The 56,166-nt window shown below is 72.5% G+C and carries 55 protein-coding genes (1 of these 55 cut by a window edge); 37 read left to right on the top strand and 18 right to left on the bottom strand.

Features of this window, described 5'->3' with window-relative positions; translation table 11 throughout:
- Positions 1–349 precede the first annotated feature (349 nt).
- From ftsZ to DTL70_RS16625, 6 genes are all read left to right on the top strand, one after another.
- Positions 350–1,597: a cell division protein FtsZ gene (gene ftsZ, locus DTL70_RS16650; protein WP_114022723.1), complete on the top strand. Its 1,248-nt coding sequence runs from the start codon at positions 350–352 to the stop codon at positions 1,595–1,597.
- Between the two features lie 30 nt (positions 1,598–1,627).
- Positions 1,628–2,359 carry a peptidoglycan editing factor PgeF gene (pgeF, locus tag DTL70_RS16645; protein ID WP_114022722.1) on the top strand — a complete coding sequence of 244 codons (732 nt, stop codon included), beginning with the start codon at positions 1,628–1,630 and terminating at the stop codon, positions 2,357–2,359.
- A gap of 15 nt (positions 2,360–2,374) precedes the next feature.
- A complete protein-coding gene (locus DTL70_RS16640) occupies positions 2,375–3,121 on the top strand; it encodes a YggS family pyridoxal phosphate-dependent enzyme (protein ID WP_114022721.1) in 747 nt (248 codons plus the stop codon).
- 150 nt (positions 3,122–3,271) lie between these two features.
- On the top strand, positions 3,272–3,910 hold the full coding sequence (locus DTL70_RS16635) for a cell division protein SepF (protein WP_114022720.1): 639 nt from the start codon (positions 3,272–3,274) through the stop codon (positions 3,908–3,910).
- A 67-nt stretch (positions 3,911–3,977) separates the two neighbouring features.
- On the top strand, positions 3,978–4,262 hold the full coding sequence (locus tag DTL70_RS16630; protein WP_114022719.1) for a YggT family protein: 285 nt from the start codon (positions 3,978–3,980) through the stop codon (positions 4,260–4,262).
- Positions 4,263–4,314: 52 nt separating this feature from the next.
- Entirely contained in the window at positions 4,315–5,535 is a 1,221-nt protein-coding gene (locus tag DTL70_RS16625; RefSeq protein WP_114022718.1) for a DivIVA domain-containing protein, read from the top strand.
- 119 nt (positions 5,536–5,654) lie between these two features.
- On the opposite strand, the gene ileS is transcribed toward DTL70_RS16625, so the two are convergent.
- Positions 5,655–8,783, bottom strand: coding sequence for an isoleucine--tRNA ligase (gene ileS, locus DTL70_RS16620; protein WP_114022717.1), 3,129 nt, complete (start codon positions 8,781–8,783; stop codon positions 5,655–5,657).
- 478 nt (positions 8,784–9,261) lie between these two features.
- Between ileS and DTL70_RS16615 the strand changes: the two genes are divergently transcribed.
- Positions 9,262–10,053 carry a TraR/DksA family transcriptional regulator gene (locus DTL70_RS16615; RefSeq protein WP_114022716.1) on the top strand — a complete coding sequence of 264 codons (792 nt, stop codon included), beginning with the start codon at positions 9,262–9,264 and terminating at the stop codon, positions 10,051–10,053.
- Positions 10,054–10,106: 53 nt separating this feature from the next.
- The gene (gene lspA / locus DTL70_RS16610) at positions 10,107–10,751 is read left to right on the top strand and encodes a signal peptidase II (protein ID WP_181860956.1); all 645 of its coding nucleotides are present in this window, start codon (positions 10,107–10,109) and stop codon (positions 10,749–10,751) included.
- Positions 10,752–10,844: 93 nt separating this feature from the next.
- Here the strand turns inward: lspA and DTL70_RS16605 are convergent, their stop codons facing one another.
- On the bottom strand, positions 10,845–12,050 hold the full coding sequence (locus tag DTL70_RS16605; protein WP_114022715.1) for a metallopeptidase domain-containing protein: 1,206 nt from the start codon (positions 12,048–12,050) through the stop codon (positions 10,845–10,847).
- A 169-nt stretch (positions 12,051–12,219) separates the two neighbouring features.
- On the opposite strand from DTL70_RS16605, the gene DTL70_RS16600 reads away from it, so the two are divergent.
- Together DTL70_RS16600 and DTL70_RS16595 are read left to right on the top strand one after the other, a co-directional pair.
- Complete coding sequence (locus DTL70_RS16600) at positions 12,220–13,161, top strand: RluA family pseudouridine synthase (RefSeq protein WP_114022798.1); 942 nt, start codon at positions 12,220–12,222, stop codon at positions 13,159–13,161.
- 3 nt (positions 13,162–13,164) lie between these two features.
- Positions 13,165–14,769: a Na+/H+ antiporter gene (locus DTL70_RS16595; RefSeq protein WP_114022714.1), complete on the top strand. Its 1,605-nt coding sequence runs from the start codon at positions 13,165–13,167 to the stop codon at positions 14,767–14,769.
- A 112-nt stretch (positions 14,770–14,881) separates the two neighbouring features.
- Here DTL70_RS16595 and DTL70_RS16590 read toward each other — a convergent pair whose 3' ends face one another.
- Positions 14,882–15,922, bottom strand: a complete 1,041-nt coding sequence (locus DTL70_RS16590) for a mechanosensitive ion channel family protein (protein WP_114022713.1) — start codon at positions 15,920–15,922, stop codon at positions 14,882–14,884.
- Positions 15,923–16,091: 169 nt separating this feature from the next.
- Here DTL70_RS16590 and DTL70_RS16585 point away from each other — a divergent pair, with 169 nt between their 5' ends.
- Positions 16,092–16,679, top strand: coding sequence for a dienelactone hydrolase family protein (locus tag DTL70_RS16585; protein ID WP_114022712.1), 588 nt, complete (start codon positions 16,092–16,094; stop codon positions 16,677–16,679).
- Positions 16,680–16,695: 16 nt separating this feature from the next.
- Here the strand turns inward: DTL70_RS16585 and DTL70_RS16580 are convergent, their stop codons facing one another.
- The 4 genes from DTL70_RS16580 to DTL70_RS16565 all read right to left on the bottom strand — a co-directional run bounded on the left by DTL70_RS16580 (position 16,696) and on the right by DTL70_RS16565 (position 21,721).
- A complete protein-coding gene (locus tag DTL70_RS16580) occupies positions 16,696–18,468 on the bottom strand; it encodes a serine/threonine-protein kinase (RefSeq protein ID WP_114022711.1) in 1,773 nt (590 codons plus the stop codon).
- A gap of 230 nt (positions 18,469–18,698) precedes the next feature.
- Positions 18,699–19,463 carry a thioredoxin domain-containing protein gene (locus DTL70_RS16575; protein ID WP_114022710.1) on the bottom strand — a complete coding sequence of 255 codons (765 nt, stop codon included), beginning with the start codon at positions 19,461–19,463 and terminating at the stop codon, positions 18,699–18,701.
- Positions 19,464–19,517: 54 nt separating this feature from the next.
- Positions 19,518–20,219: a hypothetical protein gene (locus tag DTL70_RS16570; RefSeq protein WP_114022797.1), complete on the bottom strand. Its 702-nt coding sequence runs from the start codon at positions 20,217–20,219 to the stop codon at positions 19,518–19,520.
- A 173-nt stretch (positions 20,220–20,392) separates the two neighbouring features.
- Complete coding sequence (locus tag DTL70_RS16565; protein ID WP_114022709.1) at positions 20,393–21,721, bottom strand: DUF2252 domain-containing protein; 1,329 nt, start codon at positions 21,719–21,721, stop codon at positions 20,393–20,395.
- A gap of 309 nt (positions 21,722–22,030) precedes the next feature.
- On the opposite strand from DTL70_RS16565, the gene dnaE reads away from it, so the two are divergent.
- On the top strand, positions 22,031–25,573 hold the full coding sequence (gene dnaE / locus DTL70_RS16560) for a DNA polymerase III subunit alpha (RefSeq protein WP_114022796.1): 3,543 nt from the start codon (positions 22,031–22,033) through the stop codon (positions 25,571–25,573).
- Between the two features lie 58 nt (positions 25,574–25,631).
- On the opposite strand, the gene DTL70_RS33570 is transcribed toward dnaE, so the two are convergent.
- Positions 25,632–25,796 (bottom strand): hypothetical protein, encoded by a 165-nt coding sequence (locus DTL70_RS33570; RefSeq protein ID WP_181860949.1) that lies wholly within the window; start codon positions 25,794–25,796, stop codon positions 25,632–25,634.
- 230 nt (positions 25,797–26,026) lie between these two features.
- On the opposite strand from DTL70_RS33570, the gene DTL70_RS16555 reads away from it, so the two are divergent.
- The 4 genes from DTL70_RS16555 (at position 26,027) to DTL70_RS16540 (ending at position 30,328) form a co-directional block, all read left to right on the top strand.
- Positions 26,027–27,361: an NYN domain-containing protein gene (locus DTL70_RS16555; protein WP_114022708.1), complete on the top strand. Its 1,335-nt coding sequence runs from the start codon at positions 26,027–26,029 to the stop codon at positions 27,359–27,361.
- Between the two features lie 147 nt (positions 27,362–27,508).
- Positions 27,509–28,516 (top strand): ABC transporter ATP-binding protein, encoded by a 1,008-nt coding sequence (locus tag DTL70_RS16550; protein WP_114022707.1) that lies wholly within the window; start codon positions 27,509–27,511, stop codon positions 28,514–28,516.
- Between the two features lie 154 nt (positions 28,517–28,670).
- Entirely contained in the window at positions 28,671–29,576 is a 906-nt protein-coding gene (locus DTL70_RS16545) for an ABC transporter permease (RefSeq protein ID WP_245979412.1), read from the top strand.
- 68 nt (positions 29,577–29,644) lie between these two features.
- Positions 29,645–30,328 (top strand): hypothetical protein, encoded by a 684-nt coding sequence (locus DTL70_RS16540; protein ID WP_114022795.1) that lies wholly within the window; start codon positions 29,645–29,647, stop codon positions 30,326–30,328.
- A 64-nt stretch (positions 30,329–30,392) separates the two neighbouring features.
- On the opposite strand, the gene ybaK is transcribed toward DTL70_RS16540, so the two are convergent.
- From ybaK to DTL70_RS16525, 3 genes are all read right to left on the bottom strand, one after another.
- Positions 30,393–30,890, bottom strand: coding sequence for a Cys-tRNA(Pro) deacylase (gene ybaK, locus DTL70_RS16535; protein ID WP_114022706.1), 498 nt, complete (start codon positions 30,888–30,890; stop codon positions 30,393–30,395).
- Between the two features lie 20 nt (positions 30,891–30,910).
- Entirely contained in the window at positions 30,911–31,732 is an 822-nt protein-coding gene (locus tag DTL70_RS16530) for an LON peptidase substrate-binding domain-containing protein (RefSeq protein WP_114022705.1), read from the bottom strand.
- Between the two features lie 142 nt (positions 31,733–31,874).
- Positions 31,875–33,494 carry an oxidoreductase gene (locus tag DTL70_RS16525; protein WP_114022704.1) on the bottom strand — a complete coding sequence of 540 codons (1,620 nt, stop codon included), beginning with the start codon at positions 33,492–33,494 and terminating at the stop codon, positions 31,875–31,877.
- A 240-nt stretch (positions 33,495–33,734) separates the two neighbouring features.
- On the opposite strand from DTL70_RS16525, the gene hisD reads away from it, so the two are divergent.
- The 9 genes from hisD to DTL70_RS16485 all read left to right on the top strand — a co-directional run bounded on the left by hisD (position 33,735) and on the right by DTL70_RS16485 (position 40,078).
- Positions 33,735–35,060 (top strand): histidinol dehydrogenase, encoded by a 1,326-nt coding sequence (hisD, locus tag DTL70_RS16520; protein ID WP_114022703.1) that lies wholly within the window; start codon positions 33,735–33,737, stop codon positions 35,058–35,060.
- Positions 35,057–36,202 carry a histidinol-phosphate transaminase gene (locus tag DTL70_RS16515; RefSeq protein ID WP_114022702.1) on the top strand — a complete coding sequence of 382 codons (1,146 nt, stop codon included), beginning with the start codon at positions 35,057–35,059 and terminating at the stop codon, positions 36,200–36,202. Before hisD ends, DTL70_RS16515 begins: the two co-directional genes overlap by 4 nt.
- Positions 36,199–36,789 carry an imidazoleglycerol-phosphate dehydratase HisB gene (gene hisB / locus DTL70_RS16510; protein WP_114022701.1) on the top strand — a complete coding sequence of 197 codons (591 nt, stop codon included), beginning with the start codon at positions 36,199–36,201 and terminating at the stop codon, positions 36,787–36,789. Before DTL70_RS16515 ends, hisB begins: the two co-directional genes overlap by 4 nt.
- A 139-nt stretch (positions 36,790–36,928) precedes the next feature.
- Positions 36,929–37,093, top strand: a complete 165-nt coding sequence (locus DTL70_RS33565; protein ID WP_181856503.1) for a hypothetical protein — start codon at positions 36,929–36,931, stop codon at positions 37,091–37,093.
- The gene (gene hisH / locus DTL70_RS16505) at positions 37,093–37,743 is read left to right on the top strand and encodes an imidazole glycerol phosphate synthase subunit HisH (protein ID WP_114022794.1); all 651 of its coding nucleotides are present in this window, start codon (positions 37,093–37,095) and stop codon (positions 37,741–37,743) included. The genes DTL70_RS33565 and hisH overlap by 1 nt, the downstream gene beginning before the upstream one ends.
- Positions 37,744–37,796: 53 nt before the next feature.
- Positions 37,797–38,525, top strand: coding sequence for a bifunctional 1-(5-phosphoribosyl)-5-((5-phosphoribosylamino)methylideneamino)imidazole-4-carboxamide isomerase/phosphoribosylanthranilate isomerase PriA (gene priA / locus DTL70_RS16500; RefSeq protein ID WP_114022793.1), 729 nt, complete (start codon positions 37,797–37,799; stop codon positions 38,523–38,525).
- Positions 38,522–38,944, top strand: coding sequence for a RidA family protein (locus DTL70_RS16495; RefSeq protein WP_114022700.1), 423 nt, complete (start codon positions 38,522–38,524; stop codon positions 38,942–38,944). The genes priA and DTL70_RS16495 overlap by 4 nt, the downstream gene beginning before the upstream one ends.
- Entirely contained in the window at positions 38,941–39,699 is a 759-nt protein-coding gene (hisF, locus tag DTL70_RS16490) for an imidazole glycerol phosphate synthase subunit HisF (RefSeq protein WP_114022699.1), read from the top strand. Before DTL70_RS16495 ends, hisF begins: the two co-directional genes overlap by 4 nt.
- 19 nt (positions 39,700–39,718) lie before the next feature.
- Positions 39,719–40,078, top strand: coding sequence for a DUF6463 family protein (locus DTL70_RS16485; protein WP_114022698.1), 360 nt, complete (start codon positions 39,719–39,721; stop codon positions 40,076–40,078).
- Between the two features lie 64 nt (positions 40,079–40,142).
- On the opposite strand, the gene DTL70_RS34325 is transcribed toward DTL70_RS16485, so the two are convergent.
- From DTL70_RS34325 to DTL70_RS16460, 5 genes are read right to left on the bottom strand one after another with little or no spacing between them, the layout of a single operon-like run.
- Positions 40,143–40,490 (bottom strand): hypothetical protein, encoded by a 348-nt coding sequence (locus DTL70_RS34325; protein ID WP_245979411.1) that lies wholly within the window; start codon positions 40,488–40,490, stop codon positions 40,143–40,145.
- Complete coding sequence (locus tag DTL70_RS16475; protein WP_114022697.1) at positions 40,487–41,254, bottom strand: class I SAM-dependent methyltransferase; 768 nt, start codon at positions 41,252–41,254, stop codon at positions 40,487–40,489. Before DTL70_RS16475 ends, DTL70_RS34325 begins: the two co-directional genes overlap by 4 nt.
- Before the next feature lie 21 nt (positions 41,255–41,275).
- Positions 41,276–42,016, bottom strand: coding sequence for a succinate dehydrogenase/fumarate reductase iron-sulfur subunit (locus DTL70_RS16470; RefSeq protein WP_114022696.1), 741 nt, complete (start codon positions 42,014–42,016; stop codon positions 41,276–41,278).
- Positions 42,013–43,971, bottom strand: a complete 1,959-nt coding sequence (locus DTL70_RS16465) for a fumarate reductase/succinate dehydrogenase flavoprotein subunit (protein ID WP_114022695.1) — start codon at positions 43,969–43,971, stop codon at positions 42,013–42,015. The genes DTL70_RS16470 and DTL70_RS16465 overlap by 4 nt, the downstream gene beginning before the upstream one ends.
- Entirely contained in the window at positions 43,971–44,741 is a 771-nt protein-coding gene (locus DTL70_RS16460; protein ID WP_114022791.1) for a succinate dehydrogenase cytochrome b subunit, read from the bottom strand. Before DTL70_RS16460 ends, DTL70_RS16465 begins: the two co-directional genes overlap by 1 nt.
- Before the next feature lie 96 nt (positions 44,742–44,837).
- Between DTL70_RS16460 and DTL70_RS16455 the strand changes: the two genes are divergently transcribed.
- The gene (locus DTL70_RS16455) at positions 44,838–45,740 is read left to right on the top strand and encodes a LysR family transcriptional regulator (protein WP_114022694.1); all 903 of its coding nucleotides are present in this window, start codon (positions 44,838–44,840) and stop codon (positions 45,738–45,740) included.
- 66 nt (positions 45,741–45,806) lie between these two features.
- On the top strand, positions 45,807–46,616 hold the full coding sequence (locus DTL70_RS16450; RefSeq protein ID WP_114022693.1) for an SAM-dependent methyltransferase: 810 nt from the start codon (positions 45,807–45,809) through the stop codon (positions 46,614–46,616).
- Between the two features lie 28 nt (positions 46,617–46,644).
- Here the strand turns inward: DTL70_RS16450 and DTL70_RS16445 are convergent, their stop codons facing one another.
- On the bottom strand, positions 46,645–47,874 hold the full coding sequence (locus DTL70_RS16445; RefSeq protein ID WP_114022692.1) for a serine hydrolase domain-containing protein: 1,230 nt from the start codon (positions 47,872–47,874) through the stop codon (positions 46,645–46,647).
- A gap of 91 nt (positions 47,875–47,965) precedes the next feature.
- Complete coding sequence (locus DTL70_RS16440; protein ID WP_114022691.1) at positions 47,966–48,598, bottom strand: TIGR03085 family metal-binding protein; 633 nt, start codon at positions 48,596–48,598, stop codon at positions 47,966–47,968.
- A gap of 110 nt (positions 48,599–48,708) precedes the next feature.
- Between DTL70_RS16440 and hisI the strand changes: the two genes are divergently transcribed.
- The 10 genes from hisI to DTL70_RS16395 form a co-directional block, all read left to right on the top strand.
- Entirely contained in the window at positions 48,709–49,065 is a 357-nt protein-coding gene (gene hisI, locus DTL70_RS16435; RefSeq protein WP_114022690.1) for a phosphoribosyl-AMP cyclohydrolase, read from the top strand.
- A 37-nt stretch (positions 49,066–49,102) separates the two neighbouring features.
- Positions 49,103–50,620, top strand: coding sequence for an anthranilate synthase component I (locus DTL70_RS16430; protein WP_114022689.1), 1,518 nt, complete (start codon positions 49,103–49,105; stop codon positions 50,618–50,620).
- Positions 50,617–51,399, top strand: a complete 783-nt coding sequence (locus tag DTL70_RS16425; RefSeq protein WP_114022688.1) for a TIGR02234 family membrane protein — start codon at positions 50,617–50,619, stop codon at positions 51,397–51,399. Before DTL70_RS16430 ends, DTL70_RS16425 begins: the two co-directional genes overlap by 4 nt.
- 153 nt (positions 51,400–51,552) lie before the next feature.
- Positions 51,553–51,837, top strand: a complete 285-nt coding sequence (locus DTL70_RS16420; RefSeq protein ID WP_114022687.1) for an HGxxPAAW family protein — start codon at positions 51,553–51,555, stop codon at positions 51,835–51,837.
- A gap of 23 nt (positions 51,838–51,860) precedes the next feature.
- Positions 51,861–52,280 (top strand): DUF2752 domain-containing protein, encoded by a 420-nt coding sequence (locus tag DTL70_RS16415; protein ID WP_245979410.1) that lies wholly within the window; start codon positions 51,861–51,863, stop codon positions 52,278–52,280.
- Positions 52,281–52,490: 210 nt separating this feature from the next.
- Entirely contained in the window at positions 52,491–53,300 is an 810-nt protein-coding gene (gene trpC / locus DTL70_RS16410; protein WP_114022686.1) for an indole-3-glycerol phosphate synthase TrpC, read from the top strand.
- Positions 53,301–53,304: 4 nt separating this feature from the next.
- On the top strand, positions 53,305–53,457 hold the full coding sequence (trpM, locus tag DTL70_RS35135) for a tryptophan biosynthesis modulator TrpM (protein WP_369126522.1): 153 nt from the start codon (positions 53,305–53,307) through the stop codon (positions 53,455–53,457).
- 136 nt (positions 53,458–53,593) lie between these two features.
- A complete protein-coding gene (gene trpB, locus DTL70_RS16405) occupies positions 53,594–54,832 on the top strand; it encodes a tryptophan synthase subunit beta (RefSeq protein ID WP_114022685.1) in 1,239 nt (412 codons plus the stop codon).
- Entirely contained in the window at positions 54,829–55,641 is an 813-nt protein-coding gene (gene trpA / locus DTL70_RS16400) for a tryptophan synthase subunit alpha (RefSeq protein ID WP_114022684.1), read from the top strand. The genes trpB and trpA overlap by 4 nt, the downstream gene beginning before the upstream one ends.
- A gap of 273 nt (positions 55,642–55,914) precedes the next feature.
- Positions 55,915–56,166, top strand: the start of a protein-coding gene (locus DTL70_RS16395) for a DsbA family protein (RefSeq protein ID WP_114022683.1). Its footprint extends 480 nt past the window's final position; the window shows 252 of its 732 coding nt (coding positions 1–252); it begins with the start codon at positions 55,915–55,917; the stop codon falls past the right edge of the window.

The following is a 56,166-nucleotide window of genomic DNA, read 5'->3' as shown; positions in this document are numbered from 1 at the left end:
CCGGGTTCGGCGAACGGCTGGAGTCGCCACGCTCGTGGCCGCGTCAGTTGACCGGCGGCACCCGGCTTGTCCAGGCTGAACCCACATCGGTCGGCGGCTTGGTCAGTTGACTGACATAGCCGCTGGTGAGCACCCTGGATGGCTACTGCAAGGCCTGATCACATAGGGTGAAAAGAAAAACGGGAGGTTCGGCGTGTTCGTTGAACACCCAGCACTTGTCGACTTAGTGTCCGTTGCGAAGAGTCCAAGTAAGACAGGCACTGGTAACCCTAAACTTCACGCTTAGGGTTCGGGTCGGCGTTCGGACCGCCCCACAGGGATACGTAACTCGAGGCGAGAGGCCTTCGACGTGGCAGCACCGCAGAACTACCTCGCAGTCATCAAGGTCGTCGGAATCGGCGGCGGTGGCGTGAACGCCATCAACCGGATGATCGAGGTCGGTCTCAAGGGCGTCGAGTTCATCGCGATCAACACTGACGCGCAAGCCCTGTTGATGAGCGACGCCGACGTCAAGCTCGACGTGGGCCGCGAGCTGACTCGCGGCCTCGGCGCCGGCGCCAACCCGGACGTCGGCCGCAAGGCGGCCGAGGACCACCGCGAGGAGATCGAGGAGGTCCTCAAGGGGGCCGACATGGTCTTCGTGACCGCGGGCGAGGGCGGTGGCACCGGCACGGGCGGCGCGCCCGTCGTGGCGAACATCGCCCGCTCGCTCGGCGCCCTCACCATCGGCGTCGTCACCCGCCCCTTCACCTTCGAGGGCCGCCGCCGCGCCAACCAGGCCGAGGACGGCATCGCCGGGCTGCGCGACGAGGTCGACACGCTGATCGTCATTCCGAACGACCGGCTGCTGTCCATCTCCGACCGCCAGGTGAGCGTGCTGGACGCGTTCAAGTCGGCGGACCAGGTGCTGCTCTCGGGTGTCCAGGGCATCACCGACCTGATCACCACTCCGGGCCTGATCAACCTCGACTTCGCCGACGTCAAGTCCGTGATGTCCGAGGCGGGGTCGGCCCTGATGGGGATCGGCTCGGCGCGCGGGGACGACCGTGCGGTGGCCGCGGCGGAGATGGCGATCTCCTCGCCGCTGCTGGAGGCCTCCATCGACGGGGCGCGCGGGGTGCTGCTGTCCATCTCGGGTGGCTCGGACCTCGGGCTGTTCGAGATCAACGAGGCCGCGCAGTTGGTGAGCGAGGCCGCGCACCCCGAGGCGAACATCATCTTCGGCGCCGTCATCGACGACGCACTCGGCGACGAGGTGCGGGTCACCGTCATCGCCGCCGGCTTCGACGGCGGTCAGCCGCCCTCCAAGAAGGGCGAGAAGGCGCTCGGTTCCTCCTCCTCGTCGTCTTCCTCGCAGCCCGCGTACAAGGAGGAGTCGCCGTCCCCTAGCAGTGATCCGGAGCCGGAGCGCCCCGCCTTCGGCGGCCTCGGCTCGGTGACGCCGCGTGAGGAGGAGGACTCGATCCCCTCCCGCAGGGAGCCCTCGCCGGTGGGTGAGGTGCCGCCGCCTCCGCCCACCACGCCGCAGGTGCCGCCGGCCCGTCCGTACCACGACAGCCAGGCCGAGGAACTGGACGTGCCGGACTTCCTGAAGTGACGCGAGTGGCGAAGTGATGCGAGTGCCGAAGTGATATCCGCACAAGAGAACGTCAGCGGCGCGCACTTCGCCTCCACCGACAGGTGGGGCGGGGTGAGCGCCGCTCCGTATGAGGAGCTGAACCTCGGCGGCGCGGTCGGTGACGACCCCGGAGCGGTACGCACCAACCGGGAGCGGGCCGCGCGGGCGCTCGGTCTGTCGCCCGACGAGGTGGTGTGGATGCGTCAGGTGCACGGGCGCGACGTCGCGGTCGTTGAGGCGCCGTTCGGTGGTCACGCGCCGGAGGTCGACGGCGTCGTGACGGCGCGCAGGGGGCTCGCGCTCGCCGTCCTCACCGCCGACTGCACCCCCGTGCTGCTGGCCGACCCGGTTGCCGGGGTCGTGGGTGCGGCGCACGCGGGGCGGCCGGGTGTGCTGTCCGGTGTGACGGGCGCGACGGTGGACGCCATGGTCGGGCTCGGTGCCGAGCCGCACCGCATCGTGGCCCGCACGGGCCCCGCGGTGTGCGGCGGCTGCTACGAGGTGCCCGCGTGGATGCGCGAGGAGGTCGCGGCGGCCGTTCCCGAGGCGTACGCGACGACGCGGTGGGGCACACCGGCCGTGGACATGGCGGCCGGGGTGCGGGCGCAGCTCGCCCGTGCGGGTGTCACGCAGGGGGAACTCTCGTCCGTGTGCACCCTCGAATCGGGTGATCACTTCTCGTACCGGCGGGACAAGACGACGGGACGGCTTGCGAGTTATGTCTGGATCGAGGCGAACTGAGTAGTGACGGCAGGAATGACCGCGGCGTCCTTCGGTGCTGACGGGGGAGCGCGCAAGGCCGAGCTCGCCGCCAACCTCGCCCGGGTGGAGGAGCGCATCGCGCGCGCCTGTGACACCGCGGGGCGCGGGCGCGAGGAGGTCACCCTCGTCGTCGTCACCAAGACCTACCCCGCCTCGGACGTGCGGCTGCTGGCCGAGCTCGGCGTCCGTGACGTCGCCGAGAACCGCGACCAGGAGGCCGCGCCGAAGGCCGCCGCGTGTGCGGACACGGCGCTGCGCTGGCACTTCGTCGGCCAGCTCCAGACGAACAAGGCCCGTTCTGTGGCCGGTTACGCCGAGCGCGTCCACTCCGTCGACCGGCTGCGGCTCGTCACCGCGCTCTCGAACGCCGCGACGCGCGCCGAACGCGAGATCGGGTGCGCGGTGCAGGTCGCCTTCGACGCCGAGGCGGGTTCCGTCGGGGAGCGCGGCGGTGCGGCACCCGACGGTGTGACGGATCTCGCGGAGGCGATCGGGGCCGCCCAAGGGCTGCGGCTCGACGGAGTGATGACGGTCGCGCCGCTTTCCGGGCCGCTCGCCGGGCGGCCGCAGGAGGCGTTCGCGCAGCTGAGGGAAATCTCAACCGGCCTGCGTACGGCGCATCCTGCTGCGACGATGGTCTCGGCAGGGATGAGTTCGGATCTCGAAGAGGCGGTGCGTGCGGGTGCGACACATGTGCGCGTCGGCAGCGCGGTACTCGGTCGGCGCCCCCCGCTCCGGTAACGTCGCCAAACGAGTTGGGCCACAGCAGAATATATGGTCATTTCCGCCGGAAAAGACCGGTCGGAGAGGCTGCGTGGATCATCCCAGGGCCACCGGTGACGGGGGCTGCGTCGATGGAGTCGATCCACCACAGAGCGGAGGACGCAGAGAATGGCCGGCGCGATGCGCAAGATGGCGGTCTACCTCGGCCTCGTGGAGGACGATGGGTACGACAGCCGGGGCTTCGACCCCGACGACGAGTTCGAGCCCGAACCCGAGCCCGAACGCGACCGTCGACGGTACGAGTCGGAAGAGTCACATCATTCCCTTCAAAAGACCGAACCGGACGAACCGGTACGGGTCGTTCACCCGCCGGCGCAGCGGGAACGGGAGACGGAGCCGACTCCGGCAGTTGCCGCCGAAAGTGGACGAGCGGGGAGAATCGCCCCGGTGTCATCCATCACACCTGAACGCCAGAACGTCGAGAAGAGTGCCCCGGTGATCATGCCCAAGGTCGTGTCCGAGCGAGAGCCGTACCGGATCACCACGTTGCATCCCCGGACCTACAACGAAGCCCGTACCATCGGGGAACACTTCCGTGAAGGCACTCCGGTGATCATGAATCTGACGGAGATGGACGACACCGACGCGAAGCGACTTGTCGACTTTGCGGCTGGTCTGGTCTTCGGCCTGCACGGCAGTATCGAGCGAGTGACGCAGAAGGTGTTCCTGCTGTCTCCTGCTAACGTCGATGTCACGGCGGAGGACAAGGCCCGCATCGCAGAGGGCGGGTTCTTCAACCAGAGCTGAGACAGGCAGAGTCCGGAAACGGTCGGCAGGACCGCACAGAGCACCCCCAGGGGAGAGGGACGCGCAGATGAGAACCGCTTTGGGCGTGGTCCAAATCGTGCTGTGGGTCTACCTACTCGTGTTGATCTTCCGACTGGTGATGGACTACGTCTTCCAGTTCGCCCGCTCTTGGCAACCCGGCAAGGCGATGGTGGTCGTTCTGGAGGCCACCTACACTGTCACCGATCCGCCACTCAAGCTATTGCGGCGGTTCATCCCCCCGCTGCGCTTCGGGGGCGTAGCGCTAGACCTGTCCTTCTTCGTGCTCATGATCATCGTCTACATCCTGATCAGCGTCGTGGGCTGGGTGTGAACGATCGGAATGGTCTTGCCGGTATGCCGACGACTTACGTTGAGGTGAAGAGATGCCCCTGACCCCCGAGGACGTGCGGAACAAACAGTTCACGACCGTCCGTCTGCGTGAAGGCTATGACGAGGACGAGGTCGATGCCTTCCTCGATGAGGTCGAAGCCGAACTGACCCGCCTGTTGCGGGAGAACGAGGACCTGCGCGCCAAGCTGGCAGCAGCCACGCGCGCGGCCGCGCAGAACCAGCAACAGGGCGGTATGCGAAAGCCTCCTGAACCTCAGGACAGGCAGCCGCAGCAAGGTGGGGCGCCTGTGCCCGCCGCCATATCCGGACCGCAGCCCGTCCCGCCCCAGCAGCAGGGCATGGGCGGTCCGCCGCAGCTTCCCGGCGCGCAGGCGCAGCTCCCCGCGGGCCCCGGTGGCCCGGGTGGGCACGGCGGTCCCGGTGGTCCGGGCCCGCAGGGCGGCCCGATGGGTCCCGGTGGCCCGGGGCCGCAGCAGGGCGGTCCGATGGGCCCCGGCGGTCCGCAGGGCGGCCCGCAGATGCCCGGTGGCCCGGGCGGTCCCGGCGGCCCGGGTGGTCCCGGCGGTCCCGGCGGCCAGAACAACGACAGCGCCGCGCGCGTGCTGTCGCTGGCGCAGCAGACCGCCGACCAGGCGATCGCGGAGGCCCGTTCCGAGGCCAACAAGATCGTCGGTGAGGCCCGCAGCCGCGCCGAGGGCCTGGAGCGGGACGCCCGCGCCAAGGCCGACGCGCTGGAGCGGGACGCGCAGGAGAAGCACCGCGTGGCGATGGGCTCCCTGGAGTCCGCGCGCGCCACGCTGGAGCGCAAGGTCGAGGACCTGCGCGGCTTCGAACGCGAGTACCGCACGCGGCTGAAGTCGTACCTGGAGAGCCAGCTGCGTCAGCTGGAGAACCAGGCCGACGACTCGCTGGCCCCCCCGCGGACGCCCGCGACCGCCTCGCTGCCCGCGCCCACGCCCTCCATGGCGACGGCCGGTGCCGGCGGCCCCTCCGGGGGACCCGCGGGTGGTGGCGGTTCCATGGGCGGCCACCAGCCGATGGGTGCCAACGGGCACTCCATGGGCGGCCACGGTGGCCCGGGTGCGGGCTCGCACCACACCCAGGGCGGAGCCGGGCAGTCGTACGGCGGGCAGCAGCAGATGTCGCCCGCGATGACGCAGCCGATGGCGCCGGTCCGCCCGCAGGGCGGTCCCCAGGCGGCGCAGGCCCCCTCGCCGATGCGGGGCTTCCTCATCGACGAGGACGACAGCTGACGCGCTGACCGTCCTTCAACGGGCCGGGCCCGAGAGCACCTCGCTCTCGGGCCCGGCCCGTTTTCGTCCCCTGCCCCCGCCCCCAGTTCCGGGAAAGGGCGGGGGCAGGGGGAAGCCCGCTACGCCTTGCGCAGCCGGAACGTGAGGGACAGGGCCTCGTCCTCGAAGGAGGGGCCCTCCAGCTCGGTGGGGTCGCCCTGGGCGAACTCCGTGGCCAGGACTTCCTCGGCGATCAGGAAGGTGTGCTCGGCCAGGGCGCGGGACACCTCCTCGTCGGCGGACTGCCACCGCAGCTCGATGCGGTCGGCCACGTCGAGCCCGGAGTTCTTGCGGGCCTCCTGGATGAGCCGGATGGCGTCCCGGGCCAGGCCCGTGCGGCGCAGCTCCGGGCTGATCTCCAGATCGAGCGCGACCGTGGCGCCTGTGTCGGACGCCACCGACCAGCCTTCCCGCGGGGTTTCGGTGATGATGACCTCTTCGGGGCTGAGCGCGACCATCGCGCCGTCGACCTCCACCGTGGCGTTGCCCTCCCGCAGCGCCACGGACAGCGCCGCCGCGTCGGCGCCCGCGATGGCCTGGGCGACGGCCTGGGTGTCCTTGCCGAAGCGGCGGCCCAGCGCCCGGAAGTTGGCCTTGGCGGAGGTGTCGACGAGGGAGCCGCCGACCTCGGAGAGCGAGGCCAGCTGTTCGACGTTGAGCTCTTCGGTGATCTGCGTCCGCATCTCGGGGGAGAGCGTCTCGAACCCCTGCGCGGCGATGAGGGCGCGGGAGAGGGGCTGGCGGGTCTTGACGCCGGACTCGGCGCGGGACGCCCGGCCGAGCTCGACCAGGCGCCGGACCAGCAGCATGTCCTGGGACAGCTCGGGGTCGATGCGGCTCAGGTCGGCCTGGGGCCAGGCGGACAGGTGTACGGAGTCGGGGGCGCCGGGGGTGACGGGGACGATGAGGTCCTGCCAGACCCGTTCGGTGATGAACGGGGTGAGGGGCGCCATCAGCTGGGTGACCGTCTCGACGACCTCGTGCAGGGTGCGCAGCGCGGCCGGGTCGCCCTGCCAGAAGCGGCGGCGGGAGCGGCGCACGTACCAGTTGGACAGGTCGTCGACGAAGGTGGACAGCAGCTTGCCGGCGCGCTGCGTGTCGTAGCCGTCCATGGCGAGTGTGACCTGGTCGATCAGGGCGTGCAGTTCGCTCAGCAGCCACCGGTCGAGCAGGGGGCGCTCGTGCGGCGCGGGGTCGGACTCGGCGGGCGCCCAGCCGCTGGTGCGCGCGTACAGCGCCTGGAAGGCGACGGTGTTCCAGTAGGTCAGCAGGGTCTTGCGGACGACCTCCTGGATGGTGCCGTGGCCGACCCGGCGCGCGGCCCAGGGGGAGCCGCCGGCGGCCATGAACCAGCGCACCGCGTCGGCGCCGTGCTGGTCCATGAGCGGGATGGGCTCCAGGATGTTGCCCAGGTGCTTGGACATCTTGCGGCCGTCCTCGGCGAGGATGTGGCCCAGGCAGACGACGTTCTCGTAGGACGACTTGTCGAAGACGAGGGTGCCGACGGCCATCAGCGTGTAGAACCAGCCGCGGGTCTGGTCGATGGCCTCGGAGATGAACTGCGCCGGGTAGCGCTTCTCGAACAGCTCCTTGTTCTTGTAGGGGTAGCCCCACTGCGCGAAGGGCATCGACCCCGAGTCGTACCAGGCGTCGATGACCTCGGGGACGCGGGTGGCCTGCCGGCCGCAGCCCTCGGTGGGGCAGGCGAAGGTGACGGCGTCGATGTAGGGGCGGTGCGGGTCCAGGCCCGACTGGTCGGTGCCGGACAGGTCGCTCAGCTCGGCCAGCGAGCCGACGCAGGTGAAGTGGCCCTCCTCGCAGCGCCAGACGGGCAGCGGGGTGCCCCAGTAGCGGTTGCGCGAGAGCGCCCAGTCCACGTTGTTGTCCAGCCAGTCGCCGAAGCGGCCGTGCTTGACGGACTCGGGGAACCAGTTGGTCGCCTCGTTCTCCCGCAGGAGGGCTTCCTTGATCTGGGTGGTGCGGATGTACCAGGACGGCTGGGGGTAGTAGATGAGCGCCGTGTGGCAGCGCCAGCAGTGCGGATAGCTGTGCTCGTAGGCGACGTGGCGGAAGAGGATGCCGCGCGCGTCCATGTCCGCGACCAGCGCCTCGTCGGCCTTCTTGAAGAACTGTCCGCCGATCAGGTCCAGCTCGGGCTCGAAGGTGCCGTCGGCGCGGACGGGCACGACCGGCTCGATGCCGTTGGCGCGCGCCACCCGGAAGTCGTCCTCGCCGAAGGGCGCCAGGTGCACCATGCCGGTGCCGTCCTCGGTGGTGACGTAGGTGTCGTTGACGACGAAGTGCGCTTCGGGGATGTCGATGAGGTCGAACGGGCGCCGGTAGTGCCAGCCGTTCATCTCGCGACCCGTGTAGCGCTGGCCCGTGATGTGCCAGTCCTCGCCCAGGGCGGAGGTCAGCAGCGGCTCGGCGACGACGATCTTGTCGGTGCCGTTGGAGGCGACCACGTAGGTGACGTCGGGGTGGGCGGCGACCGCGAGGTTGGACACCAGGGTCCACGGCGTGGTCGTCCACACCATCAGGGAGGCCTCGCCGGCCAGCGGCCCCGAGGTCAGCGGCAGCGTCACGTAGACCGAGGGGTCCACGACGGTCTCGTAGCCCTGGGCCAGCTCGTGGTCCGAGAGGCCGGTGCCGCAGCGGGGGCACCAGGGGGCGACCCGGTGGTCCTGGACCAGCAGCCCCTTCTCGAAGATCTGTTTGAGCGACCACCACACCGACTCGATGTACTCGGGGCTCATCGTGCGGTAGGCGTCGTCCAGGTCGACCCAGTAGCCCATCCGGGTCGTCAGCTCGGCGAAGGCGTCGGTGTGCCGGGTGACCGACTCGCGGCACTTGGCGTTGAAGGCGGCGATGCCGAAGTTCTCGATGTCCTGCTTGCCGTTGAAGCCCAGCTCCTTCTCCACGGCCAGCTCGACGGGCAGCCCGTGGCAGTCCCAGCCGGCCTTGCGGGCCACGTGGTAGCCGCGCATGGTGCGGAAGCGGGGGAAGACGTCCTTGAAGACGCGGGCCTCGATGTGGTGCGCGCCCGGCATGCCGTTCGCGGTGGGCGGGCCCTCGTAGAAGACCCACTCGGGGCGGCCCTCGGACCTCTCGAGGCTGCGGGCGAACACCTTGCTCTCGCTCCAGAAGTCGAGCACGGCCCGCTCCAGCGCGGGCAGGTCGACCTGGGCGGGCACCTGGTTGTACTGCATCGTCGGGTCTTCTTCCTCCGGCGGACATCCAGAAGGCGGGTGCGCCTTCATTACCGTCGGAGGGACGAGCGCGCTGCCTTGCGGCGGCGAACCCGCGGTACCACCCTCCTTGGCGGCGGGCCGGTGCGGCCCTCCGCCCCCTCATTGGGGCAGCGCTGCCGGGTCTACTCGCTCCCGGAGGGTGTCCGTGGAGCTTTCTTCCGGCGGCTCCGGGGTGATCTTCACGCCGCGCTCGCCTCCGGGCTCCCACCGTCCCCGGATCGCTTGGGGCTGCCTACGGGGTTACTCGTCCCCTTCATCGCCTCACGCCGCCCCCAGTGTACGGGGCTCCGCGCGGGGCGGTGGAGCGGTTTTCGACCGGCCGGGCGGGGCACAACGGATGCAGACCGGCGTGCCCCGTTGCCGTGCGCTTGAAGTCGATTTATCGTTCCGGTCACGTTTCGCGAGCAAGATCACAAAATGTGAAGGGGTCGCGGTCATGGTGGCGGAGGAGAGGGCCGCGAAGAAGGTGGCGAAGAAGGCGGCGGCGAAGAAAGCCACGAAAAAGGCGGCGGCCAAGAAGGTTCCCGGCGGGGAGGCGGGGGAAAAGAAGACGGCGGCCAGGAAGGCGGGGGTGAAGAAGGCACCGGCGAAGGCTCCGGCGAAGAAGGCCGCGGCGAAGAAGGCCGCGGGGGAACGGCCCGCGGCCTCCGAGGCCGCGGCGGAAGTGACAGCGGCCGACGCGGCCGCGGACCGGTCGGGCGACGCTCACCAGGCGCCCGCGGGACAGGCCGCGCAGAACACGACGGGAGCTGAGACGGTGGCTGCGAAGAAGACGTCCAAGGCGCAGGCCGAGGCGGTGCCCTCGGCGCGGACCGGCACAGGGTCCGCCGCCCCCGGGGAGCTGCCCGTCCGCCCGGGCGAGGACCCCTGGTCCCCCGAAGAGGTCGAGGAGGCGCGCTCCGGGCTGCGCGAGGAGGTGTCCCGCCTCAAGCACGAGATCGCCTCGGCGGAGGAGGCGCTCAACGGGCTGATGCGCGACTCGGGTGACGGCGCGGGCGACGACGACGCCGACACCGGCACCAAGAACATCACCCGCGAGCACGAGATGGCGCTGGCCGCCAACGCCCGCGAGATGCTGTACCAGACCGAGCGGGCCCTGGAGCGGCTGGACGCGGGCACCTACGGCCTGTGCGAGAACTGCGGCAAGCCGATCGGCAAGGCCAGGATGCAGGCGTTCCCCAGGGCGACGCTGTGCGTGGAGTGCAAGCAGAAGCAGGAGCGCCGCTGACCGCCGATGACCCGAGCCGGGCCCGGGTGTCGTACCCTCAAGGCGTGACTGAGGTGGACCGGACCGGCGAGGGCCCCGACGACCGCGCGGCCGGTGTGGCCGAGGACGACGCACAGCGGGGTGACGAACAGCAGGGCGACGGGCAGCGGGCTGACGCACAGCAGGGTGACGAACGGCAGGGCGAGGGCGAGGAGTCGCCCGCGCCCGCCAGGGGCAGGCGCCGGATCGCCGTGCTGGTCGCGGTGGCGGCGCTCGCCCTCGTGCTGGACCTGGTCAGCAAGCTGGTGGTGGTCGCCGAGCTGGAGAACCACGCGCCGGTCGAGGTGTTCGGCTCCTGGCTCCAGCTCAACGTCATCCGCAACGCCGGCGCGGCGTTCGGCGTGGGCGAGGCGCTGACGATCGTGCTGACGGCCATCGCGACGACCGTCGTCGTCGTGATCGCCCGCCTCGCGCGCAAGCTCTACAGCACCCCGTGGGCCATCGCGCTGGGGCTGCTGCTGGGCGGCGCCTGCGGCAACCTGACGGACCGGATCTTCCGCGCGCCCGGCGTCTTCCAGGGCGCCGTGGTGGACTTCATCGCCCCCAAGCACTTCGCGGTCTTCAACCTCGCCGACTCGGCCATCGTCTGCGGCGGCATCCTGATCGTGCTGCTCTCCTTCCGCGGCCTCGACCCGGACGGCACCGTCCACCGCGACTGACCCGCCGCCGTCCCCGGGCCCCCTGCTTTCCCGCGTTCCCGCCTCCCGCCCGTCGCCGCGGGCCCCGACGGCCGCGCCCGCCCCTGTCGGGCGTCACTCCGCACGGTCGGGTACGTGCACCCGTATCCGGTAGCCGTCGTGCGTCGCCCCGGTGACCGTGATGCGCACCCCGCCGCGGAAGGTGTGGCTCTCGCCCGGCGTGAACGGCGCGTCGGACATCTCGGCGAGTTCGGTGGGCAGCCGGTCGGCGCAGGCGGGGCCGCCGCCGCTGTGCGGCCGGGAGTCGACCACCCGGACGGGTCCCTCGCCCGTGGGCGTGCGGGAGTCGACGGTGTAGACGAGGACGCCCTCCGCGCAGATGTCCCGGTCCAGGCCCGTGCGGGTGCGGGCCTCGGCGACGATGGCGCTGTGGCTGCCGGTCCGCACGACGGTGATGCCCGCGTTCCGGCCGCTGATGGGGGAGAGGGTGTGCTCGCTGGTGCCGGGCGCGGTGACGCAGCCGACGCGGGAGCGGTCCAGCCAGCCGAACTTCCACTTGTGCCAGCCGAGCAGGTCGGATATCCCGGCCATGCTCATCGTGTCCCAGCCGCCCGCGTACTCGACCGAGGCGTTCTGGGAGACGTTGTAGAGGTCGGGCAGCCCGTAGAGGTGGTTGGCCTCGTGGACGAAGTTGCCGCGCTGCCACAGTGCCGAGTCGGAGGCCCGCCCGAAGATGAGGGCGGCGCCGTGCACCGGGGTGCCGCCCGCCCGCAGTCCCTCGAAGGTGTGGGCCTGGGAGACGGTGGGCGGCGCGGGAACGTTGCTGTCGGCGACGACGAAGACCAGGTCGGCGCCGCGCACGTCGGTGCCCTGGCGCTGCGCGGCCTCCAGCGCGTCCTGGACGTAACCGCGCATCAGTCCTGTGGGGATGCCGCGGGTGATCCCGTAGGAGGACCACGGCCGCGGCATGCGTATCCAGTCCGCGCTGGGGGCGACATCCAGGCGGTACTTGCCGAACGAGGCGCGGTCGAGGAAGCGGTCGCCGTACCGGGAGAAGAAGCGGGCGCGTTCGCCGGCCGGGGTGGCGGCGGGGTGGTCGGGGAAGTCGACCATCAGCATCAGCGCACGCTTGTGCCCGCGCGGCCGGACGTAGCCCGCCCCGAGGGGCCCCTCGTCGGTGCCGGAGCCGGACGCTATCGCGCACGGCCCCGAGATGCCCTCGGCGGCCGCGACCGGGACGGGGACGAGGGTGAGGCAGGCTGTCGCCAAAGCTGTGACCACGGCCAGGGCGGGGCGCTTCGGTGTCCTGCGCGGCGTCATCGGCTGATCCCTCCGCATAAGCTCGCCGACCCCGGGGCTCAAGGGCTGTCCGTGGTGACACCGTCCGCTCGCGGCAGGGGCGCCGCACCCCCGGGTGAGCCGCGCGGGTGAGGGAGCGCCCGGGTGCGGGCGTGCGGGCCGTACGGGTGTGTCCGGCATACTCGATCAGGTGAGCACGCTTCCTGAGACCCGGACCCTGCCCGTACCCGACGGCCTGGAGGGTGAGCGCGTCGACGCCGCGCTCGCCAGGATGTTCGGCTTCTCGAGGACCAAAGCGGCGGAGTTGGCCGCTGAGGGGAAGGTGCTGCTCGACGGGGCGCCCGCGGGCAAGTCGGACCGCGTACAGGGCGGGGCGTGGCTGGAGGTGGAGATGCCCCAGCGGGCGCAGCCGGTGCGGATCGTGGCCGAACCCGTCGAGGGCATGGAGATCGTCCATGACGACGACGACATCGTGGTGATCGTCAAACCGGTCGGTGTCGCCGCGCATCCGAGCCCCGGCTGGAGCGGCCCCACCGTGATCGGCGGGCTGGCCGCCGCCGGCTACACCATCGCGACCTCGGGTGCCGCCGAGCGCCAGGGCATCGTCCACCGGCTGGACGTGGGCACCTCGGGGCTGATGGTCGTCGCCAAGTCCGAGCGCGCGTACACGCTGCTCAAGCGCCAGTTCAAGGAACGTACCGTCGACAAGCGGTACCACGCGCTGGTCCAGGGCCACCCCGATCCGCTCAGCGGCACCATCGACGCGCCCATCGGCCGCCATCCGCAGCACGACTACAAGTGGGCGGTCACCTCGGAGGGCAAGCCCTCGGTGACGCACTACGACCTGATCGAGGCGTTCCGGGCCGCCAGCCTGCTCGACATCAAGCTGGAGACGGGCCGCACCCACCAGATCCGGGTGCACATGGCCGCGCACCGGCATCCGTGTGTGGGTGATCTCACCTACGGCGCCGATCCGAAGCTGGCCAAGCGGCTGCGGGTGGAGCGGCAGTGGCTGCACGCCGTACGCCTCGGGTTCGAACACCCGGGCGACGGGCGCTGGGTCGAGTACGAGAGTTCCTACCCCGACGACCTCCAGGTGGCGCTCGACCGGGTGCGGGCGGAGAGCTCCTGACCGATGGATCAGCTCGCACTCTTCTTCGCCCTGCTGCTCGCCGCCGTCGTCATGGTCCCGCTCGGGGACAAGCTCAACCTGCCCTCGCCGGTGCTGATGACCCTGTTCGGCGGCGTGCTGGCGGTCGTCCCCTCCATCCCGAACGTCTCGCTGCCGCCCGAGTACATCCTGCCGCTGGTGCTGCCGCCGCTGATCTACGCGGCGGCCCAGCGCACCTCCTGGCGCCAGTTCGCGGCGAACAAGAGACCGATCTTCCTGATGGCGGTCGCGCTGGTCTTCGTCACCACCGCCGCCGTGGCCGCCGTCGCCAACGCGCTGGTGCCCGGGCTCGGCCTCGCCGGTGCCGTGGCGCTGGGCGCCCTGGTCGCACCGCCCGACCCGGTCGCGGCCACCGCCGTGGCCGGCAACGTCGGCCTTCCCCGCCGTCTGGTCTCCGCGCTGGAGGGCGAGGGCCTGTTCAACGACGTGACGGCCATCACCCTCTACCACGTGGCGATCGCGGCCGCCGTCACCGGCTCCTTCTCCCTGCCGGTCGCCGCGGGCGAGCTGGTGCTCTCCGGCGTGGTCGCGGTCGCCGTCGGGCTGGGGCTCGGCTGGCTCGCCAACAAGCTCATGAGTTACCTCGGCGACGCCACCCTCCAGACCGGGCTGACCCTCCTGGTGCCCTTCGCCTCCTACGTGCTCGCCGAGGAGCTGATGGGCTCCGGCGTGCTCGGCGTGCTGACCACCGCCCTCTACCTGGCCTCCGGGCACGCCGTGGACGCGGACGACGTGCAAGGTCGGCTCGCCGGACAGACGTTCTGGCAGATCGTGGACACCCTGGTCACCGGCATCGCCTTCGGGCTGATCGGACTGGAACTGCACACGATCTTCGGCACGGTCCAGCAGGAGTGGCGCCAGCTGCTGCCCGCCGCGGGTGCGGTCGTCGGCGTCGTCGTGGTGCTGCGGCTGCTGTGGCTGCTGCCGACCGCGTGGCTGGCCCAGCGGCTGCACCAGCGCAAGGACCTGGACGAGGACATTCCGCGCAACTGGCGCGAGACCGTCGTCGTGTGGTGGTCGGGGATGCGCGGAGTGGCCTCGGTCGCGCTGGCGCTGGCCGTGCCGCTGAGCCTGGAGCCCGAGGCGGGCGGCGGCGCGTTCCCCGGGCGCGAGGCGATCATCTTCATCGCGTTCGCCGTGGTCACCGTCACACTCGTCTTCCAGGGGCTGACCCTGCCGTGGCTCGTCAAGCGGCTGAACGTCCAGGCCGACAGCGCCGCGGAGCGCGAGGTCGAGCGGCAGCTGGCGGTGCGGGTGGCCAAGGCGGCCCGCAAGCGGCTCCGGGAGATCGAGGAGGTCGAGGACCTGCCCGAAGAGGTCTCCGAGGCGCTGGCCAGGAGGGTCTGGGACATGGGGGCGCGGATCTCCCCCGACATCGTCGACGACGAGCGCCGGGCCGCCCACCGCAAGCGCGTGGACCGGCTGCAGAAGATGCGGCGCCTCAACGGCGAGCTGCTGTCCGCCGCCCGCCACGAGGTGATCGCCGCGCGCGGCGAGGCCGGGGTGGACCCGGAGGTCGTGGACCGCGTGCTGCACCAGCTCGACGTCCGCAGCTTCCGCGGCGTGTGACCTCACCTGCGTGAACGCCCCTCAAGGGTCCGTGCGACCCGCCTTCGGGCACGTCTGCCGGCCGGCCCGGGCCCGCGGGAGGTGTGCACCGGACCCGCTCCCCGGGGAGGGGTCAGAGCATCTTCTCCTGCGGGGAGGTGATCCGGATGCCCGGCAGCGCCTGCGGGTGCTTGTCGCGCAGCCAGGCCAGCAGCTGCTCACGCACCGAGCAGCGCAGCGTCCACAGGTCGCCCGAGGAGCGCGCCGTCATGGCGACCCGTACCTCGATCGTGGAGGGAGTGGTGTCGGTGACGACCAGGCTCCAGCTGCGGCCGTCCCACTCGTCGCTCGCCCGGATCAGCTCCTCGGCCTGGGCGCGCAGCTCGGTGACGGGCGCCGCGTGGTCGAGCTGGAGGTAGACGGTCCCGGTCATCTGGGGACCGCCGCGCGACCAGTTCTCGAACGGGTTGTTGGTGAAGTAGGAGACCGGCATGGTGATGCGGCGCTCGTCCCAGGTGAAGATCACCAGGTAGGAGACGGTGATCTCCTCCACCGTTCCCATCTCGCCTTCCACCACGACCTCGTCGCCGATCCGCACCATGTCACCGAAGGCGATCGACAGCCCCGCGAACAGGTTGCCCAGCGTGGACTGGGCGGCGATACCGGCGACGATGCCCAGCACACCGGCCGAGGCCAGCATCGAGGTGCCGAACGTCTTCATGCCGGGGAACTGGAGCAGCACCGCCGCGACCGCGATCACCGTCACCACGGCGGTGATCAGCCGCCGGATCAGCGTCAGCTGCGTGCGCACCCGCCGGCCGCGCGCCGGGTCGTGGGTGGCGCCCGCGTACCGGGTGGCGATCGTCTCGGTTATCGCGGCGACGATCCGCAGGATCAGCCAGGCCGAGGCCGCGATCGTGATGATCGTCAGCCACAGGTCGACCCCTTCCCTGTGGTCCTTGGCCAGGTGGGTGGAGTCGAAGAAACCGCTGACCAGCGCGACGAAGAGCACCGCGTTGAAGGGGACCCGGCCACTGCGCAGCAGGCCCCACATCGGGGTCTCCGGGTGCCGGGCGTCGAGGCGGACCAGCAGGCGGTCGAGGGCCCAGGCGAGTACGTACGACAGCACGATCGCGCCACCGAAGACGATGACGGGCCGGAGCACGTTCTCCATGGTCGCCTTTCTCCTAGGGGACCCCGCGGGCGCCGCGCGCCGGGGGTGACGGCCATACGCGCAGCTGTGCACGCGGCCGTCCAGGCCACCGACGACCGTACCTGGCACCATGTGGAGTAACCGGCTCCAGGGCGCTCACTTTGGCCCTTTGTGAAGGAAGTGACATCCAGTGGCACCCCTATCGATCGTCCTCTTCCACTCCGTGTGCGGGCTCACGGCGGATGTGCACGCCGCGGCCGAGCGGCTGCGCGCCGCGGGACACGAGGCGGTCACCCCCGACCTGTTCGAGGGCGCGACCGCGGCCTCGGTCGAGGAGGGCATGCGGATGCGGGAGAAGGAGGACAGCCCCGACCGCGACGAGCTGCTGCGGCGAGCTGTGACCGCCACGGCTCCGCTCCTGGACCGGGGACTGGTCTACGCGGGCTTCTCGCTGGGCGGCTCCGTCGCCCAGACCCTCGCGCTGGCCGACGAGAAGGCCCGGGGCCTCCTGCTCTTCTCGGGGACGTCCGACATCCCCGAAGACGCCGCCGTCGACGACCTTCCCGTCCAGCTCCACGTCGGCGACCCGGACGCCTTCGAGCCCCACGACTGGCTCACCGCCTGGTACCTGCGCATGCAGCGCGCCGGCGCCGACGTCGAGGTCCACCGCCACCCCGGCGTGGGGCACCTGTACACCCACGCCTCGCTGGACGACTACGACGAGGACGCGGCGGAGGCCACCTGGCGCACGGCGCTGGGCTTCCTGGAGACGCTGTAGCCCCACGCCCGCGGCCTCACCGCCGGCAGCGGCCCGTGCCCCGGCTCTTGTCCGGGGAACAGACGTGCACGCGGTCGGCCGGGTCGTCGCTGACGTACCGGCCCACGCACTGGTTCGAGGAGGCCAGCCCCCGCTCGCCGCACCAGTCGGCTGCCGCCCGGCCACTGGCGAAGCCGCCCGGCGGGCCGGGAGCGTAGAACATCCAGTAGCCGGCGCGCAGGGAGGCGAACCGGTCGCTGTCGACGTGGCGCACGACGGGCACCTTGCGGCTGAGGGAGGCCCGCATCTTCTCGCGCGCTGCGACCCCTTCCGACTTGGCGACGGAACCCAGCTGGGCCACCCACCTGTCGCCCGGGCCCTGCCGCTCGGGGGCGGCCGGGCCGGCGGTGGGCTCCTTCGTGGGGTCCTCCGCCTTCTTCGTCCCCTTGTCGGCCGGCTTCCGGCTCTCGCGGCCCGGACCGGTCTCCGCGGCGGACGGACCGGAGCCGGGGGAGCGGCCGCCGGCGTCGGTCGCCGCCGGGGTGTGGAGCGGGGAGCGCATGTCGTCGGCCGATTTCCCCGTCCCGTCGGGCCGCGTGAGCACGAAGGCCCCGGCAGCGACGAGGCCCGCCGCCACGACTGCGGCCGCCACGACCAGCGGGGCACGTCCCGGGCGGCGCCCCGCGCCGGAGGCCCCGCCCGGGACGTGGGCGGCCGTGCCCGCGCCGGACCCGCCCCCCGCGGCGGTGCCGGTCGGGACCGCGCCGGGGCGCGTCGCTGGGGAAGGACCCGTACCGGAAGGACCCGTACCGGAAGGGTCTGCACCGGAAGGACCCGTCCCGGAAGGACCCGTCCCGGAAGGCACCGTCCCGGGAGGCACCGTCCCCGGAGGCGACGCGGAAGGGCTCCGTACCGGCATCGACGTCTCGGTCGGCAGGTAGGGCGTCGCCGCGCGCCCCTCGGCGACGTCGGCCAGCATCCGCTCCAGGGCCTCGGCGGTCGGCCGGGCGGCCGGATCCCGCACGAGCACGGCCTCCAGCACCGGGCCGAGCGCCCCGCTGCGCACCGGCGGCGGCACCGGGTCGTCGAGGACGGCGGCGATGGTGGCCAGCGTCGTGGCGCGGCGCAGCGGGCTGTGCGCCTCGGTGCTGACGTAGAGCGTCAGCCCGAGCGACCACAGGTCGCCGGCAGGGTCGTCCTCGACGCCGCGCACCCGTTCGGGGGCGACGAACTCGGGGGAGCCCAGGAACTCGCCGGTCGCCGTCACCGTGGCGGAGCCCTGGAGCGCCGCGATGCCGAAGTCGGTGAGGACGGCGGCACCGTCCTCGCGCAGCAGGACGTTGCCGGGCTTGACGTCACGGTGGTGGATGCCCGCCGCGTGCGCGGTGCGCAGCGCGGAGAGCACCTCGCGGCCCAGCCGCGCCGCCTCCCGCGGCTCCAACGGCCCTTCTGCCAGACGCTGTTCGAGGGAGGGGCCGCGTACCAGCTCCATCACCAGCCACGGGCAGGGCCCCGCGTCCACGATGTGGTGGATCGTCACCACGTGCGGATGGCTGAGCCGGGCCAGCGCGCGCGCTTCCCTGAGCACCCGCTCCCGCGGCGCGCCGGCGCCGGGCCCCGCGTGCGCCTCGTCCGGGTCATGGCCAGGTCCGAGGGCGGGTTGCCGTACCTCCTTGAGCGCCACCTCGCGATCCAGCGCGGTATCCCGCGCCCGCCACACGGTGCCCATGCCCCCGGAGCCCAGCCGTTCCAGCAGCTCGAAGCGGCCGTCGACGACATCGCCGGGCCGGCCGTACCCTCCCCCAGTCATGCGCACAGCGTACGGGCACCGGCCCGCTCAGCGTGCGGACCGCCGTAGGCGTGCGAGGCGTTGTGAGCCCGAGGCGGTGCGGTAGGAGCGGCGCGGAGGTGGAGTCTCCACGGGGCGCGGACGGTCACGTCACGCGGTGGCGGGAAAGAGGGGCGGACCGCACACGCGCCGCGGTCCGCCCCTCCACCCGCGCCCGCGAGGGCGAAGAACAGCCCCGCGGCGCCGGTACGTTACTTCTTCTCTTCCTTGCCGCCCGTCTTCACGTCGACGCCCATGTCCTTGAGCTTGCCCGGCAGGTCCTGCGGCTGCACCTGCTCACCGTCGATCTTGACGGTCGGAGTGCCCTGGATCTCGGCGCCGTTGAAGCTGGCGATCATGTCCTTGGCCCACTTGTTGTACTTCTTGGACTCGACCGCCTTCTCGAACTTCTTGTTGTCCTTCAGGGCGGGGACCTCGTCGGAGATCTTGAGCAGGTAGGCGTTGTCGGCGAACTTGTCGTCCTGCTCCTCGGGGTGCCACTTCTTCGAGTAGAGCTGGTGCTTGTACTCGGTGAACGCGTCCGTGCTCACCGCCTTGGCGGCGCCCAGCGCGCGAGCGGCGTTCTTCGAACCCGAGCCGCCCATGTTGTCGTCGATGATCGAGCCGAGGTGGACGCGCAGCTTGTACTTGCCGTCGTCCGCGCCCTTCTGCAACTGCTCACCCATGGCCTGCTCGAAGCTGGCACACGCCGGGCAGCGCAGGTCCTCGTAGACGTCGATGGTCTTCTCGGCCTTGGCGCCGCCCGTGGTGACGGCCATGTCGTCGCCGCTGGAGTCCTTGCCGTTCAGCTTGGCGACGGCGACGCCGATGCCGGCCACCACGACCAGCACACCGACCACCGTCAGGGCGACCAGCAACTGCCGCCGGGTGCGCTCCTTCTTGGCCTGCTTCTCCCGCTCGACCCGCAGCCGCTCGCGGGCCGCACGCTTGGCTTCGGGGCTGTTGCGCTTGCTCATGAGTGTTCTTCTCTTCTCCGTGATATCCGTACGCGAAAGGAAACCCGACCGTGCTCAGGCCGCCGGGGCGGCGGTGAGCGCGGGCGGGCCGCGACGGTGCACGGAGTGCGTCAGCAGCGGCAGCGCGCGGGGCGCGGGCGCGGGGCGGGGGCGTGCCGTGCGGGCCGGCCCCGTACCGCCCGAGGCGGTGTGGCAGGCGGCCACGGCGCGCCACAGCGGACGGAAGGCGGTGGCGGCGACCGCCCGCAGCAGCCGGGCCAGGGCCGCCTCGCCGCGCCGCAGCCACAGCGCGGCCAGCAGGCCCACGCACACGTGCGCGGCCAGCAGCAGCCACGGCAGCGCGGCACCGGGCACGCCGTGGACACCCAGCGGGTACGCGCCGGTGTCGGCGCCGCGCGCGGCCATCCGCGCCAGTGGGGTGCCGACGTTGCCGCCGCCGCACAGCAGGTCCACGCCCACGGAGCGCAACGGCCCCGTCACCGGACCGCCGGCCTGCCCGTAGCAGGCGTGCTGCCCGGTGGTGAAGACCGTGTCGGCCGCCAGCTCCAGTGGGACGAGAGCGGCGGCGATCCGCGCGAAGCCGCGCTCACGGCCCGCGAGGGCGAACGCCAGGACGAAGACGAGGGCGGAGACCGCAAGCAACGGGCGCAGCGGAACGGGGGCACCGGACAGCAGCACGTGCGAGCCGCAGGACAGCGCGATACACAGGGCTGTGAAGAGCCCCGCCCGCGCTGTTCGTATGCCTACCGCACCCATGGTGACCGAGTGTGCCACGAGGACGCGTAAGCGGTCCCTAAAGGTCGCCGACCCGTCCGCTTCACGGGCCGCCGGGCGCCCGGGATGTTCCGGAACGCCCACGCCCGTCACGGTGCCCGAGCCCCGAGCCGCCGCCGGCTCGGGGCTCGGACCCCGGCGATCCGGGCGTGGGCTCAGACCCCGGCGATCCGGCCGTTGCGGAACAGGTCGACGAAGATCTGGTGGTCGCGGCGGGCGGTGGCGCCGTAGGAGTGCGCGAAGTCCACCAGCATCGCGCGGAAGCCGTCCTCGTCCTTCGAGATCGCCTCGTCGATCGCCTGCTCCGTGGAGAACGGCACCAGGCTGTGGCCGCTCTCCGCCTCGTCGGCCGCCGCGTGCATCGTCGCCGTCGCCCGCCCGAGGTCGGCGGTGACCTGCCCGATCTCCTCCGGGTCCGACAGGTCCGACCAGTCCAGATCCACCGCGTACGGGGAGACCTCCGCCACCAGCTGGCCCGCTCCGCCCAGCTCCGTCCAGCCCAGCCACGGGTCGGCGTGCGCCTGGAGGGCGCGCTGCGAGATGACCGTACGGTGCCCCTCGTGCCGGAAGTAGTCGCGCACCGCCCGGTCGGTGATGTGCTGCGAGACCGCCGGGGTCTGCGCCTGCTTCATGTAGATGACCAGGTCGTTCTCCAGCGCGTCGCTGTGGCCCTCCAGCAGGATGTTGTACGAGGGCAGGCCCGCGCTGCCGATGCCGATGCCCCGCCGCCCCACCACGTCCTTGACCCGGTGCGCGCCGTGCCGCTCGCGGCCCTCGTGGCGCGGCAGCGTCTCCAGGTACGCGTCGAAGGCCTCCAGGACCGTCTCCCTGGTCGCCTTGTCCAGCTCGATGGAGCCGCCGCCCGGGGCGAAGCGGCGCTCCCAGTCGCGGATCTCGGTCATGGTGCCCAGCAGTCCGAAGCGGGTGTTCGCGCGGGCGGAGTGCAGGGCGTCCAGCACGGGACCGCGCGCCGTGTCCAGGGTGAGGGCCGGCGGCTCGCTCTCCGAGGCGCCGGAGAGCAGGGCGCGGATGCGGTCGCGGTAGGCGTCGGCGTAGGTGGTCACCAGCGAGGTGATCTGCGTGTCGCTGAACGCCTTGCTGTAGCCCAGCAGCGCCACCGAGGCGGCGAACCGCTGCAGATCCCAGGTGAAGGGGCCGACGTAGGCCTCGTCGAAGTCGTTGACGTTGAACAGCAGGCGGCCCTGCGCGTTCATGTAGGTGCCGAAGTTCTCCGCGTGCAGGTCGCCGTGTATCCACACCCGGCTGGTGCGCTCGTTCAGGAAGGGGCCGCTGTCCCTGCCCTCGTGCAGGTCGGCGTAGAAGAGGCAGGCCGTGCCCCGGTAGAAGGCGAAGGCGGAGGCGGCCATCTTGCGGAACTTCGTCTGGAAGGCCGCCGGGTCGGCGGCGAGGAGATCGCCGAAGGCGGTCTCGAAGACCTCCAGGATCGTCTCGCCGCGCTCTGCTGCCTGGCCTGCCTTGGTCATGTGTGCGCTCCGTCGGTGCGGTCGGTGGGTCTGTGCTGTCCGCCTTAACGTACGCCCGCGCGAGGGGGTGCCCGGGGCGTACGGCCGGGCGAGCGGGGTCCGTACGCACGCCGGCGTGGGCGGATGTCCGGCGTACCCCCGCGTGGGCGGATGTCCGGCGTACGCCCGCGCGAGCGGATGTCCGGCGCGTGCGGCCGCACCGGCGGGTGTCGGTGCGGGGGACCGGGTGGTTCGTCGGCGGGCTGTCGGTGCCGGGTCGTAGACTCCTCACTCGCCCCCAAAGACCCGCGCCCGGAGGTGGCCTTCGCCGTGAGTGAGCAGCCCTTCACGCATCTGCACGTGCACACGCAGTATTCGCTCCTGGACGGCGCCGCCCGCCTCAAGGACATGTTCGCCGCGTGCAACGAGATGGGCATGTCGCACATCGCGATGACCGACCACGGCAATTTGCACGGGGCCTACGACTTCTTCCATTCCGCGAAGGACGCCGGGGTCACGCCGATCATCGGCATCGAGGCCTACCTCGCCCCCGACCACCGCAGGAACACCCGCCCGGTCAAGTGGGGCACGCCCCACCAGAAGCGGGACGACGTCTCGGGCAACGGCGCCTACACGCACATGACGATGTGGGCGCGCAACGCCACCGGGCTGCACAACCTCTTCCGCGCCCAGTCGCGCGCCAGCCTGGAGGGCTTCTTCCGCAAGCCCCGCATGGACCGCGAGCTGCTGGCCGAGTACGCCGACGGGCTGCTGGCGACCACCGGCTGCCCCTCGGGAGAGGTGAGCACCAAGATCCGGCTCGGCATGGAGGACGAGGCCCTCAAGGCCGCCGGGGAGTATCAGGACATCTTCGGCAAGGACAACTTCTTCGTCGAGCTGATGGACCACAACATCGAGATCGACAAGCGGGCGAGGGACGGCCTGGAGCGCATCGCGCGGAAGATCGACGCGCCCTTCATCGTCACCAACGACTCGCACTACACCTACGAGCGCGAGTCCGCGGCGCACGACACCCTGCTGTGCATCCAGACGGGCAGCAACCTCTCCGATCCCGACCGCTTCAGCTTCGACGGCGCCGGCTACTACCTCAAGTCCGCCGAGGAGATGTACGGCATCGACTCCTCGGACGCCTGGCAGTCCGGCTGCCGCAACACCCAGCTCCTGGTCGCCGAGCGCATCGAGACCGAGGGGATGTTCGAGCCGAAGAACCTGATGCCGAAGTTCGACGTGCCCGAGGGGTACGACGAGATCTCCTGGTTCAAGGAGGAGGTGCGGCGCGGCATGGCCCGCCGCTACCCCGGCGGGGTCCCGCAGGACCGCCAGGAGCTGGCGGACTACGAGATGAAGGTCATCATCGACATGGGCTTCCCGGGGTACTTCCTCGTGGTCGCCGACTTCATCAACTGGGCCAAGGACAACGGCATCGCGGTCGGCCCGGGGCGCGGCTCGGCGGCGGGCTCGATCGTCTCCTACGCCATGGGCATCACCGACCTCGACCCGGTCACCCACGGGCTGATCTTCGAGCGGTTCCTCAACCCCGAGCGCATCACCATGCCCGACGTCGACATCGACTTCGACGAGCGCAGGCGCGGCGACGTCATCCGGTACGTGACGGAGAAGTACGGCGCCGACAAGGTCGCCATGATCGGCACCTACGGCACGATCAAGGCCAAGGCCGCCATCAAGGACGCCTCCCGCGTGCTGGGCTATCCGTACGCGATGGGCGACCGCATCACCAAGGCCATGCCGGCCGACGTCCTGGGCAAGGGCATCCCGCTGTCCGGCATCACCGACCCCAACCACCCCCGCTACAGCGAGGCGGGCGAGGTGCGGGGGATGTACGAGAACGAGCCGGACGTCAAGAAGGTCATCGACTCGGCCATGGGCATCGAGGGCCTGGTGCGCCAGATGGGCATGCACGCGGCGGGCGTGATCATGTCCAGCGAGCCGGTCATCGACCACGCGCCGATCTTCTCCCCGAAGAACGACGGCACGGTCGTCACCCAGTGGGACTACCCCAGCTGCGAGTCGCTGGGCCTGCTGAAGATGGACTTCCTGGGGCTGCGCAACCTCACCATCATGGACGACGCGGTCAAGATGATCCGCAAGAACAAGGACGTCGACCTCAAGCTGCTGGACCTCCCGCTCGACGACCCCAAGACCTTCGAGCTGCTGTGCCGGGGCGACACCCTCGGCGTCTTCCAGTTCGACGGCGGCCCCATGCGCTCCCTGCTGCGCATGATGAAGCCCGACCACTTCGAGGACATCTCGGCCGTCTCCGCGCTCTACCGCCCGGGCCCGATGGGCATGAACAGCCACATCAACTACGCCCTGCGCAAGAACGGCCAGCAGGAGGTCACCCCGATCCACCCGGAGCTCGAGGAACCCCTCAAGGAGGTCCTCGACATCACCCACGGCCTCATCGTCTACCAGGAGCAGGTGCAAAAGGCCGCCCAGGTCCTCGCCGGCTACTCGCTGGGCCAGGCCGACCTGCTCCGCCGTGCGATGGGCAAGAAGAAGAAGGAGGTTCTCGACAAGGAGTTCGTGAACTTCCAGAAGGGCATGCGGGACAACGGCTACTCCGACGGCGCCGTCCAGGCCGTCTGGGACGTGCTGGTGCCCTTCGCCGGCTACGCCTTCAACAAGGCGCACTCCTCCGCCTACGGCCTGGTCACCTACTGGACGGCCTATCTGAAGGCCAACTATCCGGCGGAGTACATGTCGGCGCTGCTCACCTCGGTGCGCGACGACAAGGACAAGTCGGCGGTCTACCTCAACGAGTGCCGCAAGATGGGCATCAAGGTGCTGCCGCCGAACGTGAACGAGTCGGAGGCCAACTTCACCTCGCAGGACGACTCCACGATCGTCTTCGGGCTCACCGCCGTGCGCAACGTCGGCCAGAACGTGGTCGACTCGATCGTCAAGTGCCGCAAGGCCAAGGGCAAGTACACCTCGTTCCCCGACTTTCTGGACAAGGTCGAGGCCGTCGTCTGCAACAAGCGCACCGTCGAGTCCCTGATCAAGGCCGGCGCCTTCGACGAGATGCGCCACACCCGCAAGGGGCTGACCGCCCAGTTCGAGCCGATGATCGACAACGTGGTGCAGGTCAAGCGCAAGGAGGCCGAAGGCCAGTTCGACCTCTTCGGCGACCTCGGCGGCGACACGGCGGACTCCGGGCCCGGCTTCGGCCTCGACGTGCAGTTCTCCGAGGAGGAGTGGGACAAGACCTATCTGCTCGCGCAGGAGCGCGAGATGCTCGGCCTCTACGTCTCCGACCACCCCCTCTTCGGCCTCGAACACGTCCTCAATGACAAGGCGGACGCGGCCATCGCCCAGCTGACCGGGGGCGACTACTCGGACGGGTCCATCGTCACCATCGGCGGCATCATCTCGGGGCTCCAGCGGAAGATGACCAAGCAGGGCAACGCCTGGGCCATCGCGACGGTCGAGGACCTGGCCGGCTCGATCGACTGCATGTTCTTCCCCGCGACCTACCAGCTGGTCTCCACACAGTTGGTGGAGGACGCCATCGTGTTCGTCAAGGGCCGTCTGGACAAGCGCGAGGACGTGCCCCGGCTCGTGGCGATGGAGCTGACGATTCCCGACCTCAGCGAGGCGTCCGCCTCCGCGCCCGTCACCATCACGATCCCGACCGTGAAGGTGACGCCGCCACTGGTGGAGAAGCTGGGGTACGTGCTCACGCAGCACCGCGGGGGCAGCGAGGTCCGGGTGCGCCTGCAGGGCGCTCGCACGACGACGGTGCTCCGGCTCGACCGCCACCGGGTGACGCCCGACCCGGCCCTCTTCGGTGACCTCAAGGAGCTTTTGGGCCCGTCCTGCCTGGCCGGCTGACCGCTCGCCGCCCGGGGGCGAGCCCTCCGGGCGGCGAGCAACGGGCGGGTGCGGTGGTTCAGTTGTGGCCGAAGCGGCGCTGCTTGCCCTTGCGGGCCACGTCGCCGGTGGCGACCCGCTCGTCGTCGGCGCGTGCCCTCTCCTGTTCCTGCTGCCGCTGCTCCGCCGTGCGCCCCTGTCGCCTGGTCTGTTGGCGATCTGTGTTCTTGGCGTTCTTGGCCATGCTCGCCTCCTGGGGCGGTGTCCGCCCGGTGCGCAGTCTGTCAATTCAGCCTTGCATATCGGTAATAGCTCCGCATTTCGGACAATTGCCAGGAGTGGATCGCCGGTGACGGCGCCACGCCGATGATCGAGGTCGGGCTGATAACCCCGCTGCCGTCGGGCAGACTCGGAGCAGACCCGAAGGACACGGGGAACGGCCAGCACGCGAAGGCAGGGCCTCGGCTGTAGGTCATGACCGAGAGTGGGTGGAACGTCGTGGACCGCTGCGTCGTCCTGGTGGACGCCGGTTACCTGCTGGGCGCCGCCGCCAGCCTGCTGGCCGGGGAGCCGACCCGCTCCCGGATCAGTGTCGATCACTCGGGGCTGATCCAGGCCCTGCGCCGGCAGGCGGAGGCCGACACGCAGTGTGCTCTGCTGCGTATCTACTGGTTCGACGGTGCGCCGGACCGCGTGCCGCAGCCCGAGCACCGCAGGCTCCGGGTGATGCCCCGGGTCACCGTACGGCTGGGTGCGCTCACCCGTAGTGACGGGCGGTGGGCGCAGAAGGGCGTGGACGCGGCCATGCACGCCGAGCTGACGGAACTCGCCCGCAACCGGGCGTGCTCCGACATCGTGCTCGTGACCGGCGACGGCGACCTGCTGCCCGGGCTGATGTCCGCCAAGGAACACGGGGTGGCCGTCCACCTGTGGGCGGTGCAGGCGGCCGACGGCGACTACAACCAGTCCGAGGACCTGGTCGCGGAGGCGGACGAGCGGCGGGTGCTGGACCGCAACTGGATCACACCCGTCGTGCGCGCCAAGGACCCGAGCGGCACCTGCGCGCCGCAGCCCGCGCCGCGCCCGGAGATCGCCGCCATCCTGGCCGCGCCGCTGCCGGAGACCGGCAAGAACGGGGACGGCGCGGGCGAGCGCCGTGCCCCCGCGCCGCCCGCCGCAGGGCCGCAGCCCGTCGGGCCGCGGGAGCGTGCGGCGCCGGCGGGACCTGAGCCGCAGCCGGAGACGGAGGCGGCCCAGGAGGATCCTGGGCCCGGCGGTGCGCCGCACCGTGCCGAGGGGGTGCCCACCCCCAAGGACCTCGCGGATCTCGGCCGCCACGGGCACCACGCGGGCCCCGTGCCGGGGCCGCCGCCGGCGGCGACGCTGCGCTGGTCCTCGGACCGGGGGTGGGTCGAGCGGGCGGCGCCGGCCGAGTCGCCGGAGACGGCGGCGCTGCCCATGCTGGCCCAGCTCACCTCCGCCGAGCAGCGCTGGGCGGACCGCGAGGAGGACATCACGGCGGTCAGCGGCGACCCCTACGAGGTCGGACAGGTGTTCGCGCGCCGCTGGATCGAGCGGCTGACCAGCGACGCGCCCCTGGGCCGGCTCTCGGAGGAGTACCCGCGCATCCCGCACCGCATCGACGGTGAACTGCTGCGCTACGCCGCACGGTTCGGGCTGCTCGCGCACAAGGACGACCAGATCGACGAGCACGACCGCTACGCGATCCGTGCGGGGTTCTGGCGCGAGGTCGACGCCCGCACCGGGGCCTCGGCCGAAGCGCCGCGGTCCACTCCGGCCGCCGACTGAGCACGTCAACCGGTCGGCCCGGGGCCCGCCGGCGGTGACGGGCGGGCCCGGAACCCGGCGGCGGAACCGGGACGCGTACCCTCATAGGTCGTGGATACGGGCACACGGCGGGCGGAGGACAGCTCGGTGACAGGCGCGAGGACGCGCATGGGTGAGCCCGTGCCCGCCGTGCGAGTCGAGGGCCTGGTCAAGACGTACCCGGCGGTGCGGGCCCGGCGCGGGACGCCCGCGGTGCCCGCCGTACGCGCCACCGACGAGGTGTGCCTCGACGTGCGCCGCGGCGAGATCTTCGGGCTGCTCGGGCCCAACGGCGCCGGCAAGTCGACCCTGGTGCGGCAGCTGACCGGTCTGCTGCGGCCCGACGCGGGCGCCGTCGAGGTGCTCGGACACGACCTGGTCCGCCACCCCGAGCGAGCCGCGCGGCTGCTGGCGTACCTGGGTCAGGAGTCGACCGCGCTGGACGAGCTGACCGTCTCCCTCGCCGCCGAGACCACCGCCAGACTGCGCGGGATGCCCCTGGCCGCGGCGCGGGCCGCACGCGACGAGATCCTCGCGGAGCTGGGCCTCGAAGAACTGGCGGGCCGCGCGCTGAAGAAGCTGTCGGGCGGCCAGCGGCGGCTGGCGTGCGTGGCGGCCGCGCTGGTGGGGGACCGGCCCCTGCTGGTGCTGGACGAGCCGACCACCGGCATGGACCCGCACGCCCGGCGCGCGGTGTGGGCCGCCGTCGACCGCCGCCGCGCCGAGCGCGGCGCGACGGTGCTGCTGGTGACCCACAACGTGATCGAGGCCGAGACCGTCCTCGACCGTGTCGCCGTGCTGGACAGGGGCCGGGTCATCGCCTGCGACACGCCGGGCGGGCTCAAGGCCGCCGTCGGTGACGAGGTGCGGCTGGAACTGGTGTGGCGTGAGCGGGCGCCCGTGGAGCTGCCCGGCATCGCCGCGCTCGCCGCCGAGGCGGCCGTCTCCGGCCGCCGCTGGACGCTCCGCCTGCCGCCCGCACGCGCCCGCGAGGCGGTCACGCTGGTCACCGGGGGCCCGGCCTTCCCCGCCCTGGACGATTTCCGGCTCGCCACCCCGAGCCTGGAGGACGTCTACGTGGCGCTCGGCGGCCGCCCGGCGGGCCAGAGCGGCGCCGAGGGCCTGGTGAAGGCGTGAGGGCGGCCCGCACCGTCCGCGGCGGTCGCGGACGCGCACCGGCGCCGGGCCACGACGTCCGTCTCCGGCGGTCCGGCGCGCGGGCGGAAGACGGCACGACGAGGCGGCACGGGACGAGGCGGCCCGGCGCGCGGGATGTCAGGAGCGAGCTGGGATGAGAACGACGGCGGCCACGGCGGACAGCCGACACACGGACGAGACCGCGCCGGCACCGGCGCGGCCGGCAGGTCCCGACGAAGCGGCACCGCCACCCGCGGAAGCGGCGGCCCGCCCCCCGCGCCCGGCGCACCCCGCCGCCCTGAGCAGCGTGCCCCTGGCGCCGAGGGCGCGGTGGTGGCCCGCGTTGGGTGCGGTCTACCGGGCGCAGCTCTCGCGGGCGCGGGTGGCGCGGATTCCGCTGCTGTTCGTGGCGACGTTCCAGTCGCTGGGCATCATGATCCTGCTGCGCGGCGTGGTGGACGGCGGTGCGGAGGCGCGTGCCGTCGTGGCCGGGTCGAGCGTGCTGGTCGTCGCCTTCGTGGCGCTCAATCTGCTGGCCCAGTACTTCGGGCAGCTGCGTGCCGGGGGCGGCCTGGACCACTACGCGACGCTGCCGGTGCCCGCCGCCTCCGTGGTGCTGGGTGCCGCGGCCGCGTACGCGTCGTTCACGGTGCCGGGTGTGGCGGTCACCGCGGTGGTGGGCAGTCTGCTCTTCCAACTGCCGCTGAGCGGGCTGTGGGTGCTCGTCGCCGTCGTGCCGCTGGCCGGGGCGGCGCTGGCGGGCCTCGGCGCCGCGCTGGGGCTGCTGGCGCCGCGTCCCGAGCTGGCGACGCTGGGGGGCCAGCTGGGGATGTCGGCGGCGCTGCTGCTGGGCGTGCTGCCGGGGAGCGGGCTGCCGACGGTCGTGGGCTGGGCGCGGGACCTGCTGCCGTCGACGTACGGCGTGGAGGCCTTCGCGCACACTTTCGAGGCGCACCCCGACTGGGGGAGGGTCCTGGTCGACCTCGGGGTGTGTGCCGCCGTCGGGGTGCTGTCCCTCGCCGTCGCCACCCGCGCCTACCGGTGGGCGGCCACCCGCTGACGCCCCGTGGGCGCGCGGCCGCGAGGGCCGGGGCCGCCCGCACCGCACGGGCCTGGCACGATGGGTCCGTGACCGTACCGACGCCCTCTGAGCACGACCCCGACCACCCGCACGCCGGATCGCCCAGGCCGGCGCCGGGCGAACAGCCCGGCACCGGTCCCGCGGCGCCGCAGCCGACGCCTCCGTACGGCGTGGAGGCGGGCTACGGCGGTGAGGGCGGGCCTCTTGTCCGGCGCGAGCTGCGGGAGGCCGCCGTGTGCGCGGTGGCCGTCGCCGTCGTCGGGATCGCGATGGGCCTGCTGTGGCTGTGGCTGGCTCCGCGGGTGCCGCTCTACAACAACGGCGAGGTCGTCCTGTTCAAGGACCCGGAGGGCGAGCAGGCCATCGGCGCCGAGGGCGTCTTCGCGCTGCTCGGTCTGGCTTTCGGCGCGGTCTCGGGCCTGGTGCTCTTCGCGGTGCGCAGGCGCGGCGGCGTCGGCCTCGTGGTCGGCCTGGCGCTCGGCGGGCTGCTGGGCTCCGTGCTGGCGTGGCGGGTCGGCGTGTGGTTCGGCCCCGAAACCGATCTGCCCGCCGCCGCGCGCGCCGCGGGCAAGGGCGCCACCTTCGACGCCCCGCTGGAACTGCACGCCTACGGGATGCTGTTGGCGTGGCCGGTCGCGGCGACCCTCGTGCACCTGGTGACCACCGCGCTGTTCGGGCCCCGCGAGACGCCCGACGCGGGGGCCGCGCAGCCCCAGGACTGGGAGTCCTGAGCCCCGGCGCGGACGGGGTACAGCTCCGTGCCCGGGGGAAGGGCCCCCGTGCCCGGTCCGGGGCTCAGGCGCGGGCCACCGGGGCCAGCACGGCCCCGGTCAGCGCGGCCAGGTCGCCCGGCGCGAGTTCGATCTCCAGGCCGCGGCGGCCCGCGGAGACGCAGATGGTGGGGTGTTCCCCGGCGGAGGCGTCCAGGACGGTGGGCAGCGGCTTGCGCTGGCCCAGCGGGGAGATGCCGCCGCGGACGTATCCGGTGGTGCGTTCGGCGGCGGCCGGGTCGGCCATGACGGCGCGTTTGCCGCCGCGGGCGGACGCCAGTGCCTTGAGGTCGAGCGAGGCCGACACCGGGACGACGGCCACCGTCAGGGCGCCGTCGACCTCGGCCACCAGCGTCTTGAAGACCCGCTGTGCGGGAACGCCGAGGGCCTCGGCGGCTTCCTCGCCGTAGGAGGCGGCCGCCGCGTCGTGCTCGTAGGCGTGGGTCTCGAAGGAGATCCCCGCCTCGGTGGCGGCCACGATCGCGGGGGTCGCCGACCCCTGCCGCCTGTTCTTCCTCGCCACGTGTGCCGCTCCGGCGCTCGTCAGTTCTGGCTCGTCGGGGTCCTGGTCAGGTCGGCCGCGGGCAGCGAGGGCAGCTTGCCGATGACGGCTGTCTCCCTGCGCAGCAGCTTCAGCTCGTCGGCGAGCCGGGTCGCGGTGTCGGGCGCCTGGAGCAGCCGCTGCTTGGCGGGCGTGTCCAGCACGGTGGCGGCGGCGACCAGGTAGGAGACGACCGACGGATCGTCCGGCAGGTCCTGTTCCGCTCCGGCGGCGAGAGTCCTCTCGCGGGCGCCGGCCAGCCGCTTCTGGTAGCCGCGGAAGGCGTGCAGCACGCCGGAGGCCAGCGCGCCGGCCTCGTCGCCCTCCTCTTCGGGCAACTCCTCGACCTCGCCGGTCAGATACGGCCCCGAGGCGTCCACGGACAGCAGCCGGAAGCGCGTGGTGCCGGTGGCCAGCACCTCGTATCCCGTACTGGCGGCCCGCGGATCGGCGTCGGTCGCCGTCCCGTCGTCGTCGTTCTCGTCCTCGTCGTCCGGTCCGCCGAGTCCGGCGGCGCGTTCGCGGATCGTCGAGGCGTCGGCGACGCAGCCGACGGTGTAGAACGACTTGATCGGGTCGGGGCCGAAGCCCGCGGTCGGGTCGGTGCCTTGCGCTGGCGCCGAGTCGGGCATGCCGGTGGCCGTCGGCGCGACCTCGCGGCCGTCCCGGATGGCGACGACGCCGAAGCGGCGCGGCGCGTCCTCGGGAAGCGCGAGCAGGTCACGCATCAGCGCGCGGTACCGCGGCTCGAAGATGTTCAGCGGCAGCACCAGGCCCGGGAACAGCACCGAGTTGAGGGGGAAGAGCGGAAGCGCGGTTGTCACAACGGGTAAGCCTAAAGCCTCCGGCGGCTGAAGGGGGCCTTGGTGTGCTGTGCGGCCCCCGTGCGGCCCTTACGCGGCCCCGCCACCGCCGCCGCAAGGCCGCTGCCGCCGCCGCGGAAGGCGGGGCCGCGTAAGGGCCGGGCTACTGGCGGCGCAGCAGTCGGGTGGCGCCCGCGGCGACGGTCGTGGCCAGCACCCAGCCCGCGAGGACCAGCACGGCGGCGATCCACTGGTAGCCGCCCGCCGGGTCCCAGGCCGTGTCCTGGCCGAAGGAGATGACGGGCAGCAGCAGGTCCAGCGCGTAGAGGGTGGCGTTCCAGTGCGGTGCCTCGCCGTCCTTGAGCGCGGCCGGCCGGTGCGCCTCGAACAGCAGTGCCCCGGTCAGCCACAGGACGGCCATCCACAGCGCGGCCTGGGCCGGGCGGTAGCCGTAGGCCACCGTCCAGTCCTGCAGGACGCCCCACACCTTGCCGGGCAGCGGCAGCGTCTCCCGGCGGCGGCGCTGTTTGGCCAGCAGCACGATCCGCGCGTTGGTGTCCTCACCGCTGTTGCGGTACATCGCCGCGAGCTGTTCGTACGGCTCGGGCGCGTACTCGGCGGTGGCCGCGTTGATCCACTGGAGCCGCTCGCGGACGTTGAAGTGGCCTTCCTTGGGGATGGCGTGCGCGTAGGTGAAGCCCGCCATCCACAGCCGGTGGTCCTGCGGCCAGCTGGAGGCGCGGTCCATCAGCTTCTCCACGCCCGCCCCCGAGAGCACGACCAGGCCGCGCTCGGGCAGCTGGGGGGTGAAGGTCAGCTCCGGCGTGGTGATGCGCCGCAGCGACAGCTCCTGGTCCCGCTGCATCTCCAGCCGGGCGTTGTCGATCACCAGTGAGGAGCCGAACCGCCCGTCGTCCAGCACCATGCCGCCGGTGCACTCGAAGTGTTTGGTCCTCCAGCGTGTGCCGCCCTGGGTGGAGAAGTCGTAGCGGGTACCGGTCGGCGGGGTGGCGCCGTAGAGCTGGAGGGCGTTGGTGCGGCCCGCGTCGGCGAAGCTGGCCACCTGGTCGACGGTCATCTGCGGCGCGTACAGGGCCACGCGGCCGCGCGGATTGCGCAGGACGGAGCCGAACATGTGCAAAGAGCTGCCGACCGCGGCGCCGCGCAGGCTGACCTGCCCGTCGGTGACCAGCAGGCTGGCCTGGAGCTCCTGGGAGACGTGGACGCCGTCGGCGGCGATGGCGCGGGTGCGCCGCCCGCTGCCGACGGTGGCCTCGTTCAGCAGCAGGTCGGTGCCGATGGTGGCGTCCGTCAGCTTGATGCCCTCCGGGATGCTGCACCGGGGCAGGTGCAGGTCACCGTCGGTGGTCAGCCGTGCGGCGTCGAAGCGGGGCAGGTAGCAGTCGACGAAGCGCGCGGTGTTCACCCGCGCCTCCGGCATCCGCACCTCGTCCTCGAAGCGGCACGACCGCAGCTCGAAGTACGGCTCGACGGAGCCGCCCGCCAGGTCGAGGCAGCCGGTGACCAACGCGCCGGTCAGGTGGAGCGACGCCACCCGGCCCAGCAGCGGCGGAGGGCCGTGCAGCAGCAGCAGAGCGATCACCCGGGCCCGCACGGTGCGCTCGGGGCCCCAGGGATGGTCGCCGTTCGGGTCGTCCAGTTCGGGTTCACCGCAGCGCAGATCGTGCTCGGTACCGTTGCGGAAGGCCTGCCACAGCCCCCACTCGGCGGTCGTCAACCGCAGCTCCGGCGGCGGCTCGCCGGAGTCCGCTGGCTCGCTCACGTCTCCCCCTCGTCGTCTCCTGGCGGTCACGTCCGCGCAGCCCCGACGGCGCGGGCCGTGGTCCAGGCCGTGGCCGCGGGTGCGAACGTGATGGTCGTACCGCTCCTCTTCCCGCTCTGTGACGGGATGAACGCACGAGGCGACAAACCTCCCGTGTGGTCGTGTGGAACGCCTCCCGGCCCGTATCAGCCTCTGATACGGGCGGCGGACACGCGCCGCGGGTCTGAGAGACTTGGAGGTGTGATCTCCCGAATCGATCTGCGTGGTTCCTCGCCCGCCGCGGGCGGAACCATCGACCGCGACCTGCTGCCCCGTGCCGAGCTCGACGTCGAGGCCGCCCTGCACAAGGTGCGGCCCATCTGCGACGACGTGCGGCATCGCGGCGCGGCGGCGGTGATCGAGTACACGGAGCAGTTCGACGGCGTCCGGCTGGAGCGGTCGCGGGTGCCGGCCGAGGCGCTGACGAAGGCGCTCGAAGAGCTGGATCCGGCCGTGCGGGCCGCGCTGGAGGAGTCGATCAGGCGGGCCCGGATCGTCCACCGCGACCAGCGGCGCACCGACTCCACGGTGCGGGTCGTGCCGGGCGGCACCGTCACCGAGCGGTGGGTGCCCGTCGAGCGCGTCGGCCTGTACGTGCCGGGCGGCCGGGCCGTCTACCCGTCGTCGGTCGTGATGAACGTGGTGCCCGCGCAGGAGGCCGGCGTCGGCGCGCTGGCCGTCGCCTCGCCGGCGCAGAAGGAGTTCGGCGGCCTGCCGCACCCCACCATCCTGGCCGCCTGCGCGCTGCTGGGCGTGGACGAGGTGTACGCGGCCGGCGGCGCCCAGGCCGTGGCGATGTTCGCGTACGGCACCGCCGAGTGCGCCCCCGTGCAGCTGGTCACGGGCCCCGGCAACATCTACGTGGCGGCCGCCAAGCGGCTGCTCAAGGGCGTCATCGGCATCGACTCCGAAGCAGGACCCACGGAGATCGCCGTCCTCGCCGACGACTCCGCCGACCCGGCCCACGTCGCCGCCGACCTGATCAGCCAGGCCGAGCACGACGTGGTGGCCGCCGCCGTCCTGGTCACCCCCTCGGAGGCGCTGGCCGAGGCCGTCGAGGCGGAGCTGGCGGCGCAGGTGCCCGCCACCAAGCACAGCGAGCGCATCGCCGAGGCGCTGGCGGGCCGGCAGTCGGGCATCGTGCTCGTCGACTCCCTGGACAGCGGCCTGGCCGTCGTCAACGCGTACGCCGCCGAGCACCTGGAGATCCAGACCGAGGACGCCGCCGGGTGGGCGGCCCGGGTCGTCAACGCGGGCGCCGTCTTCGTCGGCGCGTACGCGCCCGTCTCGCTCGGCGACTACGCGGCGGGCTCCAACCACGTGCTGCCCACCGGCGGCTGCGCCTGCCACTCCTCGGGCCTGTCGGTCCAGTCCTTCCTGCGCGGCATCCACGTCGTCGACTACACGAAGGAAGCACTCGCCGAGGTCACCTCGCACGTGGTGGCCCTCGCCGACGCGGAGGACCTGCCGGCCCACGGCGCGGCCCTGCGGGCGAGGTTCGGATGGAAGGTCCCCGAAGACTCGTGAGCACTCTCGACGAACTCCCCCTCCGCGAGGAGTTGCGCGGCAAGTCCCCCTACGGCGCGCCCCAGCTGGACGTGCCGGTACGGCTGAACACGAACGAGAACCCCTACCCGCTCCCCGAGGAGCTGGTCGCCCGGATCGCCGAGCGCGTCACCGAGGCGGCCCGCGAGCTGAACCGCTACCCGGACCGCGACGCGGTCGAACTGCGGACCGGCCTCGCGGACTACCTGTCGCGCACCGCGGGGCACCCCGTCACGCGCGCGCAGGTGTGGGCGGCCAACGGCTCCAACGAGGTGCTCCAGCAGCTCCTCCAGGCCTTCGGCGGCCCCGGCAGGGTCGCGCTGGGCTTCGATCCTTCGTACTCGATGCACGCGCTGATCTCGCGCGGCACCGGCACCGGCTGGATCTCCGGGCCGCGCAACGACGACTTCACCATCGACACCGAGGCGGCCGTCGCCGCCATCGCCGAGCACCGGCCCGACGTGGTCTTCATCTGCTCGCCCAACAACCCGACAGGCACCGCCGTCGCCGAGGAGACGGTGCTCGCGCTGTACGAGGCGGCGCAGGCGGCGCGGTCGGGCCGTGGCGAACACGGCGCGCTGGTGGTGGTGGACGAGGCGTACGGCGAGTTCTCGCACCGCCCCTCGCTGCTGCCGCTGATCGAGGGCCGCCCCACGCTGGTGCTCTCGCGCACCATGTCCAAGGCGTTCGGCGCCGCCGGGCTGCGGCTGGGCTACCTGGCCGCCGACCCGGCCGTGGTCGACGCGGTGCAGCTGGTGCGGCTGCCGTACCACCTCTCGGCCGTCACCCAGGCCACGGCGCTGGCGGCGCTGGAGTACACCGACACCCTGCTCGGCTACGTTGAGCAGCTGAAGACCGAGCGCGACCGGCTGGTGCGCGAACTGCGGGCCATGGGCTGCGAGGTCACCGCGTCGGACGCCAACTTCGTGCAGTTCGGCCGCTTCGACGGGGCGGCCGGATCCCACGCGGTGTGGGAGGCGCTGCTGGGGCACGGGGTGCTGGTCAGGGACAACGGTGTGCCCGGCCGGCTGCGGGTCTCGGCGGGGACGCCTGAGGAGAACGACGCCTTCCTCGACGCGGTGCGAGCCGTGACGAAGGAGCTGAAGGAGAAGAGCGAAGCATGACGCGCAAGGGCCGGGTGGAGCGCACCACCAAGGAGACGTCCGTCACCGTCGAGATCGATCTCGACGGCACCGGCGAGGTCGACGTCTCGACGGGTGTGGGCTTCTACGACCACATGCTCGACCAGCTCGGCCGCCACGGTCTGTTCGACCTGACGGTCAAGACCGACGGCGACCTGCACATCGACAGCCACCACACCATCGAGGACACCTCGCTGGCGCTGGGCGCGGCCTTCCGCCAGGCGCTCGGGGACAAGCGCGGCATCGTCCGGTTCGCGAACGCCTCGGTGCCGCTGGACGAGTCGCTCGCCCAGGTGACCGTCGACCTGTCGGGCCGCCCCTACCTCGTGCACACCGAGCCCGAGAACATCGCCCCGATGATCGGCTCCTACGACACGACGATGACCCGGCACATCCTGGAGTCCTTCGTGGCCCAGGCGCAGGTCGCGCTGCACGTCCACGTCCCGTACGGGCGCAACGCGCACCACATCGTCGAGTGCCAGTTCAAGGCACTGGCCCGCGCCCTGCGCTACGCCAGCGAGATCGACCCGCGCCAGACGGGCATCCCCTCCACCAAGGGCGCCCTGTGAGCTGGGGGCACCGCCTGGGGGCACCGCCCGGCCGGAGGCTGGGGGAGGTAGCTGGGGGAGCGCGCGCGGCTGCCGGGCGGCACATGGGTAAGAAGCCCGCGGGATGCCGCGCGGGCGGAGAAGCGAACGGAGAGATGCCATGACGGGGCTCGCGGCTCTGCTGATCTTCGTCGGGCTCTTCCTGGCGGGCGGAGCCATCTCGTTTTGGAAGCAGCAGCTGCCCAAGGGGGTCGTCGTGCTGCTCGGTGCGGCGTCCGCCCTCGCGCTGCTCGCCGGAATCCTGCGACTGGACTGGTGGTCGTGATGGACGCGGGCAAGAACGTCGTCGTCTTCGACTACGGCTTCGGCAACGTGCGCTCCGCCGAGCGGGCCGTGGAGCGGGCGGGCGCCCGCGTGGAGATCACCCGCGACTACGACAAGGCCATGAACGCCGACGGCCTCCTCGTGCCCGGTGTCGGCGCGTTCGCCGCCTGCATGCGCGGGCTGACCGAGGCGCGCGGCCACTGGGTCATCGGGCGGCGGCTGGCCGGCGGCCGTCCCGTCATGGGGATCTGCGTCGGCATGCAGATCCTCTTCTCGCGCGGCATCGAGCACGGCGAGGAGGCCGACGGCATGGACGAGTGGCCCGGCACCGTGGGACCGCTGGCCACCGACGCCGAGCACCCCGTGCCGCACATGGGCTGGAACACGGTGGAAGCCCCGGCGGGCTCGCGCCTGTTCGCGGGGCTGCCGGCCGACGAGCGCTACTACTTCGTGCACTCCTACGCGGTGCACGACTGGGAGCTGGAGACGGCCAACCCGGCGCTCAGGCCCCCGGCCGTCAGCTGGACGACGCACGGCAGCCGGTTCGTCTCCGCCGTGGAGAACGGGCCGCTGTGGGCCACCCAGTTCCACCCCGAGAAGTCCGGCGACGCCGGAGCCCAGTTGCTGCGCAACTGGATCGAAGCCCTGTGATCCCGCCGACGCCGACCTCCGTCGGCGCCGAGAGCCTTGAGAGCGAGAGCGCCGTGAGCAACCGGCTTGAGCTTCTGCCCGCCGTCGACGTCCGGGACGGCCAGGCCGTCCGTCTCGTCCACGGCGAGTCCGGTTCCGAGACCTCCTACGGCGATCCGCTGGAGGCGGCCCTGGCCTGGCAGCGGTCCGGTGCCGAGTGGCTGCACCTGGTCGACCTGGACGCCGCGTTCGGCACCGGGGACAACCGCGCGCAGATCGCCGAGGTCGCCCGCGCGATGGACGTGAAGGTCGAACTGTCCGGCGGCATCCGCGACGACGCCTCCCTCGAGGCGGCGCTGGCCACCGGCTGCCGCCGCGTCAACCTGGGCACCGCGGCGCTGGAGTCCCCCGAGTGGGTCGCCAAGGTCATCGCCGAGCACGGCGAGGCGGTCGCCGTCGGCCTCGACGTGCGCGGCACCACCCTGCGCGGCCGCGGCTGGACCCGCGACGGCGGCGACCTGTACGAGACGCTGGCCCGCCTGGACGCCGAGGGCTGCGCCCGCTACGTCGTCACCGACATCGCCAAGGACGGCACCCTCAAGGGCCCCAACCTGGAGCTGCTGCGGAACGTGTGCGCCCGCACCGACCGGCCCGTCGTCGCCAGCGGCGGCGTGTCCAGCCTCGACGACCTGCGGGCGATCGCCTCTCTGGTGCCGGAAGGTGTCGAGGGGGCCATCGTGGGAAAGGCGCTCTACGCCAAGGCGTTCACCCTGGAAGAGGCGTTGGAGGCGGTTGCCCGATGACCGGAACACACCGAGTGGCGTCCGGCGGTCCCTGGGAGGAGCGGTTCGGCTACTCCCGTGCCGTGGAACTGCCGAACGGGCTGGTCCTGGTGGCGGGCTGCAGCTCGGTGGTGGACGGGGTGATCGCCGAGGGCGGGCCCTACGAGCAGACGGTTAACGCGTTCTCGGTCGCCCTGGAAGCCCTCAAGGGGCTCGGCCTGGGCGCCGAGGACGTGGTGCGGACCCGCATGTTCCTCACCCACACACGGGACGTGGAGGAGGTCGGCCGCGCCCACAAGGAACTGTTCGGCGAGGTGCGCCCGGCCGCGTCGATGGTCATCGTCTCCGGTTTCGTCGACCCCAGCCTCGTGGTCGAGGTGGAGGTCGAGGCGTACCGGGCGCAGCCGGACCCAGCAGCAGAAGGAGCACCACAGGCATGAGCCTCGCCGTCCGAGTCATCCCCTGTCTGGACGTCGACGCGGGGCGGGTCGTCAAGGGCGTCAACTTCGAGAACCTGCGCGACGCGGGCGACCCCGTGGAGATGGCGAAGGTCTACGACGCCGAGGGCGCCGACGAGCTGACGTTCCTCGACATCACCGCCTCCTCCGGCGACCGCGAGACCACCTACGAGGTGGTACGGCGCACCGCCGAGCAGGTCTTCATCCCGCTGACCGTCGGCGGCGGCGTCCGCACCCCCGAGGACGTGAACAGGCTGCTGCGCGCCGGCGCCGACAAGGTCGGCGTCAACACCGCCGCGATCGCCCGCCCCGAGCTCATCCGGGAGATCGCCGAACGGTTCGGCCGCCAGGTGCTGGTGCTCTCCGTCGACGCGCGGCGCCGCACCGGGGGCACCGGATTCGAGGTCACCACCCACGGCGGACGGCGCGGTACCGGCGTCGACGCCGTCGAGTGGGCCCACCGCGCCGCCGAACTGGGCGCCGGGGAGATCCTGCTCAACTCCATGGACGCCGACGGCACCAAGGACGGCTACGACACCGAGATGATCGCCGCCGTCCGCGAACACGTCACCGTCCCGGTCATCGCCTCAGGCGGCGCCGGGCGCCTCGACCACTTCCCGCCCGCCATCGGCGCCGGAGCCGACGCCGTACTGGCCGCCTCCGTCTTCCACTTCGGCGACCTGCGCATCGGCGAGGTCAAGCAGACCCTGCGCGAGGCGGACTGCCCCGTGCGCTGAAAGCGCCTACGATCGCTCCATGAGGCGACGTTCGGTGGGGTGGTGGGTCCAGGCGACCGCGGTCGGACACGGGACGATCGGCGCGGCGCTCTACCGCGACGTGCTCGCGGACATGGCGCGTGCAGGGGTGGTCGGCTCCGTGCCCGAGCGCGGCGATCGCGCCGCCGCCTTCTGGTTCCTGGCCGCGGCACCCGCCCTGTGGATGGGCGGCCGGCTGCTGCGCTCGGCCGAGGAGCACGGTGACACCGCCGCGCAACGCGCCGCGGGCGCCACGCTGCTGGGCGTGGGCGCGGTGGGTGCCGCGGCGATGCCCAAGGGCGGATTCTGGGCGCTGCTGGGTCTCGGCGGCGAGGCGTTGCGCAGGTCGCGGCGCGGGTAGCGCTCTTCCTGCGGCTCTGGCTCCGGCGGGGCCCCGGGGGCCCCGCCGGCCCCTGCGCGGCTTTTCAGGCCTCCTCGCCGTCCGCACCGTCCGTGCCGCGTCGCCGGCTCAGCAGGGTCGTGCCCGCCACCACCAGGCCGACGGCCACGACCTTGGCGAAGCCGAAGGCGATCCCCAGGTGGTCGTCGGGCTGCCACGGGCCGAGGAAGAGGAACAGCGCGCCGACGGAGCCGAGCACGATCAAGACGGCGCCGCCGACCGGTCCCATGCCCGACCACCAGGCGTCGTCCTCGGCGCCACGGGCGGCCTCGGTGGGCTGGGCGGCCTCGGTGGGCTCCCGGTCGGGCTCGGGGGGCAGCGTCTCGGTCCCTGTCTCGGCCCGGAGCTCGCTCCGGGCCTCCTTCTCGGTCACGGGGTTCCCTTCTTCGGTGCTGTGCCGGCCGTGGCAGGCCGTCTGGTCGCGACGAGGAGCCGGCAGCGCGGGGAGCCGTCCTCGCGCCGGCCCAGCGCGGGCAGCGCCCGCAGGGCGACGTCGAAGCCCGCCTCGTCCAGGTCACGGCGGACGGCGGCCAGCGGCCAGGTGCGGTAGTACATGACGAAGGGCGGCCGCCACACGGCGTTGCGGACGCGCATCGCCGCGTCGAAGCCGAGAAGCGAGAAGTAGGCCGCCGTCCCCGGGCGCGGCGGGGCGGCGAGCGGGAACGCGAACGTGCCGCCCTCGCGGAGCACTTCGCGGACCTGGCCGAACAGGTGCGGCCGCTCCGCCGGCAGGAAGTGCCCGAAGGCGCCGAAGCTGACGACCAGGTCGAAGGTTCCCGGGCGGAACGGCAGCGCGTGGGCTTCACCGCGCACCCAGTGCGGTGCGGGGTGAGGCTCGGTCGCCCACCGGAACCTGGCCTCCGCGAGCATGCCCGCGCTGAAGTCCGCGCCCACGGTGCGCCCGCCGCACACCCGGCGGAGCACCCGGGTGCCCGCGCCGGTGCCGCAGCACAGGTCGAGGCCGTCACCGAACGGGCCCTGCGGCGCGAGGGCTTCGGCCGCGGCGTCCAGGGCCGCCTCGGGGGTGCGGTAGGACGTGTGGTCGAACTTCGGCGCCAGCAGGTCGTAGCCGTGCTGCACCGAGGAGAGGGCCTGGCGGGCCAGCTCGGGAAGGGTGGGGCGCGAAGGATCACTCATCGTGCCCCGAGTGTAGGTGCCTCACCGTCGCGCGGCGGCCCGCAGGTACTCCCTGTTCATGGCGGCGATCGACGGCATGGGGATGCCCTTGGGGCAGGCGGTGGCGCACTCGCCGGCCAGGGTGCAGCCGCCGAACCCCTCGGCGTCCATCTGCTCGACCATCCCCAGCACCCGGCTCTCCCGCTCGGGTGCCCCCTGCGGCAGCGCGCCCAGGTGGTTGACCTTGGCGGAGGTGAACAGCATGGCCGAGCCGTTGGGGCAGGCGGCCACGCACGCGCCGCAGCCGATGCACTCGGCGTGCGCGAACGCGGCGTCGGCTGCGGGTTTCGGTACGGCGGTCGCGTGCGCCTCGGGGGCGGATCCGGTCGGTGCGGTGATGTAGCCGCCCGCGCCGACGACCCGGTCGAGGGCGGAGCGGTCGACGACCAGGTCCCGTACGACGGGGAACGCGGCGGCGCGCCAGGGCTCGATGTCGACGGTGTCGCCGTCCGCGAAGTGGCGCATGTGGAGCTGGCAGGCGGTGGTGCGCTCCGGGCCGTGGGCCCGGCCGTTGATGACCATGCCGCAGGCGCCGCAGATGCCCTCACGGCAGTCGTGGTCGAAGGCGACCGGTTCCTCGCCGCGTGCGGTCAGTCTCTCGTTGAGCGTGTCCAGCATCTCCAGGAACGACATGTCGGGGGAGATGCCGTCCACCTCGTAGGTGACCATCTCGCCGGGCGCGTCGGCGCCGGGCTGCCGCCAGATCCGCAGGGTCAGGTTCACGTGTAGCTCCGCTGGGTGGGGTGGACGTGGGCGAAGTGGAGGGCTTCGGGGTGCAGTACGGGCGCCCGGCCGGCGCCGGTGAACTCCCAGGCGGCGACGTAGCCGAACTCCTCGTCCCTGCGCGCGGCCTCGCCGTCCGCGGTGCGGGACTCCTCGCGGAAGTGGCCGCCGCAGGACTCGGTGCGGTGCAGCGCGTCCAGGCACATGAGTTCGGCCAGCTCCAGATGGTCGGCGACCCGGTTGGCCTTCTCCAGCGACTGGTTGAGGGCCTGGCCGGATCCCGGCACCCTGACCCGCTGCCAGAACTCGGCGCGCAGCTCGGGGATGCGCTCCAGGGCCTTGCGCAGCCCCTCCTCCGTGCGGGACATGCCGCAGTGGTCCCACAGCAGCGCGCCCAACTCGCGGTGGAAGGACTCGGGGGTGCGGTCGCCGCCGGTGGACAGCAGCGTGTGGAGGCGGTCGGTGACCGCGCGGGTCGCCTCGTGGAGCGCCGGGTGGTTCTCGCCGGGGTCCGTGCGGTCGTTGTGCGGGTGGCGGGCCAGGTAGTCGCCGAGGGTGGCCGGGAGGACGAAGTAGCCGTCGGCCAGGCCCTGCATGAGCGCGGAGGCGCCGAGCCGGTTGGCGCCGTGGTCGGAGAAGTTGGCCTCGCCGACGGCGAACAGCCCGGGGACCGTCGTCATCAGGTCGTAGTCCACCCACAGCCCGCCCATCGTGTAGTGGATGGCCGGGTAGATGCGCATGGGCCGCGTCCAGGGGTCCTCGGCGGTGATGCGCGCGTACATCTCGAAGAGGTTGCCGTACTTCTCCTCGACGGCCGCCCGCCCCATCCGGGCGAGGGCGTCCGCGAAGTCGAGGTAGACCCCTTGTCCGCCCGGGCCCACTCCCCGCCCCTCGTCGCAGACGTTCTTCGCGGCGCGGGAGGCGATGTCGCGGGGCACCAGGTTGCCGAAGGAGGGGTAGAGGCGCTCCAGGTAGTAGTCCCGCTCGTCCTCGGGGATGTCCTGCGGGGTGCGCGCGTCGCCGGGCGCCTTGGGCACCCAGACGCGGCCGTCGTTGCGCAGCGACTCGCTCATCAGCGTCAGCTTCGACTGGTGGTCGCCGGAGCGGGGGATGCAGGTGGGGTGGATCTGGGTGAAGCAGGGGTTGGCGAAGTACGCGCCCCTGCGGTGCGCCCGCCAGATCGCGGTCGCGTTGGAGTTCTTGGCGTTGGTGGACAGGTGGAAGACGTTGCCGTAGCCGCCGGTCGCCAGCACCACGGCGTCCGCGACGTAGGTGTCGACGCGGCCGGTGAGCAGGTCCCGGGCGACGATGCCGCGGGCCCGCCCGTCGATGACGAGCAGGTCCAGCATCTCGGTGCGCGGGTGCATCTCGACGTTGCCGGCGGCGATCTGCCGGGAGAGTGCCTGGTAGGCGCCCAGCAGCAGTTGCTGTCCGGTCTGGCCGCGGGCGTAGAAGGTGCGGGAGACCTGTACGCCGCCGAAGGAGCGGGTGTCCAGCAGCCCGCCGTACTCCCGGGCGAACGGCACGCCCTGGGCGACGCACTGGTCGATGATCGCGGTGGAGATCTCAGCCAGCCGGTGCACGCCCGACTCGCGGGAGCGGAAGTCGCCGCCCTTGACCGTGTCGTAGAAGAGGCGGTACACGGAGTCGCCGTCGTTGCGGTAGTTCTTCGCCGCGTTGATGCCGCCCTGCGCGGCGACCGAGTGGGCGCGGCGCGGGGAGTCCTGGTAGCAGAACTGCACCACGTGGTAGCCGGCCTCGGCCAGCGTGGCGCCCGCCGAGCCGCCCGCCAGTCCGGTGCCGACGACGATGACGGTGTGCTTGCGCCGGTTGGCCGGGTTGACCAGCTTCGCCTCGAAGCGGCGCCGGGTCCAGCGCTGGTCGATCGGACCTTCCGGTGCCTTGGTGTCGGCGACGGGGGCGCCGGTCGCATAGCGGGTGTACGGGGTGCTCATCACTCCACCAATCCGGTCATGACGCCGAGGGGTACGGACAGGAAGCCAGCGGTGAGCACCACGGCGAGCACCGTGGAGCCGCCCTTGCACAGCCGCGCGAGGCCGGGCCGGGTCACGCCCAGGGTCTGCGCCGCGCCCCAGAAGCCGTGCTGGACGTGCAGTCCGACGGCGAGCATGGCGACGCAGTAGATGACGTTCGTGTACCAGGTGCCGAACCCGGCGACGATGTTCTCGTAGGGGTGTCCTGCCTGGCCGCGCGGGTTGACGGTGCCCGTCGTCAGGTCCAGCAGGTGCCAGACGAGGAACAGGGCGAGGATGATCCCGCCCCAGCGCATGGTGCGGGTCGCGTAGCTCGCGCGGTGCCGCCGGTGCCGGTAGCCGACGGGGCGGGCCGCGAGGTCGCGCCGGCTGAGCTGCCAGGCGCAGACGCCGTGCAGGACGACGGCCGTAAGCAGCACCACCCGCACCACCCACAGGAACCACCCGTGGTGCAGCACCGGCTCACCGAGGGTCCGCAGCCAGTGAGCGTAGCCGTTCATGTCGTCCGGGCCGAAGAACACCTTCAGGTTCCCGAGCATGTGCGCGACCAGGTAGGCCAGCATGACCAGCCCGCTGACCGCCATGACCGCCTTCTTGCCGATCGTGGAGCCCCACAGGGTCCGCAGGAGGCCGCCCCGCCGCGGCCGCCGGGGCGGAGTGGTCCGTGGAGTGGTCCCCGGGGCGGTCTGTGGGGTGGTGGGGGAGGGAGGGGTGCGCGTCGCCGTCGCCATGGCCACGAAGGTAGGGAAGCACTCGGGCATCAGTCCAAGACATGAAACGGCTGTGCACCATAGGTGCTGGCTATCGCGGTTCCGTATCCTGGACCCATGCAGCTCCAGCAGCTCCGCTACTTCGTGGCCGTCGCCGACACCCGCCACTTCACGCGCGCGGCCCAGCGCGAGCACGTGGCCCAGCCCTCCCTCTCGCAGCAGATCCGCGCACTGGAGCGGGAACTGGGCGCCGAGCTCTTCCACCGGGCGCGCGGCCACATCTCCCTCACCGACGCGGGAGCCGCCCTGCTGCCCATGGCCCGCCGGGTGCTGGCCGACACCGAGACCGCACGCCGCGAGGTGCAGGAGGTCGCGCAGCTGCGCCGCGGCCGGGTGCGCCTGGGTGCCCCGCCCAGCCTGTGCGCCAGCGTCGTCCCCGACGTGCTGCGCGCCTTCCGCGACCGCTACCCGGGCGTCGACCTGGTCGTCCACGAGGACGGCTCCCAGGACCTGGTGCGGGTACTGGCGGAGGGCGAACTGGACCTGGCGCTGATCATCACCCCGCTCGCCGGGCAGGGGCCCGTGCTGAGCACCTTCGAACTGCTCAGGGAGGAACTGGTCGTCGTCTCCCCGTCGGACGAGCCCGCGCCGGTGCGCCGCTCCCGCATCCGCGTGGAGGACCTGCGGGGCCGCCCGCTGGCGATGTTCCGGCGCGGCTACGACCTGCGGGAGCTGACGGTCGCCGCCTGCCGCGAGTCCGGGTTCGAGCCGGTCTTCGGCGTGGAGGGCGGCGAGATGGACGCCGTGCTCGGCTTCGTGCGGGCGGGTCTCGGGCTGGCGGTCGTGCCCAGCATGGTCGCGGCCCGCTCAGGGCTGCGGGTCACCCGCTTCGCGTCCCCCGGGCTCCACCGCACCATCTCCGTCGCCCACCGCGGCGACGTCTCACCGACCCGCGCGGCCGGCGAACTCCAGCACATCCTGACCGAGCGGCTGACGACGGCGTCCAGAACGGGCAGTTGACACACGACAGCGCGCGGTCGACGGCATAGGTTGGGGGCAGCAACGCAGACGAACGGGAGTTCACTCATGGCGGATGCCTCTCGCAAGGCGGACCGGGCGGACCGGATCGACTCCTCCGTGCCGCACTCGGCGCGGATCTGGGACTACTGGACCGGCGGCAAGGACTGCTACGAGGTCGACCGCGAGGCGGGCGAACGCATCCGGGCCGTCTTCCCCGACATCGTGACCCTCGCCCGCGTCGGACGGCACTTCATCGGACGCACCGTGCGCTACCTGGTCGAGGAGGCGGGCATCCGCCAGTTCCTCGACATCGGGACGGGGCTGCCGACCGTCGACAACACCCACGAGGTCGCCCAGCGGGCCGCCCCGGAGTCCCGGATCGTCTACGTCGACAACGACCCCCTGGTGCTCGCCCACGCCAACGCCCTGCTCACCAGCAGCCCCGAGGGCGCCACCGACTACATCGAGGCCGACGTCGAGGACCCGGAGACGATCCTGCGGCAGGCCGCCCGCACCCTCGACTTCGACCGGCCCGTCGCGGTGATGCTCATGGGCATCCTGGCGCACGTGGCCGACTACGACGGGGCCATCTCGATCGTGCGGCGGCTGGTGGAAGCCCTGCCCTCCGGCAGCTACCTGGCGGTCCGCGACGGCACCGACACCGACCCCCGCTACGTGAAGGGCCTGGCCGACTACAACCGCAGCGGCGCCGTGCCCTACCGGCCGCGCAGCCCCGAGCAGGTGGCCGGGTTCCTGGACGGCCTGGAGCTGGTCGAGCCCGGCCTCGTCTCGTGCCCGCTGTGGCGGCCCGAGGCGCAGGGCGCGGGCGCCACCGCGTTCTCCCCGCTCTACGGCGGCCTCGGCCGCAAGCCGTGAGCACCACAGGCCACGCCCGCAGGACCCGTCACCGCTGTGCGTCCGCCAGCGCCCCCGTCGCCGCCTCGGCGATCCGTTGGCTCATCGGTGACGGGTCGGCCCCCAGCTCGACGGGGCTGAACGTCCACGCCAGCCGCAGCCGCTGGTCACAGGTGGCGAACACGGCGGTGGCGTAGCCGTAACGCTCGCCGGTCTTGCCCCACAGGGTGACGCCGTTCACGGTGGCGGTCTGCAGCCCGGTGCTGTAGCGGGCCGGGCTGCCGTCGACCATCCGCACGTGCCGAGGCGGCAGCGTGAACATCTTCCGCAGCTGCCGCTCGGGCAGCAGCGCCCCGCAGAAGAGCGCCGTCAGGAAGCGGTGCAGATCGCCGGAGCTGGAGACGATCTCGCCGTCCGCCCACGAGCGGGACGAGTCGCATACGGTGACGTCCCCCAGCGAGCCGTCGCTCATCTCCAGGCAGCCGTGCACGTGCGGACCGCGCAGCCGCCGCTCGTTCCCCTGCGCCGAGGGGAAGGAGGTGTGGCCCAGGCGCAGCGGACGCAGAACGCGGTCGCGGATCTCGATGCCGTAGGGGTGCCCCGTCACGCGCTCGATCACCAGCGCGGCCAGCACGTAGTTGATGCCGCGGTACTCCTGTGCGGTGCCCGGCGCGAACTTCAGCTCACCGCCGGTGACCGTCTCCACGATCTGCCGCGGGGTCCACCGGTCGAAGCGGTGCCGCACCACCGCCTCGGGCGTGCTCATGTCCGGAAGGCCCACGTGGTCGGGCAGGCCGCTGGTGTGGTCGAGCAGCTGCGCGACGGTGACGGCGCCGAACCGCTCCGGCAGCAGGTCGGGCAGGTGGTCCCGGACGGGGGTGCGCAGCTCCAGCCGTCCCTCCTCGGCGAGCTGCAACGCCGCCGTCGCCACGAACGCCTTGGTCACACTGCCGGCGCGCACCTTGTCGTTCAGCCCGATGGGCCGCCCGGTGGCCGGATCCGCCACGCCGGAGGTCCCGTACCAGCGGCCCGCCGACCCGCTGACGCGCAGCTGAGCGCCCGACGAGCGGGGGTGCGCCAGGTCGTCGAGCGCCGCGCGCAACGCCCGCCCGACGGGCGGCGGAAGCGTCGTACCGCTCGCCCCGGCCGGGGGTGGCGCGGCGACGGCGCCCGGCGCCGGGGTGCCGACGGCGGCCGCCGCCGCGCCGCCGGCGACACCGGTGAGCAGGGCTCTGCGGGAGGGGAGGCGGCGGGAGAGACGAGAAGGCGAGGAGAACATGTCTCCACGCTCCCGGGCCGTGGCCGTCCCTCCATCGGGGGCGACCCTGAACTCCCCCTGCCCCGCCCCTGGTTGGCCTCTCGGGGTTCTTTCACATGCCGAGCTTCGCCTGGCGCAGGCGGTCGACGGCCTCCTTCTCGCCGTCCAGCTCGACGTCGGCGTGCTCCTGGCGGCCCGAGGCGAGCAGCAGCAGCTCCGAGGGGGCCCCCACACCCGTGACGACGGGGGTGCCGCGGTGGGCGACGGCGGTCTGCCCGTTCGGCCGCCGCAGCACGAGACCGACGGGGGACTTGCGGCCGTACATCCGCGCCGCGGTCTCCAGACGGCGCCACAGCGCGTCCTCGAACACGGAGTCCAGCTCGCGCGGCGCCCAGTCGGGCTGCGCGCGGCGGATGTCCTCGGTGTGGATGAAGAACTCCACCGTGTTCGCCGCCTCGTCCACCTGCTTGAGGGCGAAGGGCGACACCCGCGGCGGCCCGGTGCGGATGAGCTGGATCAGCTCGTCGTACGGCTTCGCGGCGAACTCGGCCTGCACCCGTTCGAGCCGGGCGGCGAGCGGCTTGATCAGCAGACCGCCCGCGGCGTCGCTGCGGCGCTCCCGCACGACGACGTGCGCCGCCAGGTCGCGGGTGCGCCAGCCCTCGCACAGCGTGGGGGCCTCGGGGCCGTGCGTCTCCAACAGATCGGCGAAAAGGAGTCGTTCTCGCTTCGCATGGGTCGACATGTCCGCCAGGGTACGGCGGGCACGCGGTGAGTGCCCGGCTGTGCGCGAGGCGTGTCCGCGGCCGCTGCCGCGGGGAGTGCGGGACAGGGTGGGTGCGCGACAATGGAGCCATGTCCCAGCGCAGCTCCCTCGACCCCGCCGTCGCCGCCCGCCTCAAGCGTGACGCGGACGGCCTCGTCCCCGCGATCGCCCAGCAGTACGACACCGGGGAGGTGCTGATGCTGGGGTGGATGGACGACGAGGCGCTCCACCGCACCCTGACCTCGGGGCGTGCCACCTACTGGAGCCGCAGCAGGCAGGAGTACTGGGTGAAGGGCGACACCTCGGGACACGTGCAGCGGGTCAGGTCCGTCGCACTCGACTGCGACGCCGACACCGTCCTGCTCAAGGTCGACCAGATCGGCGCCGCCTGCCACACCGGCGAGCGGACGTGCTTCGACGCCGATGTGCTGCTGTCCCACGGCTGAACGGGAGGCGCCGCGCCTGCCAGTAGGGTGAGGGGCCATGACGGCGCCCGACCTCGAAACGTTCCGCAGGCTCGCCACGGACCGGCGGGTCATCCCCGTGACCCGCCGCGTGCTGGCCGACGGCGACACCCCCATCGCCCTGTACCGCAAGCTGGCCGCCGAGCGCCCCGGCACCTTCCTGCTGGAGTCGGCGGAGAACGGCCGCACCTGGTCGCGGTACTCCTTCGTGGGCGTACGCAGCGACGCCGCGCTGACCGTGCGGGACGGCCGGGCGCACTGGGAGGGCACCCCGCCGGTGGGCGTGCCCGTCGACGGCGACCCGCTGGCCGCGCTCCGCGCGACCGTGGAGGCCCTGCACACCCCCCGTGACCTGCACGAGGCCGGAGACCTGCCGCCGTTCACCGGTGGCATGGTCGGCTACCTCGGCTACGACATCGTCCAGCGGCTGGAGAAGGTGGGCCACCACCCCGACACCATCGACGACCTCGACCTGCCCGAGCTGACCATGCTGCTCACCTCGGACCTGGCCGTGCTCGACCACCGTGACGGCACGGTGCTGCTGATCGCCAACGCGATCAACCACAACGACCTGGACACCGGGGTCGAGGAGGCGCACGCCGACGCCGTGCGCCGGCTGGACGCGATGGCCGCCGACCTCGCCCGCCCCGCACCGGTCGCCCCCGTCTCCCTCCCGCCGTCCGAACTCCCCGACATCGACGCCAGGTCCGGCGGCGCCACCTACCGGGGCTGGGTGGAGGACATCAAGGAGCGCATCCGCGGCGGCGAGGCGTTCCAGGTGGTGCCCTCGCAGCGCTTCGAGACCCCCTGCGGTGCGAGCGCGCTGGACGTCTACCGGGTGCTGCGTGCCACCAACCCCAGCCCGTACATGTACCTCCTGCGCTTCGACGGGTTCGACATCGTCGGCTCCAGCCCCGAGGCGCTGGTCAAGGTCGAGGACGGGCGCGCCATGATGCACCCCATCGCGGGCACGCGGCCGCGTGGCGCCACCCCGGGCGACGACGCGGCGCTGGCGGAGGAACTGCTGGCCGACCCCAAGGAGCGGGCCGAGCATCTGATGCTGGTGGACCTGGGCCGCAACGACCTGGGGCGGGTGTGCGAGCCCGGCAGCGTCGAGGTCGTCGACTTCATGTCGATCGAGCGCTACAGCCACGTCATGCACATCGTCTCCACCGTCACGGGACAACTCGCCCAGGGCCGTACGGCGTTCGACGCGCTGACCGCCTGCTTCCCGGCCGGCACCCTGTCGGGGGCGCCGAAGCCGCGGGCGCTGCAGATCATCGAGGAGCTGGAGCCGACCAGGCGCGGTGTCTACGGCGGATGTGTCGGCTATCTCGACTTCGCCGGCGACTCCGACACCGCCATCGCCATCCGCACCGCACTGCTGCGCGACGGGGTGGCGTACGTGCAGGCGGGCGCGGGCGTCGTCGCCGACTCGGAACCTGCGGCCGAGGACACCGAGTGCGCCAACAAGGCCGCGGCCGTACTGAGGGCGGTCCGAACGGCCGAACGGCTCGGGGGTAGCGTGGAAGCGTGACTTCTCCACCCCCCGCCCCGGACGCCGAGACGGACCCGGCCGACACCGGCACCCCGGCCGCTGAGGCCGGCACCGGCACCCCGGCGGCCGAGGCCGACGCCGGTACTCCCGCCGCCGAGGCCGAGGCCGCGGCCCCCGACACCGGGACCGCGGCCCCCGGCGCCGGTGGCGCGCGCTCCCGCGCGCCCCGCGTCGCGCTCGCGGCGGCGCTGCTGTGCGGCGCGGTGGGCGCCGCGCTCGCGCTGGTCGCCGCGGGACAGACGTGGAGCGAGTCGAGCGCCGCGTTCGCGCAGGGCACGGTCCCCGTCAGCGCCGAGGGCGGTGACGTCACCGGCCTGCCCAGCGCGCTCGCCCTGGTCGGCCTCGCCGCGCTCCTCGCCGTCTTCGCCGTACGCCGCCTGGGGCGCTACCTCGTCGCCGGGCTGCTCACCGTCTGCGGCGGCGCCGTCATGGCCGCCGCGCTGCTGGGCGCGGACGACACCGCGCCGCTGACCGAGCAGGCGGCCAAGACCAGCGGCCTGACGGACAGCGGGATCGGCGCCGTCGACGTCACCGCCTGGCCCTACGTCTCGGCCGCGGGCGGCGCGCTGCTGCTGCTCGCCGGCCTGCTCGCCCTGCGCTACGGGCGGACCTGGCCCTCCATGTCGGGCAGCGCCCGCTACGAGCGCGTGCCCCTGCGGCAGCGGGCCACCCGGGCGCAGCGGGTCGACCCCGACCGCCCCGAGGACCTGTGGAAGGCCATGGACCGCGGCGAGGACCCCACGCACGGCACCGCCTGAACCACGGGCGCCCGAAGGGGCGCGCGGACGCCCGGTGAACCCCGTGTGGCCCGCACGGGCGACCCCCGTGCTGTCGCCGGTGCGTGGAAGGGGGAGAATGAGCAGGCAACGGGCCCGGTGGCCCTCTTTCACGTTGTGACTCAAGGAGTATTCATGGCGCACAGCCACGGACACACCCCGGCCGCCTGGACCGGCGTGCTCATCGCCTTCGTCGGTTTCTGCGTTGCCTCCGTCTTCACGGTGATGGCGCAGCCTGCCGGTGTGATCGCCGGGCTGGCCCTTCTCCTGCTGGCCGCCGTGGTCGGCGGCGTCATGAGCGCGATGGGGCTGGGCCAGGCGAAGTCGAAGGGCATGAACGCCGAGCAGGCCCGGGCGCACAAGCAGCAGCACGACGAGGCGCGCAGGACCCACGAGCCCCACGCCAAGGCGCACTCCTGAGGCAACGGCAGTACGCCGCGACGGTGCGGCACCGCCTGACCGGCGCGGTGCCGCGGCTGGCCGCGCCCCTCGGCTCCCTCGCCGCGGTGGGCGCGGCCTTCGTGTATGTCGCCGCCGTCGACCCGAACCAGCCGGGGCACTACCCGCCCTGCCCCTTCCTGGCCGCCACCGGGCTCTACTGTCCTGCCTGCGGCGGGCTGCGCAGCGCCCACGCCGTCGCGCACGGTGACGTGGCCACCGCGCTGGGCGCGAACGCGGCGGCCGTGCTCCTCTTCGCCGTCCTCGCTCTCGGCTGGCTGTACTGGAGCGTCCGGGCCGCCGGGGCGCGTCCCTTCGCCTTCCCGGTGCGGCCCCGGGTGTGGCACGCCTGGGCCGCGGGGGTGCTGCTGGCGGCGTTCACGGTTGTCCGGAACACGCCCTTGGGGGCGGCGCTGACCCCGTGAGCCGCGCCGGCGCGTCTGACCCCTGGTGACGAGGCCGTCACCCGCAATGCGGACCCCTCCTCGTTTTGTCCGCTATGTGGGATTCGGTGCAACCGGATGCGAGACCTCCGTCCACCGGCGGATACCATCGCAGTGCCCCACCTGACCACCCTCGTCCGCCGGAGAGGGCCCCGTCAGCCAGCCAAACCCAGCCAGCAAGGAGGTCGCTCGGTGAGTGTGCTCAACGAGATCATCGAAGGCGTACGTGAGGACCTCGCCGAGCGGCAGGCGCGCGTCACCCTCGACGAGCTCAAAGAGCGTGTCGCCCGAGCGCCCCAGGCCAAGGACGGGCTCGCCGCGCTCAAGGGCGACAGCGTCCGGGTGATCTGCGAGGTCAAGCGCTCCAGCCCCTCCAAGGGCGCGCTCGCCGCCATCGCCGACCCCGCCGGGCTCGCCGCCGACTACGAGGCGGGCGGCGCGGGCGTCATCTCCGTCCTCACCGAACGCCGCCGCTTCGGCGGCTCACTCGCCGACCTGGAGGCTGTCCGCGCCCGCGTGGACATCCCGGTGCTGCGCAAGGACTTCATCTTCTCCTCCTACCAGCTGTGGGAGGCCCGCGCGCACGGTGCCGACGTCATCCTGCTGATCGTCGCCGCGCTCGAACAAGAAGCGCTCGTCTCCCTCATCGAGCGGGCCGAGTCCATCGGGCTCACGCCGCTGGTCGAGGTCCACGACGAGGAGGAGACCGAGCGGGCCCTCGACGCCGGAGCCAAGATCATCGGTGTCAACGCGCGCAACCTCAAGACCCTCGAGGTCGACCGGGGCAACTTCACCCGCATCGCCCCGGAGATCCCCGACCACGTCGTCAAGGTCGCCGAGTCCGGCGTGCGCGGCCCCCACGACCTGATCGCCTACGCGAACGAGGGCGCCGACGCCGTGCTGGTGGGGGAGTCCCTGGTGACCGGCAAGGACCCCAAGACGGCCGTCTCCGACCTGGTCGCGGCCGGCGCGCACCCGGCCCTGAGGCACGGCAGGGGCTGAGACCGTGACCGCCTCCGTCTCCCTGTGCTCCCTCGCGCTGGCGCGCGGGTGCAGGCCGCGCGGGTGCCGTGCCCCCGCGCGGCGGGTGCGGGGGCGCTCGGTGCGGTACCACATCGGTTGCGAGCCCGGTGTGATCCGCGGCCGCCGATGGCGCTGACTGTTTACCCCTCCCTCCCCCGGACGCCGTCCGGGGGACCCCACTCCCCGGACCGTGCGGGCCACCGGCTCACCGGGCACGGGCACGAGCGGGGCCAGGACATCGGCGTCAGCCCACACCAAGGAGCAGCATCGGCATGCCATCCGACTACTTCATCCCGGACCCGGAGGGTCACAGTCCCAACGTCGCCGGCTACTTCGGCGCGTTCGGCGGAAAGTTCATCCCCGAAGCCCTCGTCGCCGCCGTCGACGAGGTGGCCGCGGAGTACGAGAAGGCCAAGGCGGACCCCGCCTTCGCCGCCGAGCTCGACGAACTGCTCGTCGACTACACGGGCCGCCCCAGCGCCCTGACCGAGGTCAAGCGGTTCGCCGAACACGCGGGCGGCGCCCGGGTGTTCCTCAAGCGCGAGGACCTCAACCACACCGGCTCCCACAAGATCAACAACGTGCTCGGCCAGGCGCTGCTCACCAAGCGCATGGGCAAGCCCCGCGTCATCGCCGAGACCGGCGCGGGCCAGCACGGCGTGGCCACCGCCACCGCCTGCGCCCTCTTCGGCCTGGAGTGCACCATCTACATGGGCGAGATCGACACCGAGCGCCAGGCGCTGAACGTCGCCCGCATGCGGATGCTCGGCGCCGAGGTCGTCCCCGTCACCTCGGGCAGCCGCACCCTCAAGGACGCCATCAACGAGGCGTTCCGCGACTGGGTGGCGAACGTGGACCGCACCCACTACCTGTTCGGCACCGTCGCGGGCCCGCACCCCTTCCCGCAGATCGTCCGCGACTTCCACCGCGTCATCGGCGTCGAGGCGCGCCGCCAGATCCTTCAGCGCACCGGACGGCTCCCCGACGCCGTCGCGGCCTGCGTGGGCGGCGGCTCCAACGCGATCGGCCTCTTCCACGCGTTCCTGCCCGACACCGACGTGCGGATCGTCGGCTTCGAGGCGGCCGGGCACGGCGTGGACTCCGGCGAGCACGCCGCCACCCTCACGGCGGGCGAGCCCGGCATCCTGCACGGTTCGCGCTCCTACGTCCTCCAGGACGATGAGGGGCAGATCACCGAGCCCTACTCGATCTCCGCCGGGCTCGACTACCCGGGCATCGGCCCCGAGCACGCCTACCTCAAGGACAGCGGGCGCGGCGAGTACCGTCCCGTCACCGACGAGGCGGCGATGCGCGCACTGCGGCTGCTCTCGGAGACCGAGGGCATCATCCCGGCGATCGAGAGCGCGCACGCGCTCGCGGGCGCCCTCGACCTCGGCCGGGAGCTGGGCCCCGAGTCCCTCGTCCTGGTGAACCTCTCCGGACGCGGCGACAAGGACATGGACACGGCCGCGCGCTACTTCGGCCTCTACGACGGGGAGGACCAGAAATGAGCAGCGGGAACATCGCACTGCTGGAGCAGACCCTGGCCCGCGCCAAGGCCGAGAACCGGGCCGCGCTCGTCGGCTACCTGCCCGCCGGCTTCCCCACCGTCGACGGGGGCATCGCGGCCTGCACGGCGCTCCTGGAGAGCGGCTGCGACGTCGTCGAGGTCGGGCTGCCGCACAGCGACCCCGTCATGGACGGGCCCGTCATCCAGACGGCCGACACCATCGCCCTCCAAGGCGGTGTGCGGATCGCGGATGTGATCCGCACGGTCCGCGAGGCGCACGCCGCCACCGGCAAGCCGGTGCTGATCATGACCTACTGGAACCCCGTCGACCGGTACGGCGCCGAACGTTTCGCCGAGGAGCTGGCGGCCGCGGGCGGCGCCGGATGCATCCTGCCCGACCTGCCCGTCGAGGAGTCCGACGGCTGGCGCAAGGCCGCCGAGCGGGCCGGCCTCGCGACGGTCTTCGTCGTCGCCCCCAGCAGCCGCGACGCGCGCCTGGCCAGGATCACCGAGGCGGGCAGCGGCTTCGTCTACGCGGCGTCCCTGATGGGCGTCACCGGCACCCGCGAGTCCGTCGGTGCGGAGGCGCGGGAGCTGGTCTCCCGCGTCCGCGCCGGCGCCGACCTGCCGGTCTGCGTCGGCCTGGGTGTCTCCACCCCCGCGCAGGCCGCGGAGGTCGCCACCTTCGCCGACGGCGTGATCGTGGGCTCGGCGTTCGTCAAACGGCTGCTGGCCGCGGAGGACCTGCAATCGGGGCTCGCGGACGTCCGCGAGCTGGCAACGGCCCTGGCCGAGAGCGTCCGGCGCTGATCCGCCGCGCGTGGCGGACGCGCGCCATGTGCGTCCGCCACGTGTGCCCCCGTCCCTGGCGACATGGTCTTCCCCTTCTTTCGTGAGGGTGCTCTCGGCCGTGGTGGGGGCTCCGCCCCCCTATTAGGAGCCCCCGCAGGGAGAGAACGTTCCCTCCATAGCCGGAGACGGCCCGGCGACTTCGCGGGAAAGGCCCTGGGCAACTCTCTATCTTTCGGGTGAAGTCCTCAGGTCTTCCCCCCGCCACGGGCGGAACCCCTCGTTGGGCCGGGCGTGACTCAGAACAAGACCTCGGCCCGCGACCGCTTGCGGGCCGAACAGCAACGACACAGGGCCTCCGAGAAGCGCCGCCGCACCGCCAAGGTCGCCGCGGCGGTGATCGGCGCGCTGGCGGTCGCCACGGGCGTCGGGGCGACCGTCGCCCACCAGACCGGCGGCGGCGAGGAGGACAACAGCCAGTCGGCGAAGCCGATCACCGTGGGCGACAAGGGCGCTCCGGCCAAGCTCACCGTCTACGAGGACTTC

Origin of the sequence: Streptomyces diacarni (assembly GCF_003323715.1) — a bacterium.
Lineage (GTDB): Bacteria > Actinomycetota > Actinomycetes > Streptomycetales > Streptomycetaceae > Streptomyces > Streptomyces diacarni.
This window is presented reverse-complemented; position numbering and strand designations above follow the sequence as displayed.

Excerpts from the sequence above, each read along its gene's own strand:
- DTL70_RS16640 (WP_114022721.1), top strand. The coding sequence starts at position 2,375 with ATGACCGCGGCGTCCTTCGGTGCTGACGGGGGAGCGCGCAAGGCCGAG.
- DTL70_RS16635 (WP_114022720.1), top strand. The coding sequence starts at position 3,272 with ATGGCCGGCGCGATGCGCAAGATGGCGGTCTACCTCGGCCTCGTGGAG.
- DTL70_RS16630 (WP_114022719.1), top strand. The coding sequence starts at position 3,978 with ATGAGAACCGCTTTGGGCGTGGTCCAAATCGTGCTGTGGGTCTACCTA.
- DTL70_RS16625 (WP_114022718.1), top strand. The coding sequence starts at position 4,315 with ATGCCCCTGACCCCCGAGGACGTGCGGAACAAACAGTTCACGACCGTC.
- ileS (WP_114022717.1), bottom strand. The coding sequence starts at position 8,783 with ATGCAGTACAACCAGGTGCCCGCCCAGGTCGACCTGCCCGCGCTGGAG.
- DTL70_RS16615 (WP_114022716.1), top strand. The coding sequence starts at position 9,262 with ATGGTGGCGGAGGAGAGGGCCGCGAAGAAGGTGGCGAAGAAGGCGGCG.
- DTL70_RS16605 (WP_114022715.1), bottom strand. The coding sequence starts at position 12,050 with ATGACGCCGCGCAGGACACCGAAGCGCCCCGCCCTGGCCGTGGTCACA.
- DTL70_RS16595 (WP_114022714.1), top strand. The coding sequence starts at position 13,165 with ATGGATCAGCTCGCACTCTTCTTCGCCCTGCTGCTCGCCGCCGTCGTC.
- DTL70_RS16590 (WP_114022713.1), bottom strand. The coding sequence starts at position 15,922 with ATGGAGAACGTGCTCCGGCCCGTCATCGTCTTCGGTGGCGCGATCGTG.
- DTL70_RS16580 (WP_114022711.1), bottom strand. The coding sequence starts at position 18,468 with ATGACTGGGGGAGGGTACGGCCGGCCCGGCGATGTCGTCGACGGCCGC.
- DTL70_RS16575 (WP_114022710.1), bottom strand. The coding sequence starts at position 19,463 with ATGAGCAAGCGCAACAGCCCCGAAGCCAAGCGTGCGGCCCGCGAGCGG.
- DTL70_RS16570 (WP_114022797.1), bottom strand. The coding sequence starts at position 20,219 with ATGGGTGCGGTAGGCATACGAACAGCGCGGGCGGGGCTCTTCACAGCC.
- DTL70_RS16565 (WP_114022709.1), bottom strand. The coding sequence starts at position 21,721 with ATGACCAAGGCAGGCCAGGCAGCAGAGCGCGGCGAGACGATCCTGGAG.
- DTL70_RS33570 (WP_181860949.1), bottom strand. The coding sequence starts at position 25,796 with ATGGCCAAGAACGCCAAGAACACAGATCGCCAACAGACCAGGCGACAG.
- DTL70_RS16555 (WP_114022708.1), top strand. The coding sequence starts at position 26,027 with ATGACCGAGAGTGGGTGGAACGTCGTGGACCGCTGCGTCGTCCTGGTG.
- DTL70_RS16550 (WP_114022707.1), top strand. The coding sequence starts at position 27,509 with ATGGGTGAGCCCGTGCCCGCCGTGCGAGTCGAGGGCCTGGTCAAGACG.
- DTL70_RS16545 (WP_245979412.1), top strand. The coding sequence starts at position 28,671 with ATGAGAACGACGGCGGCCACGGCGGACAGCCGACACACGGACGAGACC.
- hisB (WP_114022701.1), top strand. The coding sequence starts at position 36,199 with ATGACGCGCAAGGGCCGGGTGGAGCGCACCACCAAGGAGACGTCCGTC.
- DTL70_RS33565 (WP_181856503.1), top strand. The coding sequence starts at position 36,929 with ATGACGGGGCTCGCGGCTCTGCTGATCTTCGTCGGGCTCTTCCTGGCG.
- hisH (WP_114022794.1), top strand. The coding sequence starts at position 37,093 with ATGGACGCGGGCAAGAACGTCGTCGTCTTCGACTACGGCTTCGGCAAC.
- DTL70_RS16495 (WP_114022700.1), top strand. The coding sequence starts at position 38,522 with ATGACCGGAACACACCGAGTGGCGTCCGGCGGTCCCTGGGAGGAGCGG.
- hisF (WP_114022699.1), top strand. The coding sequence starts at position 38,941 with ATGAGCCTCGCCGTCCGAGTCATCCCCTGTCTGGACGTCGACGCGGGG.
- DTL70_RS16485 (WP_114022698.1), top strand. The coding sequence starts at position 39,719 with ATGAGGCGACGTTCGGTGGGGTGGTGGGTCCAGGCGACCGCGGTCGGA.
- DTL70_RS16475 (WP_114022697.1), bottom strand. The coding sequence starts at position 41,254 with ATGAGTGATCCTTCGCGCCCCACCCTTCCCGAGCTGGCCCGCCAGGCC.
- DTL70_RS16465 (WP_114022695.1), bottom strand. The coding sequence starts at position 43,971 with ATGAGCACCCCGTACACCCGCTATGCGACCGGCGCCCCCGTCGCCGAC.
- DTL70_RS16460 (WP_114022791.1), bottom strand. The coding sequence starts at position 44,741 with ATGGCGACGGCGACGCGCACCCCTCCCTCCCCCACCACCCCACAGACC.
- DTL70_RS16455 (WP_114022694.1), top strand. The coding sequence starts at position 44,838 with ATGCAGCTCCAGCAGCTCCGCTACTTCGTGGCCGTCGCCGACACCCGC.
- DTL70_RS16450 (WP_114022693.1), top strand. The coding sequence starts at position 45,807 with ATGGCGGATGCCTCTCGCAAGGCGGACCGGGCGGACCGGATCGACTCC.
- DTL70_RS16445 (WP_114022692.1), bottom strand. The coding sequence starts at position 47,874 with ATGTTCTCCTCGCCTTCTCGTCTCTCCCGCCGCCTCCCCTCCCGCAGA.
- DTL70_RS16440 (WP_114022691.1), bottom strand. The coding sequence starts at position 48,598 with ATGTCGACCCATGCGAAGCGAGAACGACTCCTTTTCGCCGATCTGTTG.
- hisI (WP_114022690.1), top strand. The coding sequence starts at position 48,709 with ATGTCCCAGCGCAGCTCCCTCGACCCCGCCGTCGCCGCCCGCCTCAAG.
- DTL70_RS16430 (WP_114022689.1), top strand. The coding sequence starts at position 49,103 with ATGACGGCGCCCGACCTCGAAACGTTCCGCAGGCTCGCCACGGACCGG.
- DTL70_RS16420 (WP_114022687.1), top strand. The coding sequence starts at position 51,553 with ATGGCGCACAGCCACGGACACACCCCGGCCGCCTGGACCGGCGTGCTC.
- trpB (WP_114022685.1), top strand. The coding sequence starts at position 53,594 with ATGCCATCCGACTACTTCATCCCGGACCCGGAGGGTCACAGTCCCAAC.
- trpA (WP_114022684.1), top strand. The coding sequence starts at position 54,829 with ATGAGCAGCGGGAACATCGCACTGCTGGAGCAGACCCTGGCCCGCGCC.